Origin of the sequence: Neolewinella aurantiaca (assembly GCF_008014675.1) — a bacterium.
Lineage (GTDB): Bacteria > Bacteroidota > Bacteroidia > Chitinophagales > Saprospiraceae > Neolewinella > Neolewinella aurantiaca.
Genome location: NZ_VOXD01000006.1, coordinates 8,521 through 66,191, shown reverse-complemented (window position 1 = coordinate 66,191; position 57,671 = coordinate 8,521). Strand labels below are relative to the sequence as shown.

General features: G+C 54.9%; 42 protein-coding genes and 1 tRNA gene (1 of these 43 running past the window's edge). 19 read left to right on the top strand and 24 right to left on the bottom strand.

Translation table 11 applies throughout. From position 1 onward, the window contains the following. From FUA23_RS05525 to FUA23_RS05510, 4 genes are all read right to left on the bottom strand, one after another. A protein-coding gene (locus FUA23_RS05525) for a hypothetical protein (RefSeq protein ID WP_147929730.1) crosses the window boundary here: on the bottom strand, positions 1–808 show its 5' portion. Its footprint begins 323 nt before the window's first position; only the first 808 of its 1,131 coding nucleotides appear in the window; its start codon is at positions 806–808; its stop codon lies off the left edge, out of view. Positions 809–1,142: 334 nt separating this feature from the next. Continuing rightward, the gene (locus FUA23_RS05520; RefSeq protein ID WP_147929729.1) at positions 1,143–2,534 is read right to left on the bottom strand and encodes a hypothetical protein; all 1,392 of its coding nucleotides are present in this window, start codon (positions 2,532–2,534) and stop codon (positions 1,143–1,145) included. A 289-nt stretch (positions 2,535–2,823) separates the two neighbouring features. Then, positions 2,824–3,069, bottom strand: coding sequence for a 4a-hydroxytetrahydrobiopterin dehydratase (locus FUA23_RS05515; RefSeq protein WP_147929728.1), 246 nt, complete (start codon positions 3,067–3,069; stop codon positions 2,824–2,826). A 93-nt stretch (positions 3,070–3,162) separates the two neighbouring features. Then, entirely contained in the window at positions 3,163–4,866 is a 1,704-nt protein-coding gene (locus tag FUA23_RS05510) for a M3 family oligoendopeptidase (protein WP_147929727.1), read from the bottom strand. Positions 4,867–5,112: 246 nt separating this feature from the next. Between FUA23_RS05510 and FUA23_RS05505 the strand changes: the two genes are divergently transcribed. After that, on the top strand, positions 5,113–5,793 hold the full coding sequence (locus FUA23_RS05505; protein WP_147929726.1) for an SOS response-associated peptidase: 681 nt from the start codon (positions 5,113–5,115) through the stop codon (positions 5,791–5,793). A 128-nt stretch (positions 5,794–5,921) separates the two neighbouring features. On the opposite strand, the gene nadC is transcribed toward FUA23_RS05505, so the two are convergent. Continuing rightward, positions 5,922–6,791, bottom strand: a complete 870-nt coding sequence (gene nadC, locus FUA23_RS05500) for a carboxylating nicotinate-nucleotide diphosphorylase (RefSeq protein ID WP_147929725.1) — start codon at positions 6,789–6,791, stop codon at positions 5,922–5,924. 41 nt (positions 6,792–6,832) lie between these two features. On the opposite strand from nadC, the gene FUA23_RS05495 reads away from it, so the two are divergent. Then, on the top strand, positions 6,833–7,438 hold the full coding sequence (locus FUA23_RS05495; RefSeq protein ID WP_147929724.1) for an HD domain-containing protein: 606 nt from the start codon (positions 6,833–6,835) through the stop codon (positions 7,436–7,438). A 141-nt stretch (positions 7,439–7,579) separates the two neighbouring features. Here FUA23_RS05495 and FUA23_RS05490 read toward each other — a convergent pair whose 3' ends face one another. The 12 genes from FUA23_RS05490 to FUA23_RS05435 form a co-directional block, all read right to left on the bottom strand. Then, positions 7,580–8,281, bottom strand: a complete 702-nt coding sequence (locus FUA23_RS05490) for an SCO family protein (protein ID WP_147929723.1) — start codon at positions 8,279–8,281, stop codon at positions 7,580–7,582. Positions 8,282–8,424: 143 nt separating this feature from the next. After that, positions 8,425–10,986, bottom strand: coding sequence for a M56 family metallopeptidase (locus tag FUA23_RS05485; protein ID WP_147929722.1), 2,562 nt, complete (start codon positions 10,984–10,986; stop codon positions 8,425–8,427). Then, entirely contained in the window at positions 10,983–11,345 is a 363-nt protein-coding gene (locus FUA23_RS05480; protein WP_147929721.1) for a BlaI/MecI/CopY family transcriptional regulator, read from the bottom strand. The genes FUA23_RS05485 and FUA23_RS05480 overlap by 4 nt, the downstream gene beginning before the upstream one ends. Before the next feature lie 154 nt (positions 11,346–11,499). Further along, positions 11,500–12,813, bottom strand: coding sequence for a sensor histidine kinase (locus FUA23_RS05475; protein WP_147929720.1), 1,314 nt, complete (start codon positions 12,811–12,813; stop codon positions 11,500–11,502). A 25-nt stretch (positions 12,814–12,838) separates the two neighbouring features. After that, a complete protein-coding gene (locus FUA23_RS05470) occupies positions 12,839–14,203 on the bottom strand; it encodes a sigma-54-dependent transcriptional regulator (RefSeq protein WP_147929719.1) in 1,365 nt (454 codons plus the stop codon). A 77-nt stretch (positions 14,204–14,280) separates the two neighbouring features. Then, positions 14,281–14,652, bottom strand: a complete 372-nt coding sequence (locus FUA23_RS05465) for a hypothetical protein (protein ID WP_147929718.1) — start codon at positions 14,650–14,652, stop codon at positions 14,281–14,283. 45 nt (positions 14,653–14,697) lie between these two features. Beyond that, positions 14,698–15,876: an ABC transporter permease gene (locus FUA23_RS05460; protein ID WP_147929717.1), complete on the bottom strand. Its 1,179-nt coding sequence runs from the start codon at positions 15,874–15,876 to the stop codon at positions 14,698–14,700. Positions 15,877–15,963: 87 nt separating this feature from the next. Beyond that, positions 15,964–17,277: an ABC transporter permease gene (locus FUA23_RS05455; RefSeq protein WP_147929716.1), complete on the bottom strand. Its 1,314-nt coding sequence runs from the start codon at positions 17,275–17,277 to the stop codon at positions 15,964–15,966. Between the two features lie 62 nt (positions 17,278–17,339). After that, positions 17,340–18,005, bottom strand: coding sequence for an ABC transporter ATP-binding protein (locus FUA23_RS05450; RefSeq protein WP_147929715.1), 666 nt, complete (start codon positions 18,003–18,005; stop codon positions 17,340–17,342). 46 nt (positions 18,006–18,051) lie between these two features. Further along, positions 18,052–19,590: a TolC family protein gene (locus FUA23_RS05445; protein WP_147929714.1), complete on the bottom strand. Its 1,539-nt coding sequence runs from the start codon at positions 19,588–19,590 to the stop codon at positions 18,052–18,054. 66 nt (positions 19,591–19,656) lie between these two features. Beyond that, the gene (locus FUA23_RS05440; RefSeq protein ID WP_147929713.1) at positions 19,657–20,904 is read right to left on the bottom strand and encodes an efflux RND transporter periplasmic adaptor subunit; all 1,248 of its coding nucleotides are present in this window, start codon (positions 20,902–20,904) and stop codon (positions 19,657–19,659) included. A gap of 368 nt (positions 20,905–21,272) precedes the next feature. Next, complete coding sequence (locus tag FUA23_RS05435) at positions 21,273–22,667, bottom strand: DUF819 family protein (RefSeq protein ID WP_147929712.1); 1,395 nt, start codon at positions 22,665–22,667, stop codon at positions 21,273–21,275. 115 nt (positions 22,668–22,782) lie between these two features. Here FUA23_RS05435 and FUA23_RS05430 point away from each other — a divergent pair, with 115 nt between their 5' ends. From FUA23_RS05430 to FUA23_RS23245, 5 genes are all read left to right on the top strand, one after another. Beyond that, positions 22,783–24,864 carry an alkaline phosphatase D family protein gene (locus FUA23_RS05430; protein ID WP_147929711.1) on the top strand — a complete coding sequence of 694 codons (2,082 nt, stop codon included), beginning with the start codon at positions 22,783–22,785 and terminating at the stop codon, positions 24,862–24,864. A 460-nt stretch (positions 24,865–25,324) separates the two neighbouring features. Further along, entirely contained in the window at positions 25,325–27,505 is a 2,181-nt protein-coding gene (locus FUA23_RS05425) for a sodium-translocating pyrophosphatase (RefSeq protein WP_147929710.1), read from the top strand. A gap of 517 nt (positions 27,506–28,022) precedes the next feature. After that, positions 28,023–28,592, top strand: coding sequence for a T9SS type A sorting domain-containing protein (locus FUA23_RS05420; protein WP_147929709.1), 570 nt, complete (start codon positions 28,023–28,025; stop codon positions 28,590–28,592). 122 nt (positions 28,593–28,714) lie between these two features. Next, positions 28,715–31,144 carry a collagen-like domain-containing protein gene (locus FUA23_RS05415; protein ID WP_187270900.1) on the top strand — a complete coding sequence of 810 codons (2,430 nt, stop codon included), beginning with the start codon at positions 28,715–28,717 and terminating at the stop codon, positions 31,142–31,144. Positions 31,145–31,266: 122 nt separating this feature from the next. After that, on the top strand, positions 31,267–34,092 hold the full coding sequence (locus FUA23_RS23245; protein ID WP_187270899.1) for a collagen-like domain-containing protein: 2,826 nt from the start codon (positions 31,267–31,269) through the stop codon (positions 34,090–34,092). Positions 34,093–34,482: 390 nt separating this feature from the next. Here FUA23_RS23245 and FUA23_RS05405 read toward each other — a convergent pair whose 3' ends face one another. Beyond that, the gene (locus FUA23_RS05405) at positions 34,483–35,274 is read right to left on the bottom strand and encodes a DUF6503 family protein (protein WP_147929707.1); all 792 of its coding nucleotides are present in this window, start codon (positions 35,272–35,274) and stop codon (positions 34,483–34,485) included. 120 nt (positions 35,275–35,394) lie between these two features. Here FUA23_RS05405 and FUA23_RS22700 point away from each other — a divergent pair, with 120 nt between their 5' ends. From FUA23_RS22700 to FUA23_RS05375, 6 genes are all read left to right on the top strand, one after another. Then, positions 35,395–36,366 (top strand): energy transducer TonB, encoded by a 972-nt coding sequence (locus FUA23_RS22700; RefSeq protein WP_246144047.1) that lies wholly within the window; start codon positions 35,395–35,397, stop codon positions 36,364–36,366. Positions 36,367–36,487: 121 nt separating this feature from the next. Then, positions 36,488–36,826, top strand: coding sequence for an energy transducer TonB (locus FUA23_RS05395; RefSeq protein ID WP_222706993.1), 339 nt, complete (start codon positions 36,488–36,490; stop codon positions 36,824–36,826). A 121-nt stretch (positions 36,827–36,947) separates the two neighbouring features. Beyond that, entirely contained in the window at positions 36,948–37,493 is a 546-nt protein-coding gene (locus FUA23_RS05390) for an energy transducer TonB (RefSeq protein ID WP_147929705.1), read from the top strand. 40 nt (positions 37,494–37,533) lie between these two features. Continuing rightward, complete coding sequence (locus FUA23_RS05385) at positions 37,534–38,469, top strand: sterol desaturase family protein (RefSeq protein WP_147929704.1); 936 nt, start codon at positions 37,534–37,536, stop codon at positions 38,467–38,469. 536 nt (positions 38,470–39,005) lie between these two features. Continuing rightward, a tRNA-Leu gene (locus FUA23_RS05380) sits at positions 39,006–39,087 on the top strand. Between the two features lie 99 nt (positions 39,088–39,186). Continuing rightward, a complete protein-coding gene (locus FUA23_RS05375; protein WP_147929703.1) occupies positions 39,187–40,566 on the top strand; it encodes a trigger factor in 1,380 nt (459 codons plus the stop codon). A 98-nt stretch (positions 40,567–40,664) separates the two neighbouring features. Here FUA23_RS05375 and FUA23_RS05370 read toward each other — a convergent pair whose 3' ends face one another. From FUA23_RS05370 to FUA23_RS05345, 6 genes are all read right to left on the bottom strand, one after another. Then, entirely contained in the window at positions 40,665–42,104 is a 1,440-nt protein-coding gene (locus FUA23_RS05370) for a hypothetical protein (RefSeq protein WP_147929702.1), read from the bottom strand. 165 nt (positions 42,105–42,269) lie between these two features. Further along, a complete protein-coding gene (locus FUA23_RS05365; protein WP_187270898.1) occupies positions 42,270–44,426 on the bottom strand; it encodes a TonB-dependent receptor in 2,157 nt (718 codons plus the stop codon). A 208-nt stretch (positions 44,427–44,634) separates the two neighbouring features. Continuing rightward, positions 44,635–45,225: an STM3941 family protein gene (locus FUA23_RS05360; RefSeq protein WP_147929700.1), complete on the bottom strand. Its 591-nt coding sequence runs from the start codon at positions 45,223–45,225 to the stop codon at positions 44,635–44,637. After that, a complete protein-coding gene (locus tag FUA23_RS05355; protein ID WP_147929699.1) occupies positions 45,222–46,286 on the bottom strand; it encodes a glycosyltransferase in 1,065 nt (354 codons plus the stop codon). Before FUA23_RS05355 ends, FUA23_RS05360 begins: the two co-directional genes overlap by 4 nt. Positions 46,287–46,361: 75 nt before the next feature. After that, complete coding sequence (locus FUA23_RS05350; protein WP_147929698.1) at positions 46,362–46,787, bottom strand: hypothetical protein; 426 nt, start codon at positions 46,785–46,787, stop codon at positions 46,362–46,364. A gap of 43 nt (positions 46,788–46,830) precedes the next feature. Next, positions 46,831–48,045 (bottom strand): class I SAM-dependent methyltransferase, encoded by a 1,215-nt coding sequence (locus FUA23_RS05345; protein ID WP_187270897.1) that lies wholly within the window; start codon positions 48,043–48,045, stop codon positions 46,831–46,833. A gap of 122 nt (positions 48,046–48,167) precedes the next feature. On the opposite strand from FUA23_RS05345, the gene FUA23_RS05340 reads away from it, so the two are divergent. The 6 genes from FUA23_RS05340 to FUA23_RS05315 all read left to right on the top strand — a co-directional run bounded on the left by FUA23_RS05340 (position 48,168) and on the right by FUA23_RS05315 (position 55,715). Further along, on the top strand, positions 48,168–48,632 hold the full coding sequence (locus tag FUA23_RS05340) for a MarR family winged helix-turn-helix transcriptional regulator (protein ID WP_147929696.1): 465 nt from the start codon (positions 48,168–48,170) through the stop codon (positions 48,630–48,632). Beyond that, on the top strand, positions 48,629–49,768 hold the full coding sequence (locus FUA23_RS05335) for an efflux RND transporter periplasmic adaptor subunit (protein WP_147929695.1): 1,140 nt from the start codon (positions 48,629–48,631) through the stop codon (positions 49,766–49,768). The genes FUA23_RS05340 and FUA23_RS05335 overlap by 4 nt, the downstream gene beginning before the upstream one ends. Positions 49,769–49,941: 173 nt before the next feature. Continuing rightward, complete coding sequence (locus FUA23_RS05330; RefSeq protein WP_147929694.1) at positions 49,942–53,127, top strand: efflux RND transporter permease subunit; 3,186 nt, start codon at positions 49,942–49,944, stop codon at positions 53,125–53,127. Positions 53,128–53,209: 82 nt separating this feature from the next. Next, positions 53,210–53,761 carry a 5' nucleotidase, NT5C type gene (locus FUA23_RS05325; RefSeq protein WP_246144045.1) on the top strand — a complete coding sequence of 184 codons (552 nt, stop codon included), beginning with the start codon at positions 53,210–53,212 and terminating at the stop codon, positions 53,759–53,761. A gap of 38 nt (positions 53,762–53,799) precedes the next feature. Then, positions 53,800–54,267 carry a GtrA family protein gene (locus FUA23_RS05320; RefSeq protein ID WP_187270896.1) on the top strand — a complete coding sequence of 156 codons (468 nt, stop codon included), beginning with the start codon at positions 53,800–53,802 and terminating at the stop codon, positions 54,265–54,267. Positions 54,268–54,350: 83 nt separating this feature from the next. Beyond that, positions 54,351–55,715 (top strand): TolC family protein, encoded by a 1,365-nt coding sequence (locus FUA23_RS05315; protein WP_147929692.1) that lies wholly within the window; start codon positions 54,351–54,353, stop codon positions 55,713–55,715. The last annotated feature ends 1,956 nt before the right edge of the window (positions 55,716–57,671 follow it).

The window sequence follows — 57,671 nt, the reverse complement described above, 5'->3', positions numbered from 1 at the left end:
CGAGGGAAAACAGCATTCCGAACCACTTCATTCGTTGGGAGGCCGCAGCTTCGATTTCGTAACTGATGCCAAGCGAGAACTGATCCGTATCGTAATTCATGTCCCGCATGACCAGGTTAGAAGCAATGATGGAGTGGCGGTAGTTGATCCGGCTGGGAATACGACCTTCGTTGATCTCGACCTGCTGCAGGTGCTCGCATTCGCTGTAATTGCGGAGCACGCGCATGATCGAGGCGTCGTTGAAGTCGGCCCGGCGGGCTTGTTCAATTACGTCGTCACAGCTTCTGACGAAAAACTTCAATTTGTTGCGGAACCGGCTGGGGTTGGCGTGCAGCCGTTCATAAATGACGATAGTAGTGAGCTCCAGTACCAACTCTATGTCATCCTGACGCAGCAGGTAAAAATAGTTCTCTGTGCCAAGGGCTTTAGCGTCGTATTCGTTACCGTCGAGATTGACCCGGATGAGTTGAATTTCTCCGTCAATAAGCACTTCGCCGAACCGCTGCTGCAACACGGGTTTGCCCCGCTGGCCCGGATCAGGAATTTCGGCCGTAACGGAGCGGTAAGTGCGACCGTTGCCGGCAAGGGTAAACTCGGAAACGCTGGTGGGACTCAGCTGCTGCTCATCTTCGACTCCCCGCTCTGCAAACCGGATGGCCCGGCCGTAGCCGGACACACCAGACTTTCGGACAGTACCCTCTTTCGTTGTGCCGTCAGCAAAGACGACGAGGTCGGTATTTCTTTTCTGTGCCTGCAGGTTCAAAGCAGGTAGGAAAGAAAGGAGTAGTAATAACAGGAGGGCGCGCATGCTGCGTGGATAGAGATGAAGGAAAAATGTGTGATAAGATAAGACAATTTTTCTTTCGGGTAGCCCGATGTTATTACCCCGGGGTTGATAGTTAGATATTTAGAGCATACGGCTGCTGTGCTTTAAGAGCTTGTTCGGGTTTAATACTTCGGCTTGCTTGCACCAAATTTAATGCTGCACTTCTTCGCTCAAAATTTCCACAGCTATGGTTATGCAAGTTTCTCGCTCATCGTTCAGCATCGAATTTGTCGGTAATCAGCCAGAAGGCAAAACCCGAACAAGCTCTAAAGAGAAGGGTATTGCGCTGACCTGGGCGGCTCCGTACGCTAACGGTTTACTGGACCCGGTCCAGTCCTGATTTGGCCAGGATGTGCAGGCCAGTTTTGTATTCTGCCGGGGAGATGTCGAGACAATCGGAAAAATACTTCTGTGCGAGCTCCTTATTACCGCGTTTTTCTTCGATCAAGCCGGCCTGCAGGGCCGATTTGCAGGCGTAAAAAGCGGGGTTGTCTCTTCCCATCCTGACAGTCTGGAGGTAAAAAGACAGCGCTCCGTCGTAGTCGTTCAGGCCGTCGAGAACGCGGCCGGTACGGTAATAATATTCCAGGCGTTCGATTTCGCTGAGGGTGGAGATGTCGATCTTTTCCAGTCGGGCGCGGGCGCGGGTGCAATAGTTGCCGTCGAAGAGGAGCCGGGCGCGCAGCAGTTCCGGTTGAGGGATTTGGTGGCGGGCTGCCTCCATTGCTGCGTTTTGGTCGCCACCGGCTTTGCTTCCGCCACCAATGCGCGACATTGCCTTATGGTACCCTTCTTCGTCTCCGCCGAGCAGGTAAGCCCAGGCGATTTTTTGCTGCGCTTCTTCCTTAAAATGCCGTCCGGCGTACCGCACGTTGAACGATTGGAAGTACAGGCGTGCTGTAGGGTCCAGGGTCCGTAGTTTTGCCAGGCCCAGCATAAAGTCGAGGTAAGGGAAGTCTTCCGCGGCTCCGCCGCGGGGCTGGTTCTCGAGCGTACGCAGGGCCAGATCGTTGCGGCCGCTGCGCATCGCCAGGTTGGCCAGGATGAAACAGTGGAGTGAGTTGGTCTTCGGCTTCAGGCCAAGGTTGTTTATTTTCTCGAAGGCTGCCTCGGGTTCCCCGGCAAGGTGGAGTTCCAGAAAGGCCGAAAGTACCTGGGTCTCGAGGAGAAAAGGGTTGTTCTCGTCGGACAGCGCGAGCGCGATTTCAGCCCTTCCTTCAGCAATAGTTCCGTTTAGGGAGCTGAACAATTCTACGCCCCATTTATACTGAGGTGGGATGCTGCCAACGGCAGCATGCAGTAACCCGAGGTCTTTGTACGTCAGCAGGAAGTCGGGGAATTCCTTAGCATTGTCCCGCAACAGTTTGTGGGCTTTATTGAGCTCGCGGAACGCAGCCAGGTGCCGTTCGAAACGAAGGTGGATCAGGCTGCGGTGAAGGCGCGCTTCGGCGAGCGCATAACGAAAGTAGGGAGAGCTCTCTTCGCCGTCTTCCAGAGCATCTATTCTGCGGTCAAAGCGGGCCGAGAGGCGCTCATCGATCCTTTCGTCGCCATTGAGGTAGAGGCGAAAGAAATCGAGGTAACTCTCGAGGTGCTCCGCAGCCAGGTTAGTGGGGTAACGCTCGCGGAATACGTCCAGGTCCGACTGCGCACCGTCCAGTTCCATTGCCAGAATCCGGTTGTAGATGATCTGCGCCTGGGTTGTCATGGCATAATGACGATCGGAGGATTCCCTCTCTTCCGGCCCTGCTCCTTGGGAGCTACTTTCCCTATAGAAGTCTGCATCGGCTGCAAACCCCCCTCCACAACCCCTCCCCACGAGGGAGAGGCTCGTGAAAACGCTTCGCGTTTTGAGTGCAGAATCACTACTGAAATGCGGTTTTTGTACTTGTGTAGGGAGGGTAGCTCCTCGCGAGAGGAGAGACGTGGCAGCAGAGGATGGTGCGGCAGCAGCACTACCCACTGATAGCAACAGTGTTAATGCAAAAAATAAAGCTCTAAGCATATTTACCGTAAATCTTGGCGATGGCGGAGGCAAGGTCGTGGTCCTTTTGGGTCACGGTGTTGCCGGCATCGTGGGTAGTCAGGTTTACGGATACTGTATTGTAAACGTTGCTCCAGTTGGGGTGATGGTTGGCCGCTTCGGCAGCAAAGGCCACTTCGGTCATAAAGGCAAAGGCCTGGGTAAAGTCTTCGAACTTGAACTCTGCCCGGAGGGCGTTATCTTTTTCGGTGAAGGGCATGGTTTTGGTTCTTGGGTACGGAAAACACAAAGGTACGGTCGTAATCGGTAGGCGCACCCTGGCTTACAGACTAAAAAAACGTTAAGGAAACAGCTACCCGGCCAACTCTCCTAACCGCTCCGTAACCTTGGCTGCAATCTTCTCCATCACTCCGTCTTCGAAGGGGTTCTCTAGCCGGGCAAGTTCAACGAGCTTGAGAAAAGATTTTGATCCTCCGGCTTTGCAGAGTTCGACGTAGTCGGCCCAGGCACTTGCATGATCGGCTTCGTCTTTTAGCCAGAACTGGAAGGCGCAGATCTGAGCCAGGCAGTAATCGATGTAATAGAACGGCATGCCGAAGATGTGGAGCTGGCTCTGCCAGTAGGTGCCCTTGTCGAGAAACGGATGGTCGGAGTAATCTACGTGCGGGAGGTACTCGCTTTCGAGGCGTTTCCAGGCGGCGTTGCGTTCGGCCGGGCTCCAGGTCGGGTTTTCGTAAACGAGGTGTTGAAACTCATCTACGGCACAGCCGTAGGGCAGAAAGCGCATCGCGCTCTCGAGGTGGGCGTAGTAGTATTTCTTGGCGTCTTTGCCGAAGAAGTCGGGTACGCCGGGATAGGCGAAGAACTCCATACTCATGCTGTGGATTTCGGCCGCGTCGTAGGTGGGCCAGTTGTACTCCATCGGCTTCTGGTGGCGGCTGGAATATACCTGAAAGGCATGACCAAACTCGTGGGTAAGGACGTCTACATCGTGGCTCGTCCGGTTGAAGTTACTGAAGATATACGGGGCACCGTAATCATTGATGTAAGTACAGTAGCCTCCGGTTGCTTTGCCGTCTTTGGCTTCCAGGTCCATCAGTTGGCGGTCTTCGAGGAGGCGGAAAAAGTCTCCGGTTTCATGGCTGAGGCCATCGTAGAGTTTGCGGGCTGCGGCTACGGTGTCGGCCATTTCTCCTACTGGCTTTGGGTTGCCATCGGGGAAGCGGAAGTTCACATCGTAGTAGGTCAGGCGGTCCACTCCGATGCGTTCTGCCTGAGATTTTGCCAGCTTTTGGGCAATGGGAACGATGTGTTGCTTTACCTGCCGACGGAAATTAGCAACCTGCTCCGGGCCGTAATCGGTACGGTTCATATTGGCGTAACCGAGGCCTACGTAGTTATTGTAACCAAGCTTCTGGGCCATTCCGTGGCGTACCTGAACGAGGTCGTGATAGATGGTCTCGAACTGATCTGAATGTTCGGCCATCCAGTCCCATTTGGCTTTGCTGGCGCGGTGGCGCTCTTCGCGGTCGGCTACTTGTTCGAGGGGAATGATGCTGCTCAGCGTATAGGTTTTACCATCGAGGTCGATTTTGGCTCCGCCCTTCAGTTCGGTATACTCGCTGTAACCTTTATTGGCAGCCTGCATATCTTCGATGATCTCGGGCTTGAAAGTTTTGATGCTCAATTCGGCGGTGTCGAAGAGCTGGCTTCCGAATTTTTGCTCTAGTGCAGCGCGGTGTTTGCTGTTGATCAGTGCGCGGTAATAGTCCATACTCCAACCCTGGGTGGCGGGCAGGTGCTCATCGAACCATGCCTTTTCGGTTTTGTAGAACTCGTCCCGCGTATTGATGCTGTACCGGATGTAACTGATGTTTTGCATCGTTGCGATGCCGGCGCGGATACTGTCGATCTGCTCTACTGCAGCGATGGCGCTGTTGATCGAGTCGGCGGCTTCCAACTCGGCCAGTACGGCCCGAAATGCTTTCTCGGCTTGCTCCAGATCGGGGCGTTGGTAGTCGAAATCGGGAAAGGCAGCTTGTGGGTTAGTGGACATTTTTTGAGCTTTGATTCGTTGGTTTGTTAGGGAAAAGGCTTTTTCGGGGTGGTTTGTTTTCTTTGGCGCGCACGCAGGTGCAGGGCAGGTTGACCGAGGAGCAACGAAAGAGAAGCGAAATGAAGGGGCGCATGCGTTTGTACCTTGCTGCTCCAACCTTTGTGGCACCTGCGTTTGCGCCCGTAAAATGAACCTTACGAACCATTGCTGCCTTGAACTAAAAGACACTAAATTAAAATTCAGGTTATGTGCGGCCGCTACAGCATTGTGATTACCGAAGAGCAACTCCGGAAACAATTCTCCCGTCAGTTGAAATTGCCCGCTGGCGGATTGGCGGAAAACTATAATGTAGCCCCTACCCAAAACGGCCTGGTGCTGACCAACCATGCGCCCGATCAACTCGCTACCTTCCGCTGGGGCCTTGTACCCTTCTGGGCCAAAGACCTGAAAATCGGCGCCCGCATGATTAACGCCCGCAGCGAAGGAATTGAGGATAAGCCGAGTTTCCGTAAGCCCATCCGCGAGCGGCGCTGCCTGGTACTGGCCGACAGTTTCTACGAGTGGCAACGCCGCGATGGTAAAAAGCAGCCCTTTCGTATCAAACCCGCCAACGGCAATTTGCTGGTGATGGCGGGTATCTGGGAGCAATGGCAACCAAAGGAAGAACCCGACGCTAAACCTGTCTTTACCTATTCCATCATCACTGGTGCCCCAAACAAAGAAATGAACCCCATCCACGACCGGATGCCCATGCTGCTCAGCAACGAAGCCGCGCAGGAGGAATGGCTGGCAGCGGAAACACCGCTTCCGCAAGTTCTCAACCTGCTCACCACGCCGCCCGACGGTACGCTCGAATACTATCCCGTTTCACCCCTGGTGGGCAATGTGCGGAACAATGGCGCAGAATTGCACCAGCCGATTGGTTAGCGGGCAGGAGGTAGTGCTGCCGCCGTAACCAATTACTTCGCTAGGTTTGTTCGCCCTGGGTGAGTAAACGTAGCGCCGCGAACGGTAATTGCGGCAGCACTACTCACTACCTTACTACAAACTACCCCCTACTTCACCACTTTCAGGCTCAAATCCAGGCTGGTAGCTGAATGCGTGAGCGCTCCGACGGAAATGAAGTCTACCCCCGTTTGGGCAATCTGGCGGATGCTCTTCAGGGTGATGCCACCACTGGCTTCGGTCTCGAAGCGGCCATCGATGTGGGCAATGGCTTCTTTCAGAATGGGCACCTCGAAGTTGTCGAGCATAATACGGTCGACCTGCCCGATTTTCAGGACCTCCATCAACTCCACAAGGTTACGAACCTCGACGGTGATGGGTAGTTTCATGTTGTTTTCCGAGAAAAAGGCCTGTACCCCCTCGATGGCAGCGGTGATAGAGCCAGCCGCGTCAACGTGGTTGTCCTTGATCATGATGCGGTCGTAAAGCCCGTCGCGGTAATTGCTGCAACCACCCAGACGAACGGCCCATTTCTCCAAAAAGCGGAGGTTGGGGGTTGTCTTGCGCGTATCGAGTACGGTTACGGGCAGGTCCTCTACTTCGAAAGCGTAGCGGTTGGAGAGGGTGGCAATGCCGCTCATCCGTTGCATGGTGTTTAGCACCAGGCGTTCGGCCTGCAGCAGCGCACGGGAGTTACAGGTAACGAAGAAGGCTTCGTCGCCCGGGTGCATCAGGTCGCCGTCGTTCATCTTCTGCTCGAACTCTGCAGTAGGGTCTACGGCCAGGAAGATCATTTGGGCAACTTCCACGCCGGCCAGAACGCCAACGTCTTTTACCAATAAGCGGGCTGTGTCCCGGTTACTGGCGGGGATGGTGGCTTCGCTGGTGTAGTCTCCGGGCCCTACATCTTCGGCCAACGCCTCGTTGATAAACTGAAGGATGCGCTGACGAAGGGGTTCGGACATTGGAGTGGTAGACATATTTTCTTATTTTGAGCCGCAAAGTTAGTCGTTTTACCAGCATGAAACCAGCCCATTACTTCGCGGCGTGTATTAAAGGGTTGGAGCCAGCGCTTTCGGGCGAATGGTCTGCGATAGCAAAAGCATACGATGGCCGTGCGTACCATAACTTCAATCACCTGGAAGAAATGCTGGGTCATCTGCCTTGCCTTTTACCTTCCCCTGCACCTGCTGCCGAGCCCGTATTCGGGATTGCCCTGATTTACCACGACATCGTGTACCGTGCCGGCCGAAAAGATAATGAAGCCCGAAGCGCCGTCAAGGCAGTGGCTTTTCTGCAAAAAGCGGGCGTGAGTGAAGCCGGCCAAAGCCGCTGTCATCAACTGATAATGACCACCAAAACCCACGCAGCAACTACCGAAGAGGAAGCCCTTTTGGTGGACCTGGACCTCGCTGTTCTCGCGCGGGACCCCGCCGGCTATGACGAATACACCCGCGCCATCAGGAAGGAGTTCGGGATGTTTCCCGACTTCGTTTATCGTCCCGGCCGCAAAAAAGCACTGCGCCATTTTCTGGAAAAGCCATACATATACCACGGCGCTATCGCCCGCGGGCAGTGGGAAGACGCAGCGCGCAGTAACCTGGAGCGGGAGTTAGGGCAGTTGTAACAAAAGGCTCACACTACTGGACATTTTTGATTTTCCACCTCACCCTCCGCCCTCTCCAGCAAGCTTCGCCTAAGGCTCAGCGGAGAGGGAACCAAACCTCGAAGAAGCCGCGAAGCGAAATGTCCAGTAGTGCGCAAAAAGCTATTTCGCATCGAGCAAGAGCCTGATGTCTTTCATCAGGAAGTCAACCTCCTCCGGCTTCAGCCCGCTGGCGTAGGAGCGCACAAAACCATTACGATCAACCAGAACGATGTAGCCACTGTGATCGAAACCACCGGGAGCATCCGGGTTCTCTTCAGCGATGCTGAGGTAGTCGGCATCCAACTCACTGATCTCGAAGCGGTCTCCGTAGATATAGCGCCAGCGGTCCATGTTTTTTGTGCCGAGTTGCTCGGCGTACATCTTCATTTTTTCGGGTGTGTCGCGCTTGGGGTCTACGGTAAAGGAGACCATCCGGAAGTCGGGCTCGTCGGCAAATTCTTCTTCCAGGCGCAACATCTGGCCCTTTACCTTAGGGCAGATGGTGGGGCAGGAGGTGAAGAAAAATTCGGCGACGTAAACCTTTCCCCGCAGGCTGTCGGAGCCGAAGGGACGCTCAAGCTGATCGATGTAATTCCAATCACGGACGGGCTCGGGGGCAGGAGCTCCTGTTGCCGGGTCGGTTGGGTGGTTGCCGGGGAATCCAAGTTCGTTTTCCAGGTACTTCCCGGTTTTTGGGTCTTTCGGGTGGCGGGCGTAAAAGGGATGTTGATCCGAAGACTCTATGCTGGCGAGCCCGTTGGAGTCGCCGCAACCTACGAGGATGAAGACCGATAGTATGAAAAACAAAGCGCGGGAATACATGTGATGAGTTTTGTTACCCAGAGAAACGGATGTCGGGCCATTGGGTTGTCATCGTCCGGTTAATGTAGGGTGATTAAAAAAGCGCGGCCCGGAAACACAAACGTTTCCGGGCCGCGGTACTAAAACTCAACAACGTGTAATTTCTAGTTGCGGTGACGACCACGAATCTTATCGCCGATCAGATCGTTGATGTCATCCCCGTCCCGTCGGTATTTACGGATGTAATCAGCAGAAACCCCGTGAATTTTGAGCTTCGTCAGTTGCTCAAAAGGAATTTTCCCGTAGCCGAGGACCTCGTAAGATTGTACGAAACGAGGCGTAATGCCGTGGATACGGGCGGTTACGTAATCGTCGAATTCCAGTTCCGTGTATCCCATGTCCCGGAGCTCCTGTACCTGGTCTGCATTCACACCGTGAATGGCGGCTTTGCTGGCGTCATCAAGCGAGAGTCCAGTAAGGCCAGCCTTTTTAAGATCTCCGATTTTGCGCTTGCTTACGCCATGAATTTTAGCGGTAATCACGTCGTCTATTTTCAGGCTTGTGTAACCGAGCTCAGCCAGTTCGCTGACGTAGCTTGCGTTTACTCCGTGAATGGCTGCATTGCGGGCATCTTCGAGCGAAAGGTTACCTAACCCTGCTTCGCGCAGGTTTTCGATGTGTTCGGTCCGGACACCATGGATGCGTGCTTCCAGCACGTCATCAGGGCTCAGGTTGTCGTAACCGAGGTCTTTGAGTTCCGCAACATACGCGCTGGAGACGCCGTGAATGGATAGGTTGATGATGTCGTCGAATTGCATTTTTCGGAAGCCGGCCTTTGTCATGTCTTCCACGAAATCTGCACTGAGGCCATGAATTCTGGCCTTCATCACGTCGTCGAGGGTGAGGTCTTTGTAGCCCAGCCCGGAGAGTTCGTTGATGTATTTATCGTTTACGCCATGGATGCGGAGTTCGATCATTTTATCCATGTCCGGCTTACCGTAACCTGCGGTCTGGTAACCGGAAAGGGCCGAACGGAATTCATCTTCGCTAAGGCCGAAGATGGCGAGTTTGAACAGCTCGCGCTCGGTAGGTTTGTAGTCTTCGCGGTTCAGGTAGTCGAGGTAGCCGGAGGTGAAGTCGATGAAGAAAAAGTGGAGCAATTCCATGTCTTCGTAGCCATCGTACCCCTTGGCGGCCAGCATTTTTCTGAAGTTCGGGTCCGGAAGGAAATCGAAGCTGCCTAAGCCTTCGGGGCCGTTGAAAACGCCGTTGAAGGTGACGGTTCCCGATTCGCGCTGCAGGGAGAAATCGCCCGTCTGTCCGGTAGGAAGAGTTCCCAGTTCGGCGCGTGGGAAGCAGCGACTATTGGTTGAAAGGTGCTGACGGTCGCCCTGGGTAACGATGAAGGTGAAGCAGACTTCGTCGTCTTCGATCTCTGCGGTCCAGCTGCGGCGGGCCTTGTCGAAATCTTCGTTGGTCGCACTTACGGCCGGATTTGCTACGGGGAGAATCACCACATCCGGCACTGGAGTTACCGCGGGGGCAGGGGAGACCTGAACGGTCATGGCGGGCAACGGGAAGGACGTCGCCTCCGAAGCCGCTACGGGGCTTACCGCTACGGCAATAGCCGTTTCGGCGGGTGCGGAAACGGGCTCGGCAGCAGGTGCAGGGTGAGGGATCGCAACGGGAGACGCGGCCTCGTGGTCAGGCGCGGGCACCGGCGCTGTTTGCGCTACCGCATTGAACTGAATCACGGAAAGCAGGAGCAGGGGGAGGATGGTGAGGTACTTCCAGCCGGAAGCCAGGGAGGATTTTTTGGATTTCATCATGGTGATACGCTTTTCAAGAAGGGATTGGTTGTAGCTGGTTGTGAGGCCGAGAGGGAAATTGGGAACGGCAACCTTTACGAGGCTCATCTGGTAATCGACCGGGTCTTCGCCCTGGCGAATCACCTCCGCATCGGTCAAAAATTCGAGGTTGTTCTCGATGGCCCGCCGGTAGAGCCAGGCGAAGGGGTTGCACCACTGCACAATCACGACGAGCTCAGCGAGGAGAAGGTCGATGCTGTGCCGTTGCCGAACGTGCACCGCCTCGTGTTGTACGATCTGGTGGTACGTCTCAGGGTCGTAGCGATCGGGGTTCAGGAATACCCGGTTCCAGAAAGAGTAGGGGGCCGCCTCTTCTTTCAACTCCACGAGGTGGAAGCCTCCGGCATCGAAGCCGGGGTGGCGGATCACCTTCACGATCAGGTAGCCCAGTTGAACCAGAAAGTGAAGCCCGAAAATGGCTACACCTCCCAGATAGATCAACCACAGTAACTTCCCGTAATTGATTCCCGCCGGAAGGGAAGCCCGGGCGGTTTGCTGGTCTTGCGTTGTAATGATTTGGCCCGTCGTGGTACTCGCCGGAGGGGGAGCCGTTGCGGGGGTCATCTCTGCCTTGGTTGCTGCGCTCTCCGTCGCGCTGGTACCGGCCCTGGAAATCAGGCTCGTGTTAGCTACGGACGAAGAAGGCTCCGTTGCATCAGGAACGACGGATTCGGTCACCAGCGCTTTCCGGAGCGACCAGGCGGCAGGCACCGTTACGAGGGGTAAAACGAGCGAACCGACCAGGCAGCCAAGCAGGACCCAGCGGTTGAGCGAAAAGTGGGTCTCGTTCCGCAGCAACAACCAGTAGTAGGCGAAGCAGCCCGAAAGCAGAAGACCGGCGTGGATCAGGTAAATCATTTTTTCTGGTCTTTAATCATTTTAAGGAGGCGTTCCAGTTCTGCTTCGTCCAGCTTTTTCTCCTTAGCGAAATAGTTGACGAGCTTCATCGGAGAACCATCGAAAAAGCCCTTTACAACGTCTCCAACTACTTTGCTTTGGTACTCTTCTTTGCTGACGACGGGGAAGAACTGGTAAGCATTGCCCTGCTTCTCGAAATCGACAAAGCCTTTCTGTTTGAGCAACTTTACCATCGTGGAGACGGAGTTGTAGTGGGGGCGTGGCTCGGGCATCATTTCTACGATGTCTTTCACGAAAGCACGCTCAAGTTCCCAGAGGGCCTGCATGATCTGAGCTTCGCGTTTGGCTAGTTTCTGCATAATTACTAATTGATTAGTACAAATATATACTAATGGATTGGTAGTTACAACTAATGCATTAGTATTTAACGTTTTCGCGCTTTTGTCAGTACCTCTGGGGCCGGAATTAGAAATTTACCTATTTTAAAGGTTGAGGGCTTACGCCAGCGGGGCATTAGCCAAATACCACCCTGAGCCGTGTCCAGCCGTCTTCCTCAGTTGCCAGGCCGTACCTGGCCCCGTGCGCTTCCAGAATTTCTCTGGTAAGCGTCAGGCCGACGCCCTGCCCGGTCGGTTTTGTACTGAAAAACGGTGTGAAAACATCGCCCGCGGCGGGGGCTGGTATTCCGGGGCCGTCGTCGGCAACGACAAAGCCAGCTGGAAAAGAGGAGCTGGAAATAAGAATGTTCCCTCCGGAGCCGATACTTTCCCGTGCGTTGGTAAGTGCGTTGATGATAACCTGCTCGAGTTGGGCGGGATCGGCGCTGACAATGACCTCGGAGGGCGCAAGCTCGTAGCTGAGACTGATGTTGTTCTCCCGCAGGATGGGGCCCATCACTTCGCCGGTCCGACGCAGGAGCTGGTTGAGGTCGGTCCGCTTGCGGTTAGGGGAAGACAGGCGGACGACGCGCGCAAAATTGCGCATAAACACGGTCATGTTCTCCGCTCGCCCGATCACGGCGGGCAGGTAATCTTTGCTTAGTTCCGGGAGCTCACTTTCACCTTCCGTGGCGGCTTCGAGTAAACTGCGCAGCACCGAAATAATTGCTGCGTTGGAGTTGTTGACTTCGTGGGCCATCATCCGGATCACCTTTCCGTAGGCTTCTTTCTCGGCGGTCATCAGGTCGGTCGTTACGTCTTGTACGATCAGGAATCCGCGCTCAAATCCGCGGTCTACAAACCCGGATCGTTCGATATGGTAGCGGCGGTTGCCGGGGCCGGTACGCACGGTGGTGGTCGCTTGTTGCGGCAGTTTTTCGTTGTCTTCCTTTTCCTCCTGGCCCGAAGGCGGGTGCAGAGCGGGTTCAAGAATGGCAGTGTAGAAGGCGGGGTCCTGGCATTGGGCTTCCATCCAGGGGTTCATACTTGCCACCTCCCCGTCGTAATTGAGGACAACAACGCCCAGCTCCGCTGCCCGGAGGAGACGATCCAGAAATACCTCCTGTTGTCGTCCACTGATTCGCTCCTCCCGCAGCTGATCGATCATGTTGTTGTAAACCTTCACGATACGGTCCATCTCGAAGCTTCCGGTGGGCATCAGCTTTACCGAAAAGTCTTTGTCTTCGAGTGCTGCGGCGCCCTGCCCCAGTAACCGCAAGGGCGAAATCAGTGACCGGTAAATGCGCAGCGCGATGTACCCCGAACCAAGCAACAATACTTCGGCCGCGAGCACGTAGGCCCCGTTTCCCCTGAACTGGTAATATGCCAGTACGCCGAGTGCAAGGTGCAGCACGGTCAGGTAGAGGATGTATTTGATGGAAGAGGACAAGAGACTTTTCTTTTACGTATGCAAGCTAACCAATCCCGTGCTTCTCGATCCGCCGGTACAGCGCGGCGCGGGTAAGGCCCAGTTCCCGTGCGGTGGCAGCAATCTCTCCGCCGTGGCGGCCCAGGGCTGCTTTTATCATCTTGATCTCCATTTCCTCTAGTGTCATGCCGCCGGGGGCGAAGGCTTTGTCGGACGCCATCGACTGGCCCTTGTCGATGTCCTCGACCTGGACAACGGTAGCCGGTGCGAGGATTGCGGTGCGCTCCACCAGGTTTTGCAATTGACGGATGTTGCCGGGGAAAGCCTGGCGGCGAAGCCATGACTTAGCCTCCCGGCCCAACTCAAGTTGTGGCCTTTCGTAGCGTTTTTTAGCTCCGGCCAGGAAGTGCTCGGCCAGGGGCAGAATGTCGTCGGGGCGCTCCCGCAGGGGCGGGAGGTGCAGGTGGATGAGGTTGATGCGGTAGAGCAGGTCTTCGCGAAAAGTTCCTGCGGCGACCATGCTCTGCAGGTCCCTGCTGGTTGCTGATAAAATGCGTACATCTGTCTTCCGCGCCTTGCTCTCACCGAGGCGCTCGTACTGGCGCTCCTGAAGTACGCGCAACAGTTTTACCTGAGCGGCCAGGTCCAAATCTCCGATTTCATCGAGGAACAGGGTGCCGCCTTCGGCGAGCTCGAAACGCCCCTGACGGTCGGTCCGGGCATCGGTGAAGGCCCCGGCTTTGTGGCCGAAGAGCTCACTCTCAAACAAACCTTTCGGTACACCACCAAGGTTTACGGCCACGAAAGGCTTCCCCGCCCGCTGAGAGGCAAGGTGAATGGCCTCGGCGACCAATTCTTTGCCGGTACCGCTTTCGCCGGTGATGAGGACAGAAGCGTGGGTAGGAGCTACCCTTTTTGCCTGCTCGAGGACGGAAGTGAGCGCCGCCGATTCACCGATGATGCCCGCGAAAGGAGTGTTGCTGTCGCTTACTTTCCCTGCACCTGCGTCCGCGCCCAAAAAATCATGCCATACCGGAAATTTATCGACCTGAATGGCTACTGCGTTGAGTAACTCCCGGTTGTCCCAGGGCTTGGCGATGAAGTCGCGCGCACCCGCTTTCATGCCTTCCACGGCCAGCTGGACGGTCGCCCAGCCCGTCATCTGAATCACCGGCAGGTTGGGGTGTTTCCCCAGGATGCGCTTCAGCAGAGCCATCCCGTCCTTTCCGCTGGTGTCTATCGTAAAGTTCATATCCAACAGCACCAACGATGGTCGCTGCTCCGCAATGGCGGGCAACGCTTCTGCCGGGCGGGACACACTTTTTACACCGTAGCCAGCCCGTTTGAGCAGGAGCTCCAAACTGGTGGACACCATGGTGTCATCGTCGATGATAAGGATTTTGTGGGGCATAATTGGTGGGATGTAATTGGTAGTGCCGCCGTACAGACGAAACAAGTAACGAAGAGCGGTAAGACAGCGACTACCTGCTAATGAGGCGGCGCGGGCGCAGGTGCAAGGTTGAGGATGTCCTGAATGGCTACGGCCAATTTACGGGCTTCCTGCTTCGCGGTCTCGTTGGTGCCGCTGTAATTTACGGATAGTCGGTTTTTGCGGGTGTTGAGTTCCACAACGGTACCGTTTTCGTATTCCTCGACTAGTAAACCGGTCACTTTCACATTTAATTCGTTACCGGTAATCTTTTCGAAGGCCGAAAGCAGTTTTTGTTTTTGCTGCTTATCGAGTTTTACCGCAAACAGATACCCGTCGTCTGAGCTGACTTCAGATACCGATTGGCTGGATGATTGTGCGGAAAGCGTGGTGAGGTTAAGGCTGAGGAGAAGAACAAGAATATACTTCATGCTGGAAAAGTCTTTTGGTTAGTGAGTAGGGTTGCACGGAGGAGGTTACTCTTCGTGCAAAACATTTGCGGGATGCATACCCGCCGCCTGGCGGCTGGGCAAAAAGGAGCACAGCAAAACGATGACCGCAATGATGGTGACTGCCGCGAGAATGCCGTAATAGAAAAATTTACCGGGGATTGGCGTAAGCTCGAGGAGCGGAACCTGTACGGCAAAGAATGCTCCGAGTAATAATGCCATCACCGTCACGATCAGAATCTCGAGTACGAACTGCAGCGTAACTTGCCCTGAAGTGGCTCCCATCGCCTTGCGCAGCCCGATCTCTGCCCGCCGACGGTTGATTTGAGTGAAGAGCACCCCGAACAGGCCGAGCGCTATGTTGATGAGCAAAAAGCCGGAAATGACAAGCAGGATAACCATCGGAATCATAACCGGCCGGTTGGCTTTATTCCGGTCTTTAGCCATGCTCCAGATTACGACTTCGGTGTTCTTGGTATTGTCGACGAGCAGGTTGAAGATGTCCTCTTCTGTTTCGGCCATCGTGTTGGGGCGCAGGCGGACGACCATCATTTCGTAAGGGTCGCCTTCCCCGAGCCGCTCCATCTGGGGGTAGAAGGTGAGAGGAAAGTTCTCGGCAAAATTGCTCTTGTACTTGAAGTCTCCAGTTACTCCCACAACGATATGTTCGCCATTGATGTCGAATACCGAGTCTACGATCGATTCAACGTCAGGAAAATACCTGCGCTTAAACTCTGCATTCACTACGGTAGGGATATACTTTCCCTTCATGTCGTCCTCGGTAAACCAGTGCCCGTCCGTCATCGTCACCTCTGCGGTTTCCCCGAAGCGGTAGTCGGCAAAAAGCATTTGCGTTCTGATCTGCTGACCGTTTACCTCAGTGCCAGTTTGCCAGGTATTGCCACCAAAGGGGTTTACCGGCCCGATGAAGCTGGCGGCTTCCACGTTAGGCATCGCGATCATCTCACGATGAATCCGGTTTTGTAACTCGATGACGGCCAGCGAATCCAACTCGTCGTCAAAATCCATCCGGATACCGATGGTTTGCTCGTAATTGAACCCGAGCGGAGACCGGTAGCGGTCCATGTTGTAGAAAACAAAGGCAAATACACCAAATAAGACCACGAAGGCGAGCAATATTTCAAGGAATATCATGCTGTTGGCGCGGCGCTTATTCCACATTAGTTTTAGCAGGTGGCGGAACATAAGATTGGTAGTTTGGATCGTTGGGAATTTGGTTCGTTTGCGGGTGCATCAGGAACTGGTAGCCGAGGGGGCTGGCTGCCTGCTTCCCTAGCGCAGCGAATCGGCTACGTTGGTTCTGCTCATCCGGTAGGCCGGCAGGATTCCTGAAAGGAAACCAAAGAGAACGATTACAACCAGGAAGTAGAAAAAGACTTCGTACGAATAAGACAGGCGGGTAATCCCGAGCAAATCATTGGTATTCACGTACGAGATCAGAGCAATGGCCAGCAGGACCCCGATTACACCACCGATGAAGGTCAGGACGAGGTTCTCGAAAATGAACTGGTACAGGATATCGCTGCCGTTGGCACCGAATGCTTTCCGGACTCCTATCTCAGCCTTCCGCTCGTAAACCCGGCTGATGTTGAGGTTCACCAGGTTGAGTAGCGGTAAAGCCACAAAGAGGAGGATAAGCAGAACTACCGGTATAAAAAGCAGCCGCAGGGCTTTACTACCGTCTTCTTCTTGCAGGATCCCCCGGGCGTAGCCTTCGTAGAAGGTAGCGTTGAACAGTCGCATCTTGTCGTAAAACTCGACGCCGGACATATCGTAGTTGTCGCCCAGGAAGGTGAGTTCGTTTTTGAGGGCCTCCCTACGCCCGGAGGTGGAGGTGAGAAAGGCGGCGCCAAACCCGCCGCTCACGTCATCGCTGTCAATTTCCCGCTGGTCTACCCTGGTGATGGGGAAGAACACATCGCCCGCAAACATCGGGCTGTCAGACAACGGGCGGGCAACAATACCCCGCACCCGGAAGGTCTCCGCACCAAGTTGCATCTCTTGCCCGATTACGCTGGCGGTTGCTTCCCCGAAGTAGGTTTTCGCCGCTTTGTCGGTAATGACTACGACTTTGTTTGCACCCTCATCGTCCTGTTCGTTGAGCCGGCTGCCGTGCAGAAATTTAAAGTCGAAAACATCCCAGTAGCCAGCGTTGACGTAGTAGGCCCCGAAGGAAAACTTACGTCCGTCGAGGTAGCCATCCTGATGGTAGCCATCGTTCCAGAAGGCGTAGTGTTCTGCTTCTTCGAGTTTGGTGAGGTTCTCGGTTACGAATTTGTAGCTCATCGGCCCGTTAGACGTCGAGACGATGTCATCTTCGTACGTGTAGGTGGTGTCGTAGCTGGTCGCGAGCGTGTCGATCTTCATGATCGTATCGGTTTCGGTACGGGTGCGCTCAAGCATGGGGACGATCACCAGCCGGTCACGGTGTGTCAGGGGCTGGTTGTCGCCCAGGGTTGCATCGAAGAGCGAGGTCAGCAGCATCAGGATCATCAGCGTGAAGCTGATGCCGAACAGGCTGATGAAGGTGTAGAACGGCTTGCGCTTCAGGACCTTCAGGGAGAGAAGTAAATAGTTCTTAAACATGGCGGCTAATTGTGGTGGTAGTCAAAATCGCGTATCAAATATCACATGTTGTTTGTCGCATATCAACTCACCCGCTCGCCGTCGCTGAGGCGTACCAACCGGTGGGTTTTCTTGGCCATCCGCTCGTCGTGGGTTACCATCACGATAGTGGTGCCCAGCTCAGCGTTGAGTTTCAGAAGGATGTCCATTATTTCGTCGCCCATGTGGCTGTCCAGGTTCCCCGTAGGCTCATCGGCCAGAATGATGTTGGGGCGGCCAACAATCGCTCTGGCGATGGCGACGCGCTGTTTTTGCCCGCCTGAAAGTTGGTTGGGAAAGTGCGTGGCCCGGTTGCTGAGGCCCACGTGCGCGAGTGCCTCGAGTGCGAGCCGCCGACGCTCTTTGCCACCCACTTTGCGGTACAGCAGCGGCAACTCCACGTTGTCGACCACCGAAAGGTCGTTGATGAGATGAAAGCTCTGGAAGATGAAGCCGAGTTGCTCGTTGCGGAAGCGGGCGATCTGCTTACCGTTGTAGCCCGTAATGGGCTTCCCGGCAAGGCTGACGGTGCCTTCGGTTGGCTCGTCAATCAGGCCCATGATGTTGAGCAACGTGGATTTACCGCAGCCCGAGGGCCCCATAATACTCAGGAACTCACCGCTCGGAACGGACAGGTTCATGTTATGCAGCGCAATGGTCTCGATTGTGTCGGTACGGTAGGCTTTGGTAACGTTTTGTATTTCTATCATGGCGGTTGAATTTGTAAACCAGGAGTGAAGAATTGAAGAACCGGAGCTAGTCTCCTAACGGCTTATCGTTTATGAAGTCCCAGAGCGTAAGCCGGGCCAGTTGTGCGTAAGTAAACCAGTAGGCGCGCAGCGTACTGGCGTAGGCCCGGGTGTTCTGGTCCCGGGCCTGCTGGGCCAGGGTGAGTTGAGAAAGGGGGATAGCGCCCAGTTCGTAGCTCTCTTTACTGATCTCGAAGCGTTCGGTTGCGAGGTCTTTTATTTGGGTAGCCAGGCGAAGTTCTTCCTGTACCGTTTTCCACTGTTCGAGCAACTGAACGAGTTCTGTACCCAATTCCAGTTCCGTACGGCGGGCGACCTCCTCGGCGAGGTCACGTGCGGATGCTGCGCGTTTGGTGAGCGCTTTGCGCTCACCCCAATCCAGAATTGGCAGAGTAAGGTTGACGCTTAGGATCCGTTCGTTCTTAGGGTCCGAATAGATCGGGGAAAGTTCTTCGTCGTTGCGCACAAAGCCGAAGCCTGCTTCTACGTCGATCCGCGGGCCGAGGTCCCGCCGGACGCGGTCTTCTTCCCGTTCTGCTTCCAGCGTTTGCTGTTGAGCGGCAAGAATTTCCGGTCGGCGGTGTTGCATCAAGGAAAGCGCCCGTTTGGTGTCGATGTTGGTTTTTACCTCTGTTTCGGGCAGCTCAGGGCGCAGCAGAATCATATCGTAGGCTTTTCCCAGAAGGCGGTAAATGGCCGCAGAGGCTGCACCAACGAGGCGCCGGGCCCGCAGCAGGTTTTGCTCAGCACTAGTAAGTTCGAGCCGGAGCTGTACCAGGTCTCCACGGTTGATTTTGCCGAGTTCGTATCGTTCCTGCGCAACGGTATAGAGTTGCTCGTTGGCAGCCTTGTTCACTTCGGCGATGCGGCGTTCCTGATCGGCCGAGACGAGGTCGAAGAAGCGGTCGGTAGCCTCCAGGGCCGCACCGGCCCGGGCGGCGGTAAGCTCGCGCTCGTTCACCGTTACCTGCAGCGGCAGCAGCTTGCGATCCCACTTCAGGGCGTTGAACGCCAAAATGGGCTGGCGGTAGGTAAGACGCAATGGAGAGCCGTTGTAAAACTTATTGTCCTGCACAAAATTATCGGTGCGTTGCAGGCGGCTTTCCAGGCTGATGGTTCCTCCGGTGGAGGCGATCTGCTGGCTGGCAAACAGGCCCACAAAAGAGTTGTTGAGTTCTACTTCGCGGAAGGCAACGGTACCGTCGTCCTGAGAAACCTCGCTGCTGGTGCGGAAGTAGTTAGGGAAGTTGGCAACCAGGTCTAAGCGGGGCTTCAGGCCAAAGCCGTAAGCGTCCAGCTCCAGTTTTGCGGCGTCCAGTTGCTGGCGCGCGGTAAGCACATTGATAGCTGAAGCGGCGGCCTGCTCCTGAAGCATTTCAAGCGTGACGGTTTCCTGGGCGCGAACGCAGGTGCAAAAAACGGTTGAAAAGAGCAGGGCAAATATCACCGGGAGTATTTTCACCATCAAGCTACCTTCCTTTCCCGGAGTAATGAAGGGGAAGGCGGATGTTTCGGGAAGCAACGCTGGTAATTTGTGGTTATTCATTGTCTTTTCTTTAGGGGGGGGGAACCGGCCTCGTCTTGTCTGGATGGATCGGGGAACAGAGCGTTGTTATTGACTTAATTGAAAACTGCTCATTCGTTCGTATTCTTCAGTGTCGGAGATGACGATCTTATCGCCGGCCTTTAGCCCGCTCTCTATTTCGACAAAGTCTCCGTTGCGGAGGCCGGTTCGGATTTCTGTCCGGATGGCTTCGTTGCCACGTACCACGAATACCGATTGCCGCTTGCCGCCCCGAAATGCCTGTCCGTTTTTAACCCGCAGGGCGCCTTCACGCTTGTCGGTGATCACGTTCAGTTCGGCGCGGAGGTTGGGGCGCAGGTTTTCGTCGGAGGAGTCGTCCAGCTCCACCCGGAAGCGGATGGTGTTGTTGGTTACTTCGGGGAGGATGTCGGTCAGGATACCGGAGAGTTTTGCTTTGGGCAGACGTAGTTCGACGGGCATGCCAACTGAGAGTTGCTCGGCGTACCGGTCTGAACAGGAGCCTTCAATTTTGTAGCGACCCAGGTTAGCGATGCGCGCCAGAGGCGCGCCTTCGGCAACTTGCTGGCCGAGGTTCTCGTTTACCCACGTAACCACCCCGGCACGGGGTGCCCGGACGTCGGTTTCGCGGAGTTTACGGCTCAGTTGCTGAACCTCTTTTTCTTCCATCCCGACTTCAAGTTGCAGCTTCCGCTCGCGGCCAGCGAGGCTGTTGCGGCTGTAAGCGAGCTGATTGTTCAGCTTTTCGGCTTCAAGCCTGGTGATCTTCACGGCCAGTTCTGCAGCTTCAACCTCTTCTTCGGTTGCGCCGCCAACTTTCAGGAGACGGCGGGCATCGCCCAGGCGGGCTTCGGCTTCGGCAAGTTGCAGTTCTTTGATCTCGGCATCGAAGCCCAGTTCTTTGAGGTCCCTGTCGTATTCCAGTTGCAGCAGCCCGATGCTGTTCTCCTTGAGTGCCAGCTGGTCGCGCCGTCCGTCGAGCTGAAGACCGACGTACTCGCGGTCGAGACGAAGCAGGATATCCCCGCTTTGCACCTGCGTCCCCGCCGTCAGAATCACTTCCTTAATGGTAGTGGCCACGGGGGCGTTAACCTGTTCTTCGAAAGCGGGCAATACCAGCGCTGTTGCGTTGATGGTGTTGAGGACGTCTCCGGTCTCAACGATTGCAAAGCGCAGGTTGCCCTCGTCGGCCGAGGGCCGCAATGCCCTAAGGCCAAACCACGCAAGAGTTACTACCGCGACGGAAAGTAACGTCCACTTCAGGATGCGCCCGTTGCGCTTTCTATTAATGGCAGATTTGTCGATTTTGCGATCCATGCCAATTGCTCAGCCAGAAACGTGCCAAAAAAAATGTGCGCTGTTTTTTAGCTGAATACGTATTTTTTAATATGGAATGTGTTCGTTTTTGAACAGGAGGTGTGCGGTTTTGATGTTGGCTTAACTTGTCAGATTCGGGTCGGGTATGCTTTTCTGATTGGTTCGGTTTGACCGTCAGAAGTCCATTGTAACCTCGACTTTGGAAAGTTCTTCTACCGAAACAATTTTCTGGAATGGCGGGATGGCAGACTGGCTTATTTTGTCAGCAGAGGATTAGGGGACACCCTACCGCTGCGGTACAAATGCCCGCGGGAGATTGTGCGGGTAGTCGTGGGTGCAACGGTAAAGTAATCAGAGGGACTGAGCACCTACCCTCCTACCGCTGCTACCTCCATCAGGTAAGCACACAGCAACGCTCCGTAAGTACCCAGGGCGTAACCGATGACCGCCATAATTGCCCCCACCGGGGCCAGCGCGGGGCTGAAGGCCGAGGCCACTACCGGTGCCGAAGCGGCACCACCAACGTTGGCCTGCGAACCAACCGCAACGTAGAAGAACGGTGCCTTGATGAGCCAGGCTACGAACAGGAGAATGATGACGTGAATCAGCATCCAGATCAATCCGATGGCGAAAAGCCCGAGGTTACTGAAGATGTCGCCGATGTTCATCTGCATTCCGATGGTGGCGACGAGGATGTAAATGCAGACCGAGCCCCAACGGCTGGCGCCTACGCCCTCCAGCTTACGGGCGGGCGTGAAGCTGAGCAGAAATCCGACCGTTGTGGCGATTACGACCAGCCAGAAGAAACCACTCTTGAGGGTGGTAAGTCGCCAGGCTTCCAGGGTGTCGGAGTACTGGTCGAAGAAAGGAGCGATGATGTCGGAGCCGAGGTGAGCGAGGGCAACGCCCCCGAAGGCAACGCCGATCATCTGGAAGGAGGAAAGCGAAGTAGGTTCGCGCTTGACCTGCGCAGCGTAAGCTTCCACCTTTTTGGTGAGCTCGGTAATGGCTGAGTTGTCGGCTTTCAGGATTCCGTCGATCTTATTGGCACGACCGGCTCCGAAAAGAAGGAAACCCATCCAGATGTTGGCTACGAGCACATCCACGATAATCATCTGGCCGAAGATGCCGGTGGGTACTTCGAAGATCTCTTTCATCGCCGCCTGGTTTGCTCCTCCACCGATCCATGAACCTGCAATCGTGCTTAATCCCCGCCAGAGTTGATCGGGGTCCAGGCCGATGAGGTCGGGGAACAGGTTGGTGATGATGAGCAGTGCAATCGGTCCGCCGATTACGATGGAAAGCGTGGCGGCCAGGAACATGATGATCGCCTTCGGGCCCAGGTTGATAATGCCCTTGATGTCGATGTTGAGGCAAAGCAGAATCAAACTTGCTGGCAACAGGTAGCGGCTGGCCATGAAGTAGAGGTTGCTGTGGCCTTTATGTTCACTGAAATCAGCGGGCTTCATGCCTAATACATCTTCTATGTACTTATTCGTTTCACCAAAAGACAAGCCCTGGGGCAGCGTTTCGCCCATTTGGGTGAGTGCCTCTTCCAGCCCGGGCGTATACCAGTCGTAGGCAATCAAACCCAGGGGCCAGTGCAAAAGAGCCGGCACGAAGTAACACAGCAGGAGCGTAGGCACGTAAGTATAAAACTTCTTCCAGAAGGAAGCTGTGCTGTTGGCAGTGGTGAAGATTACGGCCAGCGTAACCATGAGAAGGCCGAAGACGATGGCGTCGTTGGTGAAAATGGGTTCCATGCCGCAAAATAAGTGCTTAGCCGGAATTACAAAGGTTTAAACCGTGCGCAACATCTGGTTAACCAGTTGAAGGGACCTTTGTGGCACACTTTGTTTACTTCAAAAAACCAACCAATTGCGCCCATTTTACTCACTGTTTACCGTCGTTGCGGTACTCTTTTCCTTTTGTGCTTCCGCCCAGACCGACCAGCCCAACAGCTTCGGGAAGGGAGGCACACTAATTCAGCACGACCGTCCCTTTCGTGACGCGGCAGCTAAGTCTTTCAACGAAGGTTTGGCTCCGTTCTTTCACGGGGTCGCCTCGGGCGACCCGCTCGAAGACCGCGTAATCATCTGGACCCGCGTAACGCCCGAAACGATGGACGGTAGTCCGGTGAGTGTGGAGTGGCGGATGGCCACCGATACTGCACTCACGGAAATCGTCGCCACAGGAAGCTTTACCACCAGCTCATCACGCGATTACACCGTTAAAGTCGACGTGACCGGCCTTGAATCCGGAACAACCTATTACTACGGGTTTACCGCTTTCGGCGCCAACTCGCTCACCGGGAAAACCAAAACCACCCCAACGGCAGACGCCGTTGATCACCTCAAGTTCGGAGTAGTCAGCTGCAGCAACTACCAGGCGGGTTACTTCAATGCATACGGAGCACTCGCTGCACGGACTGACCTGGATGCCATCATCCACCTAGGGGACTATCTCTACGAATATGCAGACTTCGTGTACGGGTCAGACTCGATCTGGGCCGACCGGCAGGTTGAGCCGTCTACGGAAATCGTCAGCCTTTTCGATTACCGGGCCCGGTACTCTACCTACCGCCTGGACACGAATCTCCAGCGTCTGCACCAACAACACCCGATCATCGCCGTATGGGATGACCACGAGACAGCCAACGATGCGTACAGCGGGGGCGCCGAGAACCACCAGCCGGATACCGAAGGCGACTGGGATGACCGGCTCAACCGTGCCCGTAAAGCTTATTTCGAATGGCTGCCCATCCGCGATAACGGTGAACAGCGGGTTTACCGGAGTATCTCTTACGGCGACATTGCTGACCTCATTATGCTGGATACCCGGATTGAAGGTCGGGATCAGCAGATTAACGATATCGAAGATCCTGCGCTTTACGCAGCTGACCGGACCATCCTTGGTGCTGAACAGAAGTCCTGGCTCTTTGATCAACTCAGTTCTTCTGCCGCAAAGTGGAAAGTTGTAGGCCAGCAGGTTATTTTTTCTGAATTCAACGTAGGATGGGCCGGAGCTGCAACCGGTGCCTCGTTTCAGCAAACCGAAAACCTTTTTCTTGATATCTGGGACGGTTACCCCGCCGAGCGTCAGGAGGTGGTTGACTACATCTCCGACAACGAAATCGACAACGTAGTGCTTCTTACCGGAGACTTTCACAGCAGCTTTGCGTTCGATGTGGCTCAACCTCCGGTTGATCTTCAATTTCGTGAGGTGCCGGGTGTCGGTACGCTTCCTTTCTATGATCCGAGCCCCAACTACAACCCCACAACGGGGGAAGGCTCGGTAGCCGTTGAGTTTGCCACACCCAGTATCAACTCTGCCAACTTCGACGAAAATATCGATCCCGCAACTGCTTTTGGCTTGCAGGCACAGATCAACAACCCGATCGTGCCAGCTCCGGGCATCAGCCTCGGTAACCCGAACCCACACATGAAGTACGTGGAATTGGTGCAGCATGGCTACTTCATCCTCGACATCAAAGAAGACAGCGTACAGGCTGATTACCACTACCTGCCCATCCTGACCGACAGTATCAACGAGAGTTTCGGGCGGGGAATGTACACACTCAACGGAGAGAACCACCTCAACGCAGCAACAGGGCCAACGGCCCCGAAGACGGTGCAGGACGTTCCCGCACCGCTGGCTCCGCCGGCACTCGTTAGCGCGGTTGCGAACCCCGATCAGCTTCCTGGCTTCCGGGTACTTTCGGTGTACCCTAACCCGGCCAGCGAATTTGCTTACCTCCACTACGGGCTCAACAAAACGATGGACCTGAACATCAGCCTTGTTGACATCAACGGAAGGGTTGTGAAGAAGCTGGAGCAAAGCCGAAAGCCCGCCGGGCTTTACACGCTTGCCTCTGAGGTCACAGACTTGCCTTCCGGGACTTATTTCTACCGGATTGCCAGTGGCAATCATCAGTCGACTCAGGTCCTTATCCGGAAATAAAAAGAACAAAAAGTAAGTACCACATAAAATGACTCTGCAAGAGAAGAACCGGCCCGACAGGGGAGGAGCAGAGTGAGTTTACTGATGGCAACACCAGAGCATTCAACCTTCAGCGGCGTCTTGATTGGCGGCATGACGGTTGAATGCTTTTTTGTTTTCTGAGGTGGCCTGACGCAGCAACGGACGGGGGAGCTCGAAATCTGGTATGTGGTTTCGTTTTAAAAACAATATTTGCATCCTGCGTCCTCGCCAGATTAAAAAGTATCGTAATGCAAGATGAGCCAAATTTGATCAAAAGACCTTCATTGGTTACATTTGGACGATTTTTCGGGTCAACGACCTTTTGAAGCGTACGGGATCATGCAATAACTAATGTTTAAAATACGTCCCTGCGGCCATCTAGATCGCTTGTACTTCGAAGACTAACAATCTTCTTAAACAAGTAAATCTCTTATCATTTATGGTTTCTACTATTTTACTGGCAGTCCCTGTTCTGGGAATCCTCGCCCTAATTTTCATGTTCATCAAGTCTGCTGGCGTATCAAAGCTGGATCCCGGTAACGAACTGATGCAGCGTATCGGAAAAAACATTGCCGATGGTGCGATGGCCTTCCTCAAAGCGGAGTATAAAGTGCTCGCAATATTCGTGGTCTGTGTAGCGGCTATCCTTGGCCTTTCCGCTGCGCTGGACAGTAGCGAAGGTACTCACTGGATGATTTCCGTGAGCTTCATCATTGGTGCTATTTGTTCCGCTCTAGCAGGCTTCATCGGTATGAACGTGGCCACCAAGGCCAACATCCGTACTACGCAGGCTGCTCGTACCAGCCTTGGTAAAGCCCTCGGCGTTGCCTTCGACGGTGGTGCAGTTATGGGCCTCGGCGTCGTCGGTCTCGGCCTGCTCGGTCTCGGCCTGCTCTTCTTCCTGTTCTCCAATCAGTTTGGGATGGGAACCGAAGAGGAAGTACTTAAGGTTCTTTCCGTACTTACCGGATTTTCCTTCGGAGCGTCTTCTATTGCCCTCTTCGCCCGCGTTGGCGGCGGGATTTATACTAAAGCGGCCGATGTTGGCGCTGACCTCGTAGGCAAGGTAGAAGCAGGTATCCCCGAGGATCATCCCCTCAACCCCGCAACTATTGCCGATAACGTTGGTGACAACGTAGGTGACGTAGCTGGTATGGGGGCCGACCTTTTCGAGTCTTACGTTGGCTCCATCATCGGTACGATGGTAATCGGCGCCGGTTACATGACCATCACCGGTTTCGCGGGCGGTGAGTTCTCCGGCCTCGGTGCGGTGCTGCTTCCTCTCGTGATCGCTGGCATTGGGATCGTCGCTTCTATCATCGGTACGTTCTTCGTCCGTGTGAAAGAAGGTGGTGACCCACAGAAAGCCCTCAACACCGGCGAATTGATTGCGGCTGTTCTTTTCCTTGCGGGTACCGCAGGAGCTGTTTACACCATGATTCCCGCCGAGTACGCGGTTGAAGGCATCGGTTACACCCGCTGGGGTGTGCTGTACGCCATCATTCTCGGTCTGGCCGGAGGCCTCGGGATTGGTTACATCACCGAATATTACACAGGTACGGGCACCAAGCCGGTACAGGGTATCGTCGATCAGTCCCTGACGGGCGCAGCGACTAACCTCATCGCCGGTCTCGCCGTAGGTATGCGCTCCACCGCTTATCCCATTATCGTGCTGTGTATCGCCATCATGGGCTCCTACTACTTTGCCGGTCTGTATGGTATCGGTATCGCTGCTGTAGGTATGCTTGCCAACACTGGTATCCAGTTGGCCATCGATGCTTACGGCCCTATTTGCGACAATGCCGGTGGTATTGCCGAAATGGCCGGACTGCCAAAAGAAGTACGTGAACGTACCGACCAACTCGATGCTGTGGGCAACACCACAGCCGCCATCGGTAAAGGTTTCGCTATCGGTTCTGCTGCCCTGACTGCACTTGTTCTTTTTGCCGCCTTTATGACTACGGCTCAGATCACTACCATCGATATTGCAAACCCCTACGTAACCGCGGGGCTCTTCCTCGGTGCTATGCTTCCTTTCCTCTTCTCTGCCTTCTCTATGGAGGCTGTAGGGCGTGCCGCTAACGATATGATTCAGGAAGTTCGCCGTCAGTTCAATGACATCCCCGAACTGAAAGCTGCCCTTGAAGTAATGCGCCGCGAAGGACACGACACGTCCAAGTACTCTGCCGCCGACCTCGCCACCTTCAACGCTGCCGATGGTAAAGCCGACTACGAAAAGTGTGTGGAAATCTCTACCCAGGCTTCCATCCGTGAGATGGTAATGCCAGGCCTTATTGCCGTAATCACTCCCGTTGTCGTTGGCTTCGCTGGCGGTGCCGAAATGCTCGGTGGCCTCCTTGCCGGTGTAACTTCCGCTGGTGTCATGATGGCCATCTTCCAGTCCAATGCCGGTGGCGCCTGGGACAATGCCAAGAAGATGTTTGAAGAAGGTGCATCCGTTCAGGGCACCATCTACCACAAAGGGTCCGAGCCGCACAAAGCTGCCGTTGTGGGCGATACCGTTGGTGATCCGTTTAAGGATACTTCCGGTCCTTCACTCAACATCCTGCTCAAACTCATGGCTGTAGTGTCACTCGTTATTGCTCCGTTCCTGGTGTAATAATTCCGATGGATAATTGAATCGGTAAATGGGAGGATGATCGCAAGGTCGTTCTCCCATTTGCTTTGAGAACAGGTGCCACGGAGGCATTTTTTCCTGGAATTTCTTTTTTTGCGCGGCCGCAGGTGCAATGTAAATTTTTTGAACATCGCCCTGAAACCGTATTTTACTCCTTTTAGGTTTTGTGTTAACATCTTTTGGTGACAAGAGCTCAGAAACAACATAAAGGCGTATAAATTAGAAGGTTAAATCTTAGTGAAATCTTTCTAGTGATGTCGTGGCGGTATATTATTTGGCGTATATTCACATCATGAGACTTTGCTATTGATAACACTTGAAAATCGTTTTTTTTAGTTCGACCATGGTTTTTGTGTCCTGGTCCATGTAAAAAGTGAACTTAGGGGCATTTCGCCTTTATTCACTTAATGCCACTCCAGCATCACGCTGATTGGTTAATGATCTTTTGCGCGCATCAAGGCGGGTTCTCACGGCTTTAGAACTTAAACCAAATATGTCTATGCGTGATAATTATTACAAAAGCTTCAAACGGCTTTTTTCCACATGCCTTATGCTGGCAGCCATGACTGCCGGCGTGAATGCGCAGCTGATACTCGAAAGAGAATTCGTAGGAGCAGTAGCCACTACATCTACCCGCATTTCTGAAGGAACTACCCAGCAGCTTCAGGTCGATGCCAGTTTCGGTGAAACAATGATCGGTTATGAAGAAGGTGACATCGTTATCACTGTCGGATTTCATCAGCCAGGCTCCCTCGGTGTTGAGAACAACCTCGGGAACAGACCCGGAATTCAGGCTCCGGAGGAGGTAGTCGATGTCTCGGTGAAAGCTTATCCCAACCCTACGATATCAAGCCTTACCGTAGATCTGGGGCCGCTTTACGAAGATTTCAGAGAACTGCGGCTCGTTGACGTCTACGGAAGAACTCTGGTAACCCGTCGTATAAATGCTCAAGAGCAGGTTACCATCAACCAGCTTGAAGACCTGCCTAACGCAAATTACTTCCTCCAGGGAATAACTAAAGATGGCCGGCTTCACCAGCTCTCCACCATCATGGTCATCAAAGAATAAGAATTCTGCTATACACAGCACTGTGTGCCGTTAAATCTGCCGACTCCTGTAGTGTCAGCACAGATAACGCTTTTACATTTTACTATCAACACTTCAACAATATGAACAACAAAATACTACTCTTGATTTCATTTCTACTGCTGCTGGCAGTAGACGTGAATGCCCAAACTACCGGGGCATTAAATTATCAGGCGGCGATACGCACGCCTGACGGTGAAATTCTTGCCCAGGAAGACGTAATGCTATCCTTTGCTCTCGTAATGATCGAAGCACCGGGAGATACCGTCTACGTGGAAGTGGTCGATGCCACAACCAATGACTTCGGCATCGTAAACGCACAAGTAGGTGCTGACGGAGAACTCCTCACGATTGACTGGGCTCAGGGACCATACTATCTGAGAACTACGATTACAACTGAAGACGACCTGACGCTCTTTACCGAAAGAGAACTGGGGGCTGTCCCTTATGCGCTCTATGCACTCAACGGTGTTGAAGGCCCGCAAGGTCCTCAGGGGCTTCAGGGCCCTCAAGGTGTCCAGGGGGCTCAAGGCCCGCAAGGTCCTCAGGGTATTCAGGGTGAACACGGTCATCATGGTGATGCAGGCCCACAGGGCCCCCAGGGTCCTCGTGGCCTTCAGGGCGACCAAGGTCTTCAGGGCATTCAGGGTGAACGCGGTGAACGCGGACAAGACGGTACTGACGGTGCACAGGGCCCTCAGGGCCCGGCAGGGATTCAAGGCCCTCAGGGGCCTGCCGGTCAGGATGGCGCAAATGGCTCGCAAGGCCCCGAGGGACCTCGTGGACTCCAGGGCCCACGTGGAGAACAAGGCGAACGCGGTCCTGAAGGAATTCAAGGGCCTGCTGGCGAAAACGGTGCCGATGGCGCCGATGGTGCTACGGGCCCTCAGGGACCAACTGGCGAACGTGGTCCCCGCGGCGCACAGGGTACAACAGGAGAACAAGGCCTTCAGGGAGCTCCAGGTTTGCCTGGCCCCAGAGGAGCTCAGGGAATTCAGGGTAACCAGGGACCCCGCGGTGTTGAGGGGCCTCAGGGCCCGGAAGGCCCTCAAGGACCCCAGGGAGAAGAAGGCCCCCAGGGATTGCAGGGTGATGTTGGTCCCCAAGGACCAGAAGGCCCGGCCGGAGTCTCAGGGACAGACGGCGCTCAGGGCCCTCAAGGACCGGAAGGACCCCAGGGTCCTCAGGGCGATCAAGGACCCCAGGGTCCTGATGGCCAACGTGGTGTGCCGGGAGAACGCGGCCCCGAAGGTCCCGCTGGTCCCGCCGGAAGAGACGGTGTTGATGGCGTTGAAGGCCCGCAGGGCCCGCAAGGCCTGCAAGGCGAACCCGGACTACGTGGCCTGCAGGGCGAACAAGGCCCACAGGGCGAGCAAGGCCCGCAGGGTGTAAGAGGAGATGTTGGCCCTGCTGGTGCCGATGGAGCCCAGGGCGAGCAAGGTCCTCAAGGCCTGCAGGGCCCCCAGGGCGAGCAAGGCCTCCAGGGTGAACAAGGCCCCTGGGGTCCGGAAGGCCCGGCGGGTCCTGTTGGCCCCGCTGGCCCGGAAGGAGCTCAAGGTCCCCAAGGTGAACAAGGCCCTCAGGGTGTTCAGGGCTTACAGGGACAACAGGGAGCTCGCGGCCTTCGAGGCGAACAAGGTGAAGAAGGCGACCAGGGCCCTGTAGGCCCCGAAGGCGCTCAAGGACCTGCCGGAGCAGACGGAGTAGACGGCGCGCAAGGCCCACAGGGTGAACAAGGCCCACAAGGTGAGCGCGGTCCTCAAGGTGTTGCCGGAACGAACGGTACCAATGGTATCGACGGAATGGACGGTGCCGATGGTGCTCAAGGTCCCCAGGGTGAACAAGGCCCGCAGGGCGAGCGAGGTCCCCAAGGTGTTGCCGGAACGAACGGCACCAATGGTGTCGACGGAATGGACGGTGCCGATGGCGCTCAAGGCCCTCAGGGCGAACAAGGCCCGCAGGGTGCTCAGGGACCCCAAGGACCTCAGGGCCCACAGGGTGACCAGGGTATCGCTGGTACGAACGGTATTGACGGAATCGACGGTGCTGACGGCGCTCAAGGTCCTCAGGGTGAACAAGGCCCACAAGGCGAACGCGGTCCTCAAGGTGTTGCCGGAACAAACGGTACTGATGGAGTAGATGGCGCGCAAGGCCCACAAGGTGAGCAAGGCCCCCAGGGCGAACGCGGTCCTCAAGGTATTGCCGGAACAAACGGCACTGACGGAGTAGACGGCGCGCAAGGCCCACAGGGCGAGCGCGGTCCTCAAGGTGTTGCCGGAACGAACGGCACCAATGGTGTCGACGGAATGGACGGCGCCGACGGTGCTCAAGGTCCCCAGGGTGAACAAGGCCCGCAGGGTGCTCAGGGACCTCAAGGTCCTCAGGGCCCACAGGGTGACCAGGGTATCGCTGGTACGAACGGTATTGACGGAATCGACGGTGCTGACGGGCTCAAGGTCCTCAGGGTGAACAAGGCCCACAGGGTGCTCAGGGACCCCAAGGTCCTCAGGGCCCACAGGGTGACCAAGGTATAGCTGGTACGAACGGTGTTGACGGAATCGACGGTGCCGACGGCGCTCAAGGTCCCCAGGGTGAACAAGGTCCTCAGGGCCCACAGGGTGACCAGGGTATCGCTGGTACGAACGGTATTGACGGAATGGACGGTGCCGATGGCGCTCAAGGTCCTCAGGGCGAGCAAGGCCCCCAAGGCGAACGCGGTCCTCAAGGTATTGCCGGAACAAACGGTACTGATGGAGTAGATGGCGCGCAAGGCCCACAAGGTGAGCAAGGCCCCCAGGGCGAACGTGGTCCTCAAGGTATTGCCGGAACAAACGGCACTGACGGAGTAGACGGCGCGCAAGGCCCACAAGGCGAGCGCGGTCCCCAAGGTGTTGCCGGAACGAACGGCACCAATGGTATCGACGGAATGGACGGTGCCGATGGTGCTCAAGGTCCCCAGGGTGAACAAGGCCCGCAGGGTGCTCAGGGATCCCAAGGTCCTCAGGGCCCACAGGGAGACCAGGGTATCGCTGGTACGAACGGTGTTGACGGAATCGACGGCGCTGACGGTGCTCAAGGTCCTCAGGGTGAACAAGGCCCACAGGGCGAGCGCGGTCCTCAAGGTGTTGCCGGAACGAACGGTACCAATGGTGTCGACGGAATGGACGGTGCTCAAGGTCCCCAGGGTGAACAAGGCCCGCAGGGTGCTCAGGGACCTCAAGGTCCTCAGGGCCCACAGGGTGACCAGGGTATTGCTGGTACGAACGGTATTGACGGAATTGACGGTGCCGATGGCGCTCAAGGTCCTCAGGGTGAACAAGGCCCACAGGGCGAACGCGGTCCTCAAGGTGTTGCCGGAACGAACGGTACTGACGGAGTAGACGGCGCTCAAGGCCCACAGGGCGAACAAGGTCCACAAGGCGAACGCGGTCCCCAAGGTGTTGCCGGAACGAACGGTATTGACGGAATGGACGGTGCCGATGGCGCTCAAGGCCCACAGGGCGAACAAGGTCCACAAGGCGAACGCGGTCCTCAAGGTGTTGCCGGAACAAACGGTATTGACGGAATGGACGGTGCCGATGGCGCTCAAGGCCCACAGGGCGAACAAGGCCCGCAGGGTGCTCAGGGACCTCAAGGTCCTCAGGGCCCACAGGGTGACCAGGGTATAGCTGGTACAAATGGTACTGACGGAATCGACGGTGCTGACGGCGCTCAAGGTCCTCAGGGCGAACAAGGCCCGCAAGGCGAGCGCGGTCCTCAAGGTGTTGCCGGAACAAACGGTACTGACGGAGTAGACGGCGCTCAAGGCCCGCAGGGCGAGCAAGGCGCTCAGGGACCCCAAGGTCCTCAGGGTCCACAGGGAGACCAAGGTATTGCCGGTACGAATGGTACTGACGGAATCGACGGTGCTGACGGCGCTCAAGGCCCACAGGGCGAACAAGGCCCGCAGGGTGCTCAGGGACCCCAAGGTCCTCAGGGTCCACAGGGACCCCAAGGTCCTCAGGGTCCACAGGGAGACCAAGGTATTGCCGGTACGAATGGTACTGACGGAATCGACGGTGCTGACGGCGCTCAAGGCCCACAGGGCGAACAAGGCCCACAGGGTGCTCAGGGACCCCAGGGTCCTCAGGGTATCCAGGGTCCCGCTGGCAACAACGGCGCCGACGGTGAGCAAGGTCCCGCCGGAATGGACGGTGCTGACGGCGCCCAGGGTCCTCAAGGTGTGCAGGGCCCCCAAGGTCCTCAAGGCATTCAGGGTCCCGCTGGTAACGACGGAGCCGACGGTGAGCAAGGTCCTGCCGGAATGGACGGTGCCGATGGCGCTCAAGGTCCACAAGGAGTTCAGGGTGAACGAGGCCCTCAGGGTATCGAAGGAGCCGCAGGCATAGACGGAGAAGATGGAGCTCAGGGTATTCAGGGTCCACAAGGCCCTCAGGGTATTCAGGGTGCTGAAGGCCCGGAAGGCCCGCAAGGTGTCCAGGGCGAACGAGGCATCCAGGGCGAACAAGGCCTTAAAGGCCCTCAGGGAGACCAGGGTCCTCAAGGACTTCAGGGTTTAACTGGAGCGATCGGCCCCCAGGGCCCCGCTGGTGTAGACGGAGTCGATGGTGAACAAGGTCCTGCTGGTCCTCAGGGCGCCCGCGGTGAAATCGGCCCACAAGGCCCGCAAGGCCCCGAAGGCCCACGTGGTGTTCAGGGTGCTCCGGGTGAGCAAGGCGAGCAAGGCCTGACCGGTATGATGGGCCCTCAGGGTATCCAGGGCGAACGAGGCGAACGCGGTCTCCAGGGCGAAATGGGCCTTAAAGGCCCCCAGGGAGACCAAGGCCCACGCGGTCTTCAGGGTGCAACTGGCGCAACTGGTATCCAAGGACCCGTTGGTATCAACGGCCTCGACGGTGAGCAAGGCCCCGCTGGCCCTCAGGGACCAACCGGTGCCGTAGGCCCTCAAGGCCCCGCCGGCCCCGAAGGACCCCGTGGCGAACAAGGTCCTCAAGGTATCCAGGGTATCGAAGGTATGATGGGTATGATGGGTCCTGAAGGTCCCGCCGGACTGGATGGTGCTCAAGGTCCTGTCGGTCCCCGTGGCCCCGCGGGTATTCAGGGCGTGCAGGGTATTCAGGGGGCACAAGGTGCTCGTGGTCCTGAAGGTCCTACTGGACCCCGTGGTCCTTCAGGTGTAGCGACCGCAGCTGCTGGATTCTCAGTAGACAGCATGGGAGAAGCTTACGATGCTGCTAGCAACGTAACCTTTACCGTGCAGGACGACGACGGCTCTAACGGCGACGCTACTTACTTGCGTGTCGATCTCTTTGAGATGGACCTCACAATGTTCAATAGCGTGGTTCAGGTGTCTGCAAACACTCTCGGTGTCACTCAGATGATCACTTACGAGGACGGCGCAGCCATCATCCGTTTCTTCAACTTTGCTGGTGAAGCAGTGGATTTAGACTCGCTCGAGCACGTAACGGTAGTTGTATTCTAATCGCAACCCGTTTTGCTGTAAGCTGACTCGTTCAGCTGATTGATTGAGAGAAAACCGTATCGCCCTTCCCCGGGTGATGCGGTTTTCTTTTTTATGGCTTCCGGGGCGCGGCCGCAGGATGCAAAGCAAGTTGGAGGTGCAAATGAGGTGTTACGGTAAAAGAACTTCCTCGAGCAAAAGAACTGCATTTACTTTACATACCATCGCTGATATGAGGTCTGCAAAGAGCTCGTTGCTGTTCTTTTCGTTGTCAGCCGCAATACAATTACCTGACGTATAGAAGGCCCGGACTTTAGACTTCTCGCTACTGCTGCTATATCTACGCCAAAAGCGAGGCACCCAACGAAGGATGCCCCGCCCAGGGATAGTTTCAATCTTGTCTTCAGGCAATTATTTGCCCAGCATAAAGTCTTTGGCGGTGAAGCCATTGTTGAACTTGATGTCGGTCAGTGTTTGTACTAACTGTGGCGAAGCAGGCAGTTTACCATCGGGGCCGGGCTGGAAGACGCGACGGACGGTAGAAACCTGCAGGCCGTCAATCTTTTTGTAGTCCAACTCCATCAGGATGACAGGGGCTTTCACACCCGCAGCAGGGAGCGAGAAAAAGAAGCGATCAACGAGCTTTGTTGTAGGGTTGACGTAAAGGATGTACTCATCGTTTACTTCTTTTCCCGTTTTAGCTGGGTCATAGGTGACGTGCACGATATCGTATGTTGTACCGTTTACGGTTTCCTGACCTTTAGACGTGGCAACTACGCCTGGGTTGTCCATTTTGTAGAACATCGTGAACCAGAAGTAATTGGCACTGCGCAGGAAAGAGGTTCCGCCCAGCAGTTCGGGATCGTCCATCATCTTGTCTCCTACCATAATGTAGGGCTTGCCGTCTACGACAGATTGCGTTACCTCGCCGGGCATACCGGGAGCAGCGTTGATGTCGTGCTGGGTGTACTTCGCCCAGGAGTGCTCACCTTCAAAAATGTAGCGCTCGGTGCTAAGGTCACGTTTCTCGGTACCTGCGTAGTGATAGTCGTAGGTAAAACTGACGTCCTTCTGTTTCCAGAGCTTATCCCAGCTTCCGTAAGCTTTGGCGACGTCCTGAAGGAGTTTTTCGCCCTTGGCGTCAGACTGGGCCGTAAGGCTGCCGGCAATCAGGAAGATGAGGATAAATTGTAGCGTTTTCATGTTGGTTGTTTTTAGGCCGCAAAGGTCGTTGGGCAAACAACAGGGAGCCTTACCAATTCTTCCCGGCGAAGGTGCAATCCTGCCCGCCGAAGAGGCATTCTGAAGCCATAATCCACCTAAATGCCGCCTTTTTACATCTGTAAGGCAAACAAAAATGCTATGGTTGCTCAGTTCTCGACTTTCTTCATGGGCGGTTTTTTCGCAGCGGTGGTCGTTTCAGCGCTACAGCTGTGCCCGCTGAGCCTGACGGCTCAGCAACCAGGGCCGCCGGTACCCTCACGACCAGACGTCAGGGCAAAAGATAAATACGATGGTTTCATCGGCGGCATCAGAGAAGAAATGCCGCTATTCCCCGGTTGCGAGGAGCACCCCGATTACGCAACCAAGAAAAGATGCGCAGATAGCCTGATGATCGCATTCGTCTACGATAACCTGCGCTATCCTTATGCTGCGTGGCAAGACAGCCTTCAGGGAATGGCGGTAGTCAGCTTTGCGGTAGAGAAAGATGGATCGGTAGCCGACGCAAAAATAGTCCGCGACCCCGGCCTGGGGACCGGAGCTGAAGCATTGCGGATCGTCAACCTGATGATGGATCAGGGCATCCGCTGGACACCAGGCCGGCAGGCAGGGAATCCGGTGCGGGTACAATTCAATCTACCCGTCAGGTTCAAAATGGCAGACCATGAATTTCCTCCGCCACCGCCACCTCCGAAAGCAGACGAGGTCATCCGCGCCGAAGATTTAGAGCGCATCCCTCTCTTCCCCGGCTGCGAAGATTTAGGAACTTATGAGGAACAAAAGGAATGCGCCGATCAGAAGATGGTCGAGTTCATTTACTACAATACACACTATCCGCCACTGGCCAGGGAAAACGAAGTAGAGGGAACGGCGGTCATCAGTTTCGTCATCGAAAAAGACGGTAGGATTGGAGAAATCAAAATCATGGAAAATCCCGGCGCAGGAACCGGAGAAGAAGCCTTGCGGGTCTTTAAGCTTTTTAATGAAAAAGGGCTGAAGTTCAATCCCTTAGGTTCCAGCGGTCGGGCTGTAAGGGTTTTGGTTCACTTTCCCGTGAACTTCAGTCTGAATTAAAATTTACTCAATGCCGGTTTATGCTTTTCTCCTTTTCGTAACCTTCTCCGTCGCAAAGGACACTCTACCTCTACCTCCTCCGGTAAAGGAAGAAGATGTCATACGGAGCTACCCTGAAACAATGCCATATCCCGCAGTCTGCGACAGCATAGTACCAACTGATCAATACAACTGCAGCAACGAACTCATCAGGCATATCATCTACAAAAATCTCCGCTGGCCGGGGCCGGACGTTTGTGTGGAAGGCATGGCAGTGATCTCTTTTTTAGTATGTGAATCTGGTGAATTGGAAAACTTCAAAGTAGTCCGTGATCCCGGCGCAGGAACCGGAGAAGAAGCCCTGCGCCTCGTTAAACTAATGGCCCAGCAAACTTCACCCTGGGTGCCCGGAACGCGAGGCCAGGAAAGGAAGCCGGTGGAAATGCAGTATCACGTCCCCGTGAAGTTCAGGTTGGAATAAGTTGCCAACCGCCAGACCAGTGCTCTTTAACCCTTCCCTGTACCCGCGTCCGCGCAAAAAAGATACTCCCACCCACCAAAACCCGTGCAAATAGCATCATCACAAAACAACCCAATAACCCATGTCCTCCCCCTACCTGAAATTAGGCATCATTTGCGCCCTGTTCGCTACCGTACTCGGCATGACCTTTTTCGCTACGATGCCAGCTGAATCAGAAACCGGCCTGAGCCAATCTTCGGCTCTGCCCCCGCCTCCGCCCCCGCCTCCGGCGCCAATGGCGCCGCCACCCCCTCCGCCGCCACCCCCTCCTTACGTAGTGGAACAGATGCCCGTCTTCCCCGGCTGTGAAGACATTGATGATTACCACGCAAAGAAATCCTGCGCTGACAAAAAGCTGCTCGAATACGTGTACGGCAACATACAATACCCCAGCGAGGCGGCGGAAAAAGGAGTAGAAGGAGTGGCCGTCATCAGTTTCACGGTTAGCGCTAAGGGACAGGTGGCCAACGCAAAACTGATGCGCAACCCCGGTGCCGGAACTGGCGAAGAAGCACTCCGGGTAGTGGAGCGTATGATCACCGATGACATTCGTTGGGAACCAGGAATGCAGGATGGCAAAGCTGTAACCGTACAGTTTAATCTCCCGGTGAAGTTTAGGCTGGAGTAGCGAAGATTCGCTATTTTACCGGCGAGTTATTTCGTCGATCATGCCAGATTTTATTTTTACCGACAATCCCGTCGCGATCCATTACGCGATCCCGGCTTTCATCATCCTGCTCCTGCTGGAAATCGGAGTGGCGGTCTACGAACAGCGCGACTGGTACGAGACAAAAGACACCATCAGCTCGCTGAGCATGGGCATCGGTAACGCCATCATCAGGCTGTTCACGAAGGTGATCACCATCGCTGTCTTCTTCTTCGTGTATCAGTTTCGGCTGTTCGACCTCGGCGCAGCCTGGTGGGTCTGGGTGCTCTGCTTCTTTGCCGAAGACCTGAGCTACTACGTTTTTCACCGGTCGAGCCATGAGGTACGCTATTTCTGGGCCAGTCACGTGGTACACCACAGCAGCCAGAAGTACAATCTTTCCACTGCGCTGCGGCAAACCTGGACCGGAACTATTTCGGGCGCCTTCATCTTTACGCTCTGGTTGCCGCTAATGGGGTTCCACCCCATTATGGTGGCGATCTTTGGCAGCACGAGCCTGATCTACCAGTTCTGGATCCATACCGAAGCGATCGACAAAATGTGGTGGCCCATCGAGTTGTTTTTCAATACGCCGAGCCACCACCGCGTTCATCACGGCAGCGATGTGAAATACCTGGACCGCAACCACGGTGGCGTGCTCATCGTTTGGGATCGGCTGTTCGGTACTTTCAAGGAAGAGGAGGAGCGGCCGGTGTATGGCCTGGTGACCAATATTGATACCCATAATCCGCTCCGGATCGCAACGCACGAATGGGCGGCGATGGGCAAAGACGTCTGGCAGGCTCCAGACTGGCGGAGCAGGTTGGGTTACGTTTTTGGCCCTCCGGGATGGAGCCATGATGGGAGCCGCAAGACCAGCGTTCAGCTGCAGGAGGAAGAACTAAAAGAGCGGGGCAAAAGTGAGCTTTTAGGGGGCCACTGGTATTCTGACGGATAGCCCCGCCGGGGCATAAAGTGTTGCAGCCTTTAAATCCATCTTTGCTTTCGCAACGACGGGCGCTCCGGCGTTTTATGGCAAGTCGAAGACATAAACTGAATGGTCTTATGTTTGAAGGTCCGCAGAAAAGGGCGCGGTCGCAGGTGCAAAGAAGGTTTTTAAGCAAGCGGCCTTAAGCGGGAAAGGGGCAGGGCTGACGCATAGGATTCGATTTTAAGCTTTCAGCTCGAGATCATAATCACCACCTAAGAGCCTGCAACCCAAAACGCGTAGCGTTTTCACGAGCCCATCCCCCGTGGGGAGGGTTTGGGGTGGGGGGGTAACACGGCTAAACCAGCCTATGCGTTAGCCCTGGGGAAAGAGGGGGGCAACTGCGATATTGCAGGCTGATTGTTAGGGATGTAGTCAACATCATCCTCACCCTGCACCCGCGTTTGCGCCCGATGAATCTTTGCTAATGAAATAGCTTGATTATTTAAGAACAAACCCGTACCTTTGCCCCGCTTTAGCGGAATCCCTTCTGCGAAAAGCCTCCTGCGGGTGTGGTGAAATTGGTATACACGCCAGATTTAGGATCTGGTGCAGCAATGCGTGAAGGTTCGAGTCCTTTCACCCGCACACCAAAAACTTCCCGGAACTTTCCGGAAGTGGTTGGCCCGTCTTAACCGACGGGCTTTTTTTATCCGATCCCAACCAACGGGGTTCAATCAGCAAGTTATGCCTAACGTAACATTTGAAAAGACCAGTAACGTAACCGGTCGCCTCGACGTCGCCATCACTAAGGACGAACTGAACGAAAAAATCGTCGCCGAGCTAAAGAAACAGAAGCAGAAAGTAAGCATGAAGGGCTTCCGGAAAGGAAAGACGCCACTGTCTACTCTCCGCAAAATGATGGGCAACCAGATCCTGGGTCAGGAACTGGACGCTATGATCAAAAGCAGCCTCTTCGGTTACATCGAAGAAAACGACATCAAACTCATCTTCAGCCCTCAGCCCGTTGAGGACGAGAGCATGCCGATGCTGACGGCAAGCACCCTGCAGGACATCACCTTCAAGTACGACCTGGCCCTCGAGCCTGAGTTCACCCTGGAGCTGCCGAAGGAAACTTTCGATAAGTACATCCTTGCAACCACCGATGAGTTCCTCGACGAGCAAATCGACCGCATGCTGCAGTCTGCCGGTGAAACCGAAGACTTCACCGAAGGCAAAGTAGAAGACACCGACATCCTGGACGTAACCTTCACGGAGGTTGGCCCGGTAGAGGACAAAATCACCAACACCACCAAGCTGTACGTTGACTCGCTGAGCGACGCAGGTAAAAAATGGGTAACCGGCAAGAAGATCGGAGGTACCCTGAAGGTGAAGGACATCACCGCTATCGAAAAGGATAGCACCCCCGCTTACGTGAATAAGTACCTGCTCGGTCTCGAGGATGCCGAAACCGACATCAGCGACAAGTCGTTTGAGATGACGATCAACTCCGCCGGACGGATCACCAAAGCTGAGCTGAACGAAGAGTTCTTTACCAAATTTGACCCAACCGGTGAAATCACCACCGAGGCGCAACTCCGCGATAAGATCGCAGAAGACAACAGCAGCGGCTTCAACAGCCAGGGCGAAATGATGGCCAACTTCGAGATCCAGCGTGCACTCGTAGAAGGTAACGATATCGAGCTGCCGCTCGACATCATGAAGCAGATCAACGACGACGATCCTTCTGACAACGACTTCGAGATGTTCCAGCGGGGCGTGAAGTGGATGCTCATCCGCAACACTTACGCTGAGCAAGCAGAGATCAAACTCGAGTACGAAGACATCAAAGCCGAAGCAGTAACCAGCCTGATGGGTATGCTCGGCGGCCAGCGCCCCGACTTCCTCACCGACGAGTTCATCGACAACTACGTAGGCCAGATGCTGCAGGACGAGAAGCAGCGTGAGCAACTTTCCAGCAACGCCATCGAAAAGAAAATCATGGCTTCCCTTCGCGAAAAGGTTTCCTTCAAGGAAACTGCGCTCGACGCCGATGCTTTCAACGAACTCATCAAAGAGTTTAACGAGAAGAACACTCCTGCTGCACCTGCTGCTGAAGAGGAGTAACCAGGAAAACAGAATACAGCAGGTGGTCCCGATGCCACAGGCCGTGTTTTTAAAACCGCTTCACTCATATGAGTGAAGCGGTTTTTTTAATGACTGTACTATTCCTTGCTTTCGGTTAACAGCCAGTTTCGCTCCACGACGAGTTCTGTTTCCTCTACAGTAGTATGCAAAGCTGCGAGTTTTTTGGTGTAAGCCGACCTGGCCATGAAATCTTTTTGGTGTTTAAGGTTGACGAGCGACTTGGTGAAACGGGTGTAGTTGATGTAACTCCGCTTGTCTTTGGTACTCATCTTGCGGTTCCTGCGGACGTAGAGCCGGAAGGTTTCGAGCAGGTTGAGGGTGTATTCCTGGTCTTGCTGATCGTAGGCGATGCGGACCTCCAGAATTACCCGGGCGAGGTGGTACACCACGTCGGAGTCAGTAACGGTAACGAGGAGTTGCGCGGCTTCGTCAAGACGGCCGAGGCTGTACAGGAACCGAGCTTTGTTGAGGGCGTAGGCATTGTCTCGTTTAGGGGCGGGCAGGCGTTCGCGGTTTTCTTCGATGAAGCGTTCTGTCCAGTCGAATTCTCCCGTCGCTGAGCCGAGGGTGACGATGTTTTTGTAGTCGTATTCGCTGATTTCGTCTTTCTCGTAGATGATGCCGTTCTGGAGGACACGGCGGTAGAGGTTCATCAACTCCTTAAGGTATTCGGGCTCCTTGCGGACGCGGGCGATACAGTAGTTACTGGCAAAGATGTAGATGTCTTTCTGGTGGCGCAGGGGGAGGTATTCGAAGCCATCGTCGAGGTAATAGAGCATTCGTTCGTAATAACTCTTATCGTCGGGTTCGCGGAGGCTCATCAGAATGTGATAGTAGGCATCGATGCTGGGCTCCTTACCGGATTTGAGCAGGTTCTGGCCATCTTCGGAATCGAGGTAAGCCAGAATGGGCTCAAGAAAGAGCAGCTCGTAGTGCGTGCTCAGCATCATCATGTTTGCGGTGAGCTGGCAGGCGTGGCGGAGTTTTTCGACGAGGTAGAAGCGGTCCAGGTGGTTGAGCATGGCTTGCATCTCGCGGGTGTCGGTCCGGTTGGTTTCTCCCTGAAGGTAACCGTTGATGTTTTTCCATTCGTAGGCGGCCAGGTGGGTGTCTGCATCGCGGAACTTGTGCTTAGCGACTTTGGTGTCCAGTCGTTTACCGCGGTTGTCGAGCAGTTTGTAGCGGTGGAGCTCTTTGGTACGCTTCAGGGTGAGGACCTCCTCGCGGAAAGCCTCACTCTGCAGTTGCTCGACGGCGAAGAACCGATTGATGAGCTTCATCAGTCCGGAGAGCAGATCGTTTAGTTTCTGGTCGGTGCCGGTACCCTTCACGGCATCCTGCGCCCGCGCCTCTTCCAGCTTCGGTTTGGTCTTGCCCAACTCCTTGAGGATAAAATCGAGCAGTTTCGACGTTGCTGCGTGCCGGTTGAAGTAGGGGCTGCGTACGAACTGCCGCAGGCGCTCGCGCTCGCGACCGTCCATGGCGGAAATCTGCCTTACTACTTTGGTGTCTTGCATGGGGTGAAGATAATAAGTGCAGAGTTCAGAAGGCAGAATGCAGAACGCAGCGTACCTGATTTCTGCAATCTGCTTTCTGTTCTCTACCGCTCTGTCAGTCTGGAGTCTGGAGTGAGGTACTCGCGGTAGCGACTCCGGACTCCGGACTCACTACTCCCCAACTCTCTACCGCCAAACAACCCGGTAACTCAGTACGGGGATCAGCCCCAGCTGATAGCGCTCATTGGGCTGCTCCAGGAAGGCGTCGTAGTAGACATTGGCGAGGTTCTCGATGCCCGCCACGTTCTGGAGATCGAGCGCGAGGGTAGTGGTGGTTTTTGGGCGGATTTTGGTTTTGTAGAGGCGAAGGTCGGGGCGGAAGTAGGTGCCGGTGGAATTGATGAAACCGTTCCGCAAATCTTGTCCGGCAAAGTACAGGAGAATGTCATCGGTTGGTGATGGCTCGAAGAGGGGTGTTTCGCCATAACGTTCTCCTCCGTAAGCAATCAGAGCGAGATTGAGACCGTAGGTGCGAACACGTTCTTTTTTATCCTGTCCTTCCCATTCGCGACCAACGGTAAGTTTGGTGATGAAGTCTGAAGAGTAACGGTCTTTAGACCAGCTACCATCCAATTGCTCCGTCTCGGCACGTAGAAGGGTGAGATTGCCCCGGTAGTACCAACCTTCGGATTTTCTGCCGCCACCGGCTTCGAGTTCAACGCCGTAACGCCGGGTCGTCGTCGTTTTGTCGAAGGTGAGGTCAGGACCGATTTCCAGCAGGTTGTTTGCGCTGACGAGAAATTCTTCCGGGCCAAATGCTAGTGCCGAAGCTGCCAGTTCCTCCGGTGTGCGTTGCCCGAACAGCGTTATCCGCGTATTGAGTTTGCCAAGCGAACGCCCGTAAGCCAAACTGACTTGCTGCGTAGCAACCGCAGGAACGTTACTCGCCTCGCCGCCAAATGAACTGGTATAACCCGCCGCTAAAGAACGCTGACTGTTTATCTCGGCGGCCAGGGTAACCTGGGCTACATCTCCCCTCCGGGTGATGCGCAGGCGAGGTTCAGCAATACTTTTATTGGTGGAAGCTGAGTAAAAGGAATACCTCAAGCCGCCTTCCAGGGCGTACGGACCGGTTACCATTTTGTAACTTACAAACGGGCTGACGGCATCGGCAGTAACACCACCGTTCTGAAAGATGTCTCTACTACCGCCTTCAAATACATAGCTGATTCCGCCGGTTTCACGCAGGTATTCTGCTCCTATGGTTAGTTCCCCGTTCCGGCCTATGGTTTCCCGCCACTTCAGGTTCGCATTATTGCGACTTAGGTTATTGGTTTGGACGGCTCTGCCCGCAGGGCTATTCATCCGGAAATACTGATCTCTAAACGCGGAAATGTCCGAAAAGGCATAGCCGCCACTTAAGGTGCCGCCGCCGATCTGCCGGTCAAAATCGAAGCCCATCACTGCGAGATCGTTGGAGAATTCAATGTCAAATAATTCTTTTTGCTCGGTTATTTCGGATTCAGCGGGGTCTGGTGCCAGGAAATCATTGGTGCTGTTGCCGAAGATGGCAAAGGCTCCTATGCGGCCCTTTTCCGTCGTGTGATCTAAATGGGCATTTATGTCATAGAACCGAATCTCTTCCCCACCAAAATCTACGCCCATATCGGCCAGCAGGCCGGTGAAGCTGTAGCGACCATTGACTAGGTAGCTGGTTTTTCCAGAATCGCCGATCGGTCCCTCTGCCATTAGGTCGAAGCCGATGAAGCCGGCCTGGGCCTGGTACTTGCGGCGGGTTTTGCTGCCGGGCCGGAGGCGAAGGTCGAAAGTGCCGCCGGTCGCGAAACCGTACTCCACCGGCAGGCCGCCAGCGAGGAAGCCGGAGTTGCCCAGCATCTGGGCCGAGATGGCGTTGACACCGCCGCCGCTCAGCGTCGGGAAGTCGTAAAAAGTACCCGCATTGGCGGTGTGGTTAGGGTTCACGATGGCCAGCCCGTTGAGGCGCCAGAGGTTGGCGTTGGGCGTGTTGCCGCGCACGCTGAGGTGGTTGGCCTGGTCGTTGGTCTGCACTACGCCGGGCAGCAGAGCAACGAGGCGGGCAGGATCGTAGAAGGTACCGGGCAGGCGGTAAACCTCCTCAATGGTGAAACTTTGCGCCAGCGGACTCACCGGCGTGTAGCTTGCGCGGACTTCCGCCCCCGGCAAATCATAAATACCGCCGAAGGAGAGGGTGTCCTGGGCTAGTAAGGGGGTGAGGGTGGAGAGGAGTAGAGGGAGGAAGTAGCCTGCCCAACTCGACAGGCGAACTTTTTTGTCGCTCCACTTAGTCTGATTTTGCTTCATGATCATTTTTAAATTGCTTTGCTGAAGGTTGTTTCCGGTCCTGAAAACAAAAAAGAATTCGACTGGCGAGCTGACGGAGACTCGCCAGTCGAATTCTTTTTCGCCCGTAAAGTTGGGGATAATTTTTGCCAAAAAAACTGCCTGTCAGCTTTTACTGAACATCGTTCTTGATGCACTGCGAAAAAGTTCGCCTGTCGAGTTCGTGTACCTATCTGTTCCGGTCCCGCAGCTCCCCGGGCAACGCCTCCCGCAGTTCCGTCCGTAAGTCTTCGGGCAGGGCGCGGTAGGTTTTGAGCTCGTCTTGCAGGAGCGCCAGCAGCTCTTCGTGTTTCGTTTTCAGGTTGTTGGTAACGATAACAATCGGTGTGCCGTACTTCTTATGGTTCGCCCGGAGGCCTCTTTGTGCAAGCTGTCCTTCGCCGCGGAGAAGGTATGCTTCAGGGTTGGAAACATCGACCAGGATGAAATGATTGCCAAGCATAGAGGCAGACCTGAAGCCTTCAATGTCCTCCCAACCAATACGCCCTATGGCTGTACCCGTTGTTTGATCGTGTAGCCCGGTCGTGTCGATGCGCAGAGCAGGCAGGTTACGGCGCAGCATCCGACCGATGTAGAATAATGTTACGCTGAAGAACAGCAAGCCTACCCAGCCGATGGTCATCAGCACCCACGGTGGAAACGGAAAACCTTCCGTTGGGCCGGTAATGTACCAGCCGCACAACAGCACGAAGGCCAGCGTTGCAGCCAGCAAAAGGTATATCCGCCACTTCTTGAAGCCTATGTCGATCGGATAATTCATGTTTTTTTGGTTTTGGTCCCCACCTCCCGCAAAACCTCCGCCACCCGCTCGGCGACCGATTCCCAGGAAAAAGCCTGCAAACGCTGCTTGCCGTTGTCGACGAGGCCGGACGCCAAAAACGGCGTCGTTACCAACGCGACCATCCCCTCGGCAATGCTCTTCTCATCCGTTCCCTGCACCAGCGCTCCGGCGCCCCGAAGAATGTCGTTGTCGGTGTACAAAACGGGGATTTCCGCCGTCCAGGCATCCAGCACGGGTAGCGGAAAACGGGTGGATAAAGACGGGAACACGATGGCCCGCGCCGAACTAAAAACATTGCGGTGGTCGTGATCGGACAGCCCGGGCAGGAAAACGATGTCGCTGCTGAATTTTGCCCGCTTACCGGCCTTGCGCACCGCGCGGGAGTGCTTGGCGTCTTCCGGTTGTTGCACGAGCAGGCGCACCGGCTCGGGGACACGCGCCCGGAAAATATCGTAAGCTGCAAACAGCCGCTCCAGGTTGTCGGATTCGTGGCCGGAAGACGGAGCGTAGAAGTAGGAATGCTCTTTGCCGTAGACTTCTTTTGTGATGCGGCGGGTTACTTCGTCGGCGGGAAGGATGGGGTTCGGGTTGGGGCCGTGGCCGACGATAGTTACCTTGCTGGAGGAGTGTGGATAGGCATCGGCTATTACCTTTCGTAGTCTTTCGTGGGGGACTAAAATAGCTGTAGATGCTTCAATATCTACCTGCACGGGGTCAATAGTCTGCCGGCCAAACCTCCACCAGACACGCTCCGGAAAGTCAATATGATCGGCTTCCACGAAAGCTATTACAACGGGTGAAAAATCTGAATTGAGGTAATGTGGCCGACCGATTGAGAGGTAAATTGAATCATCCACCGCTTCTCCAAAATGAATGCCCGTAACGTTTGGGGGCTTTAGCAGATCGTTATCAAAATCCTGCTCGAAATAAAATGAGTGATGAGGCATTAAGCCTGGAATAATCGTTAAAACGCCGTAGCCGAACGTTCTTTCGTTGACGTTTCCGGTAACAGCAGGAATGGCGTTTACGGCTATTTGCATTACTCATAATTTATTCGGGCTACAAGCCCTTGACCCTTGTTTCATTCGGGGACGATGTTTATCCCCTTGGGCGTGCTATCTATTCAATGGCAACAATTGCCGCACAATCGCCGCTTCCCGCAGCCGGGCAACGTCATCATTTGTCAGTTGAATGGCATCTACTTTGATTCCGTAGGAGGTGAGGCCTCTTTGGTTTTCCCACTTCCCGTTGAGCTTATCACCAATTCGGCAACAATCATCGAGCTGCCTCCGTACAGTTTGATAATTACGGCTTTCAATTTCGGCGAGAGATGGTCGCCCGCCCGTTCCGTAAAAGCTCAGGCTGTCCAGATTGGCAATCCTCAGTTGGTCCTCAAACGGTTCGGTATTGAGAACGATGGAATAGTAACCCGGTACGTGATTGGCGGATTCAAAGGCGATCTGCTCCCCAAAGGTTGGTTTAGGGGCGCAACCGTAAGTAAACGCAATGAAGACGGCCAGAGCAACAAAAAATCCTTTCATTGATACTGCTTTATGTTGATGCTTATTTTGCAATGCTACGAGCTCAGGCTTTCGCTTTTTCCTGTTTTATCAGCTTCCGCAGGTAGTGTTTCTTCACGCCAAACCGCTTCCGCAGCGTTCGGAATTCCTCTAGTGCCTTGGGGCGTTTGCGGCCTTTTACGGCGGTGATCATCACGTTCTTGGCCGTATGTTCCAGCGGGATGAACTCGAAGAGTTTGGTTTTATAACCTTCGGCTTCGAGGAGCAGCGCGCGCATACCATCGGTGAGCATGGCGGCCTGGCGCTCCAGCAGGATGCCGTTGCCGAGCAGAGGTTTCAGATCGGCAGGAACTTCCATGTCACGGCGAACCTGTTTCTGGCAGCAGGGTGCTACCACCATGATTTCGGCTTTCGCAACAATGCCTTTATAAAGCGCATCGTCCGTTGCCGTGTCGCAGGCGTGGAGGGCGATGAGCATGTCGATCTTCTTAGGCTTGAAATCGTCGATGTAGCCCTCGACGAAGGTGAGGTTCTTGAAGCCGTTTTTATTCGCAATATGTGCGCATTTTTCCACGAGTTTGGGCCTCAGTTCCACGCCGGTAATGCGGACGTTGAGATCGAGCGTATTGACCAGGTGGTCGTACAGCGCAAAGGTGAGGTAGCCGCTCCCGGAGCCCATGTCGACAATGTGAGCGTCATCGGGCAGTGGGTGTTCGCGCAGCAGGGCGGCGATGATTTCAACGAATTTATTGATCTGCTTAAACTTCCGTTTGCCATCGCGCAGCACCTCGCCTCTGGCGTTGGTGATGCCCAGGTGTTGCAGGTAGGGCCGGTCGGCGGGGATGTCGCGGTGCTTTTCGCGGTTGTGATCGGTGACGACGAGGTCCTTCAGTTTGGGCAACGATACATCAGGGCGCGGCCGCGGGTGCAAAGCGGGTTGACGAAGCACGCGTGCGTTGCCCTTCCGGCTGAGGATAAGACTGAATTTTTCGGTAGTGCTGAACAGGTCGGCGTTGTAATAATCTGTGCCGAGGGCGTTCTCCATCAGCGCTAATCCTTCGTTGATGGGGTGGTTCTTCACTTCCTCGCGGTCTGCGTAACGGTGGGTGATCTGCAGCAAGGTGCGGCCTTTTATTTCCACCAACCGACCGTAGCGGTTGCGGGGCAGGTCGGAACTTCCGTACACCGGTTTACTCAGGGTCAGTTTCAGGAGTTCCCCCGCGGCAGCGGCGGCTCTCGCCGCCGACCAAAATTGTTTCAAAGAGGTAGTTGCTGGCATTTGGCAAAGATAGTAGTCTTGAGAACTCGCCTGCCGCATCTACCTTCGTAATTTTATTTAGTTGCGATTGCAACTAATTTCCGGATTGCCCGTTTCTCATTTGTCTTATCCAATTCTCCAGCGTGACCACCCCCCATCAAAACCTGATTTTTCTGACCAATCGTGTAGGCCGTCAGCTTGCCCGCCTGATGCTTGAACGCATCGAGTTCGAAGAGTTCATGCCTCAGGGACCGCACATGGGCCTGCTCTCAGATATTGTTCTGGAAGAGGGGCAACGGCAGCAGGATCTGGCCACTTCTACGATTAAGGACAAGGGAACGGTGGCCCGTTCCCTTAAGCAATTGGAGGCCGCAGGGTTCATCCGCCGGGAGGTCGACCTCAACGATCGTCGGCAAAAGCGCATTTACCTGACCGAGAAGGGGCGTCGCCTCTGGGATTACTCCCGCAGCCAATCGGAGCAGGTAATGACCTGCGCCCAGAAGGATATATCCGACGAGGACCTGAAGGTATGCGCCAGCGTATTAGGTAAAATGTACAGCAACTTACACAAACAACTGAGTCTCCCCCATCAAAGCATCGACCAATGAGCAAGCGTAATATTCCACGCACCATTCTATCCATCGTTATTGGCCTTGCCGTTCTTGCGATTGGCTGGTTTGGCCTCCAGTATATGAGCGGACTAAAACAAGACCCGCCCAAAAAGGAAATTCCTAAGCGGATCAAAACGGTAGAAGCCACTACGGTGAACAACAGTCTCGTTACTACTGACCTTACCGTACAGGGCCGGTTAGAGGCGTACAATAAAATTGAGTTGTTCAGCGAAGTCGGCGGCGCGGTCACTACTTCCAAACCCTTCAAAAAAGGTACCTATTTCGGTAAAGGAGACGTAATGTTACGGGTGGATGATACGGAAGCCCGGCTCAACATTCAGGCGCAGAAGGCAACACTACTCAATGGTATTGCCGCGATTATGCCGGACTTGAAAATCGACTATCCGGAAAGCTTTCCCGCCTGGGAGGAATACCTGAAGAATTTTGATATCGACAGCCCGATCAAAGCAATGCCGGAGCCCGCCAACCAACGGGAGAAACTCTTCATTGCCGGCCGCAACCTGCAGTCGCAATACTACACGATTAAGAGCCAGGAGGAACGTTTGAGCAAATACACGCTTTACGCACCTTTTAGTGGGGTTCTGACTACGGCCAGCATCAACAACGGTGCTGTAATCCGCACCGGTCAGGTACTCGGGGAGTTGATGGCGACCGGGTACTACGAAATGCTGGCCACCGTGCCACTCAGCCAGTTGAACTTCCTGAAGCCGGGAGGCGAAGTAAAGCTTTACAGCGAAGACATTGAAGGCGAATGGACCGGAAAGGTGAAGCGCATCAGCGACCAGATCGATCCGCAAACCCAGACGGTGGGGGTCTACGTAGGCGTTACCGGCAAAGACCTGCGCGAGGGAATGTACCTGCGGGGCGAAGCAGCCGCGAAAGCACTCAGCGATGTGGTGGAAATTGAACGTGATCTGTTGATCGATGACAGCAGCGTATACGCAATACAGAACGATACCCTGCTCGTGCTCCTGCCCGTAACGGTCCGGAAATTCAACCGGGAAACCGTGATCGTGTCCGGTCTTCCCGATGGCACCCAACTTCTCACCAGCGATGTTGCCGGAGCTTACGATGGTATGCGGGTTAAACTGAAATCCGCCGTCTCTAAATAACGAATTGATACCGCCGGGCTTCCGGCCTGCTTCACCCCGCAGCGTGTTTGCTTCGTCTTCAGCAGAGGAAACAGCGAAGCGCAGCAAGCACGACGTTTAGCGCCACCCGGTGATTCGCCCGTTATCCGCCCCAACAAAAGAACCTGACCTCAAGGTCCAACCACCCAACGAGTATGAAATCATTCATAGCCTATTTTGTAAAGTACCCGGTAGCGGCCAACCTGATCATGTTTGGTCTGCTGGCCATGGGCGTCATCAGCCTGCTCCAGATGAAGGCTACCTTTTTCCCTGAATTCGAAAGCCGGACCATTAGCATTCAGATGATCTACCCCGGTGCCAGCCCGGAGGAAGTGGAAGAAGGGATTATCCACAAAGTAGAAGAAGGACTCAAAGGCCTTACCGGCCTGGAGCGTTACACCAGTGTAAGCTCGGAGAGTTCCGGTACCATCACCGTCGAGGTACTGAAAGGTTACGACACCGACCTGATTCTGCAGGATGTAAAGAACGAAGTTGACCGCATCAGCAGTTTTCCGGTCGGGATGGAACCTCCGGTAATTTACAAGCAGGAGCGACTTGGCCGGGCCATCACGCTTGCGCTGTCCGGAGACGACGTAAGCCTGAGCGCTCTGAAAACCACCGCCCGCCAGATTGAAGACGACCTGCTGTCAATTGAAGGCCTCAGCAAAGTAGAACTCTCTGGTTTCCCCGACGAAGAGATTGAAATCGCCTTCCGGGAAGAAGACCTCCAGGCCTATGGTATCACCTTCGATCAGGCAGCACAGGCGGTTCGGGGCTCCAACGTTGATGTAACGGGAGGTAGAGTAAAAGGGCTGGAAGAAGAGTTGATCGTGCGGGCGCGCAACAAAGAATACTACGCTGATGGCCTGCGTGATATCGTAGTCGCCAGTAGCCCCGACGGAGGTATCGTTCGCCTGAGTCAGGTGGCAACGGTCCGTGACCGTTGGGCAGATCAGCCCAACCGCACTTACCTGGATGGCTCACCTTCGGTGAGCATTGTTGTTCAGAACACCCTTCAGGAGGATATGCTCGAAATAACCGACAACGTGAAGGAGTACATCAAAACCTTCAACGCCGAGAATACCAACATCCAGGCAAGCATCATCTCAGATGCCAGTATTACGCTGCGCGAACGTATCGATACCCTGATTCAGAACGGTTGGCAAGGGTTCCTCATCGTTTGTGTGCTGCTTGCTGTTTTCCTCCACTGGAGGCTTGCTTTCTGGGTGGCACTATCTATCCCGATCAGCTTTGCGGGCATGTTCATCATTGCCAACTTTTTGGGTATCACGCTCAACGTAATCTCTCTCTTCGGTATGATTCTGGTAATCGGTATTCTCGTAGATGACGGGATCGTGATCGGGGAAAATATCTTTAGTTACCATGAAAAAGGGGAACCCAGAATCCGCGCCGCTATCGATGGAACCAGCAATGTACTTAGTGCCGTTTTTGCTGCCATCGTGACTACCGTAATCGCGTTTTCCAGTTTCTTTTTTCTCGACGGTTCGCTGGGAGACTTCTTCCGGGAAATGGCCGTAGTGGTAATCTGGTCACTGATCTTCTCCCTCGTGGAAGGCGGAGTCATCCTGCCCACCCACGTTGCTCACTCAAAAGCACTGAACCGTGGTGTAGAGCCCAACTGGGTTCAGCGTCAGTTCGATCGCCTCATGAACCTGCTGCGCGACCGCATGTACATGCCGGTTCTTGACTGGACGATGCGCAACAAATTCATCTCTATGTCGCTCTGTGTGATGGTCCTGTTCCTGAGCTTCGGGATGGTTTCCGGTGGGTTTGTCAAAACGACTTTCTTCCCGATCATCGAGGGAGACGACGTAAGCATCACGCTGCAGTTGCCCGCAGGAACCCCGGAGACCGAAACTAAAAAACTTCTGGACCGAATCGCCGCCGCCGCCGAAACCGTAAACCGCGAGATGAGTGAAGAGGTCTACGGAGGCGAAAAAGAACTGGTAGAGCGCGTTGAGGTCAAACTGGGCCCCACAACCTACCAGGGCTCGGTTACCGTAGCCCTCATCCCCGGAGAGGAGCGCGACCCGATCAGCCAACGGAGCGTCACCAATGCAATCCGTGACAAAGTGGGGGCTATCGATGAAGCAGAAGTGCTCAGCTTCGGAGGAAACAGTTTCTTCGGTAAGCCCGTCAGCGTATCTCTCGTCGGCAACAACCTACCCGAACTCGAAGCAGCCACCGCTGACCTGAAGGCAGAGTTGGAGCAAATGTCTGAACTCACCGATGTTGTCGACAACAACCAGGAAGGCCTGCGCGAAATCAACATCGAACTCAAAGAAAAGGCCCGCTACCTGGGGCTCGATCTTTCCGACGTGATCGGTCAGGTGCGTTCCGCTTTCTTCGGCTCCGAAGCCCAACGCTTACAGAGAGGAGAAGATGAAGTCCGCGTGTGGCTCCGGTACGGAGAAGACAGCCGCCGCAGTATCGCAGATCTCCAGAACATGCGCATCCGGTTACCCGACGGAGCAGAGTACCCGCTCTCCGAAATAGTCGAACTCAAGCCGCAACGTGGCGTAATTGCCATCAATCACGTCGATGGTAAACGCGAAGTGAAGGTAGAAGCCGACATCTCCGACAACTCCGTTTCTGTTACCGACGTCAACAGCCAGGTGCAAAGCACGATCCTCCCCGCGGTACTCGATAAATACCCGGGCGTAGGAACGGTAACCGACGGCCAGGTACGTAACCAGGAGAAAACAGCTAATTCGGCCTCCATCGTTGTACCGGTGGTATTAGGCTTGATGTTCTTCGTGATCGCGCTGACCTTCCGCTCGATCATGCAGGCTGTCGTTCTGTTTTTACTTATTCCTTTTGGTATGATCGGTGTGATCTGGGGCCACTGGCTGATGGATAAGCCGATCTCGCTTTTCTCTATCCTCGGTGTGATCGCTTTGGTAGGGATTGTCGTCAACGATGGCCTGGTGTTCGTCGCTAGCTACAACGACAACATCCGGGCGGGAATGTCGATGATGGAAGCTCTGAAAGATACGGGGCGGAGTCGTTTCCGCCCGATCCTGCTCACGTCGGTCACCACCTTCGCCGGGCTGGCGCCGCTGCTGCTCAATAAATCCCGGCAGGCGCAATTCCTCATCCCGATGGCTATTTCGGTCGCGTTCGGTCTGTTGGCAATTACTGTGATTCTGCTGGTGTTACTACCCGCACTGCTCGTGCTGCTGAACCGCTTCCGGTACAACTGGACCCGCGCTTTCCAGGGGACAGACCCCGATTATCATGAAGTGGAACCTGCTTACAAACAACTCCACGGCGATGATTACCACGCCGAAGAAGAACCAGTAGCCAGGGGCGTTGACTGAGCTTAGTTGCTCCAGCGTACCGCTGGCGGTTCCGTCCTGTAATGCGGAGATTAAGACATTCTTTTCTTTCAATTGATTCTCAATGATGCCAAGAATAATAGTGGACATGGATGGCGTGCTCGCCAACACTTACGTCAAGTTCATCGATCGTTACGAGGCGGCCTTCGGCCGCCGGCCAACGCACGAAGAATTACTTGGCCGCAAGGTCTATGATCTGGAAGGCGCAGCTGATATCCGCAACGCGATGCACGAAGAAGGTTTCTTCCGTGATCTCGAGGTGTTGCCCGGAGCGGTAGAGGTGATGAAGGAACTGTACGACAACTACGAAGTCTACATCGTTTCCACCGCTTCCGAATTCAAACACAGCTACCGCGATAAGTGGGAGTGGCTCGAGGAACACTTCCCTTTCATCAGCTTCCAGCGGATCGTCTTTTGTGGGAACAAAAGCATCGTTCACGGAGACTTCATGATCGACGATAAAGTCAGCAACCTGAAGGGATTCAACGGCACAGGTTTGCTGTTCGATGCGCTCGATAACCATTACGACGAAGAGTACCACCGGGTACACAACTGGGAAGAAGTACGGACGTACTTCCAGGAAGAACGCAACCGGACACGAGCAATGCAGGCATGATGAAACCCGAGAACTATTTGCCGGAAAGTGTGCGGAAAATGATCCCCCCCTTCGTTCTTGAGAAAATCCCTTTTCTCCTGAGCGGCATCGTAGCCACGGGGATCAACTTCGGGATGTACCTTCTTTTGGTCGATCGTTTTCTGCCGCCGGGGCCAGCAACAATGGTTGCTTACTCCAGCAGCGTACTGGTCAATTTTGTTCTGCAGCGCTACTTCGTTTTCGAGTTGCGGCGGTCCGTTCAGAGTGCCTTTGTGCTCAGTATGCTGGTCAGCGCAGGCGGGATGTTGCTCGACTGGCTCATCGTTACCGGCCTGCATCAGTTTCCTTACCTCGGCGATCAGGAATGGATCATCAAGGGCGCCGCTACGGGCATCGTTTTCTTCTATAACTTCTACGCAAAGCGGAGGGTCTTTGAAGGGGCGCGGCCGCAGGATGCAACGAACGTTGAAAAGCAAGATCCCCCAACTGCTGACTCCAAGAATAAAACTAAAAACTACAACTCTTAAGGCTCCGAAAGAGTCCAACTGTTTTAACCCGGACGAAGCGAGCGACGAAGTCGAGCGCGGAGTCCCGGAGCAAAAGACCAAACATGAGATCAACCATACTCTGCCTTCTACTCCTCCTCTGCACCTGCGTCAGCGCCCAAACCGCCTCAGGCAGCCGCGCAGCGAAAACTCTAAGCCTGAGCGACGCTATCCAGGAAGGCCTGGCGAACAACTATCAAATCAGGTTGGCACAATCCGATGTGGCCGTTGCCGAAAACAACGTAAACGATGCCCTGACGGGCAAGCTGCCGACCATCACTCTGGGCCTGGACCCCGGCATCAGTTACAGTAACAACTCCAACCCGGCAAGCATCGTCGCCAAGTCGTCGACTTTTAGCTACGGTATCGGCCCCAGCGCCAGTCTCAGCTGGACGCTTTTCAACGGAGGCCGCATCGCGATGAACCGCGAACGCTTCGAAACCCTCGCCTACCAGAGCCGGGAACAGCTGCAGGTTCAGGTCGAGAATAGCGTGGCCGACATCGTGGATGCCTACTACAACGCCGTTGTTGCCGAGGAGCAAATTGCAGTACTACAGCGGGTGCTCGACCTTAGCCGTGATCGTATCCGTTACCAGGAAGTCCGTGCGGAGTTTGGTCAGGGAGGCACCTTCGACGAACTGCAGGCCCGCGATGCTTACCTGTCGGATTCCACCCAGCTGGTTGGCCAACAACTTCAGTACAAAATTGCCGTCCGCAACCTGTTGCAACAGATGGGCGCCGATGACCTCGACCAGCAAATCACCCTCACCACCGAGCTCGATGAGGTAACGGAAAATTACGACCGCAATGCCCTGGAGAGTCGGTTACTCGAGGCCAACAGCCAGCTTTCGGCACTGCGCGTCAGTAAAACCCTGGCCGACATCAATACCCGCCTGATCGAAGCCGAAAAAAAGCCCACCATCAATTTCGCGGCAGCTGCGGGTTACGATTACAACCTGGCAACGGGAAGCCAAACGTTCGACTTCGGTACCGGAGCGCCCGATGAGCGCTCTTTGCCGGGAATTGGTGCGCGAACCCTGAGCGGTTCGGTTGGCCTGACGGTCAATTACCTGCTGTACGACGGAGGCGCACGCAACGTGCGCGTTCAAACCGCAAAACTTCAGGAAATCACCGCTAACCTGAACGTGGATGCTGTTGCGCAGCAGCTCCGTTCTGCCCTCGCTTCTTCGCTGGATCAGTACGAGAACCAGCGCGAAGTCATCAGCATCACCCGCCGCCTGATCGAAAACGCCGAGCAAAACATCGCCATCGCCGAAGAGCGGTTCAAGGGCGGTACCATCAATAGTTTCGATTACCGCGCCATTCAGGTAAACTACATCAACGCCGAGTTTCAACTGCTCAACGCTCTCCTCGGACTGAAAAACACCGAAACCGAAGTACTCCGCCTCACGGGCGGAATTGTGGACTAGCTGGTTCCCCAGCCTTCAGGCTGGGGGCGTAGCGGGAAAAGCCTTACCCGAAAAAAGATGGTTCGCTACGGGCTCCGGCTTTGAGCCGGGGGAACGAGTGGGTGTCACGAGATGTACTACTATCACGAACTTGCCGCCTATTACGTCTCCCCTCTCCCGAGGAGAGGGCTAACGCATAGGATTCGATTTTAAGCTTTTAGCTCGAGGTCATTGTCCCTGCCTATCAGCTTGCAACCCAAAACGCGTAGCGTTTACACTAGCCCATCCCCCGTGGGGAGGGTTTGGGGAGGGGGGGTAACACGGCTTAATTAGCCTATGCGTTAGCCCTGGGGGACCTCCGGTCGCGTATTTGACACGTAGGGGTTTAGTTAGAGTAAAACTCCTCCACCGGTGCCCGAGAACTACGCTTCTTCTCGTTTTGTCCGTTCATTTTTTCTTGATAAAAAACGAACCAAAAAATCAAGGCTGTGCCACCGGCTGATCGTGGAATCCAATTTTTGACGCCTAAAATGGAAAAACTCGCGTCGGCGTTGGTCGGGTTGATTCTACACCCATCGGTTCGTTGCGGTCTGGGTGGTTACTTCCTGAGCCTTGAGAACGCTCAGACAGTTTCCATTTTTAAACGGCTCCAAAAACCGGGTTCCACTGCCGGTACCAAGGCCGAAGGCGGAGTGTCCGGAACTCTGTTCGTTGCTTTCCGTTACGGAACTTGCCGCCTATTACGTCTCCCCTCTCCCGAGGAGAGGGGCCGGGGGAGAGGGCTAACGCATAGGATTCGATTTTAAGCTTTTAGCTCGAGGTCATTGTCCCTGCCTATCAGCTTGCAACCCAAAACGCGTAGCGTTTACACTAGCCCATCCCCCGTGGGGTTGGGGGCTCAACACGGCTTAATTAGCCTATGCGTTAGCCCTGGGGGACCTCCGGTCGCGTATTTGACACGTAGGGGTAGGGGTTTAGTTAGAGTAAAACTCCTCCACCGGTGCCCGAGGACTGCGCTTCTTCCCGTTTTACCCGTTCATTTTTTTCTTGATAAAAAAACGAACCAAAAAAATCAAGGCTGTGCCACCGGCTGATCGTGGAATCCAATTTTTGACGCCTAAAATGGAAAAACTCGCGTCGGCGTTGGTCGGGTTGATTCTAAACCCATCGGTTCGTTGCGGTCTGGGTGGTTACTTCCTGAGCCTTGAGAACGCTCAGACAGTTTCCATTTTTTAACGGCTTCAAAAACCGGATTCCACTGCCGGTACCAAGGCCGAAGCCGGAGGGTCCGGAACTCTGTTCGTTGCTTTCCGTTACGGAACTTGCCGCCTATTACGTCTCCCCTCTCCCGAGGAGAGGGGCCGGGGGAGAGGGCTGACGCATAGGATTCGATTTTAAGTTTTTAGCTCGAGGTCATAGTCACCGCCTGAGAGCTCGCAACCCAAAACGCGTAGCGTTTACACTAGCCCATCCCCCGTGGGGAGGGGTTGGGGAGGGGGGGGTAACACGGCTTAATTAGCCTATGCGTTAGCCCTGGGGGACCTCCGGTCGCGTATTTGACACGTAGGGGTAGGGGTTTAGTTAGAGTAAAACTCCTCCACCGGTGCCCGAGAACTGCGCTTCTTCCCGTTTTACCCGTTCCTTTTTTTCTTGATAAAAAACGAACCAAAAAAATCAAGGCTGTGCCACCGGCTGATCGTGGAATCCAATTTTTGACGCCTAAAATGGAAAAACTCGCGTCGGCGTTGGTCGGGTTGATTCTAAACCCATCGGTTCGTTGCGGTCTGGGTGGTTACTTCCTGAGCCTTGAGAACGCTCAGATAGTTTCCATTTTTTAACGGCTTCAAAAACCGGGTTCCACTGCCGGTACCAAGGCCGAAGCCGGAGGGTCCGGAACTCTGTTCGTTGCTTTCCGTTACGGAACTTGCCGCCTATTACGTCTCCCCTCTCCCGAGGAGAGGGGCCGGGGGAGAGGGA

Bases quoted from the DNA above. Each gene is read 5' to 3' on its own strand.
- FUA23_RS05425 (WP_147929710.1), top strand. From the start codon at position 25,325: ATGGTTTCTACTATTTTACTGGCAGTCCCTGTTCTGGGAATCCTCGCC.
- FUA23_RS05490 (WP_147929723.1), bottom strand. From the start codon at position 8,281: ATGTATTCCCGCGCTTTGTTTTTCATACTATCGGTCTTCATCCTCGTA.
- FUA23_RS05320 (WP_187270896.1), top strand. From the start codon at position 53,800: ATGATCCCCCCCTTCGTTCTTGAGAAAATCCCTTTTCTCCTGAGCGGC.
- FUA23_RS05395 (WP_222706993.1), top strand. From the start codon at position 36,488: ATGCCATATCCCGCAGTCTGCGACAGCATAGTACCAACTGATCAATAC.
- FUA23_RS05330 (WP_147929694.1), top strand. From the start codon at position 49,942: ATGAAATCATTCATAGCCTATTTTGTAAAGTACCCGGTAGCGGCCAAC.
- FUA23_RS23245 (WP_187270899.1), top strand. From the start codon at position 31,267: ATGGACGGTGCCGATGGCGCTCAAGGTCCTCAGGGCGAGCAAGGCCCC.
- FUA23_RS05505 (WP_147929726.1), top strand. From the start codon at position 5,113: ATGTGCGGCCGCTACAGCATTGTGATTACCGAAGAGCAACTCCGGAAA.
- FUA23_RS05485 (WP_147929722.1), bottom strand. From the start codon at position 10,986: ATGATTTACCTGATCCACGCCGGTCTTCTGCTTTCGGGCTGCTTCGCC.
- FUA23_RS05370 (WP_147929702.1), bottom strand. From the start codon at position 42,104: ATGCAAGACACCAAAGTAGTAAGGCAGATTTCCGCCATGGACGGTCGC.
- FUA23_RS05420 (WP_147929709.1), top strand. From the start codon at position 28,023: ATGCGTGATAATTATTACAAAAGCTTCAAACGGCTTTTTTCCACATGC.
- FUA23_RS05495 (WP_147929724.1), top strand. From the start codon at position 6,833: ATGAAACCAGCCCATTACTTCGCGGCGTGTATTAAAGGGTTGGAGCCA.
- FUA23_RS05455 (WP_147929716.1), bottom strand. From the start codon at position 17,277: ATGTTTAAGAACTATTTACTTCTCTCCCTGAAGGTCCTGAAGCGCAAG.
- FUA23_RS05385 (WP_147929704.1), top strand. From the start codon at position 37,534: ATGCCAGATTTTATTTTTACCGACAATCCCGTCGCGATCCATTACGCG.
- FUA23_RS05440 (WP_147929713.1), bottom strand. From the start codon at position 20,904: ATGGATCGCAAAATCGACAAATCTGCCATTAATAGAAAGCGCAACGGG.
- FUA23_RS05450 (WP_147929715.1), bottom strand. From the start codon at position 18,005: ATGATAGAAATACAAAACGTTACCAAAGCCTACCGTACCGACACAATC.
- FUA23_RS05520 (WP_147929729.1), bottom strand. From the start codon at position 2,534: ATGACAACCCAGGCGCAGATCATCTACAACCGGATTCTGGCAATGGAA.
- FUA23_RS05355 (WP_147929699.1), bottom strand. From the start codon at position 46,286: ATGCAAATAGCCGTAAACGCCATTCCTGCTGTTACCGGAAACGTCAAC.
- FUA23_RS05360 (WP_147929700.1), bottom strand. From the start codon at position 45,225: ATGAATTATCCGATCGACATAGGCTTCAAGAAGTGGCGGATATACCTT.
- FUA23_RS05515 (WP_147929728.1), bottom strand. From the start codon at position 3,069: ATGCCCTTCACCGAAAAAGATAACGCCCTCCGGGCAGAGTTCAAGTTC.
- FUA23_RS05470 (WP_147929719.1), bottom strand. From the start codon at position 14,203: ATGCCCCACAAAATCCTTATCATCGACGATGACACCATGGTGTCCACC.
- FUA23_RS05465 (WP_147929718.1), bottom strand. From the start codon at position 14,652: ATGAAGTATATTCTTGTTCTTCTCCTCAGCCTTAACCTCACCACGCTT.
- FUA23_RS05350 (WP_147929698.1), bottom strand. From the start codon at position 46,787: ATGAAAGGATTTTTTGTTGCTCTGGCCGTCTTCATTGCGTTTACTTAC.
- FUA23_RS05460 (WP_147929717.1), bottom strand. From the start codon at position 15,876: ATGTTCCGCCACCTGCTAAAACTAATGTGGAATAAGCGCCGCGCCAAC.
- FUA23_RS05375 (WP_147929703.1), top strand. From the start codon at position 39,187: ATGCCTAACGTAACATTTGAAAAGACCAGTAACGTAACCGGTCGCCTC.
- nadC (WP_147929725.1), bottom strand. From the start codon at position 6,791: ATGTCTACCACTCCAATGTCCGAACCCCTTCGTCAGCGCATCCTTCAG.
- FUA23_RS05510 (WP_147929727.1), bottom strand. From the start codon at position 4,866: ATGTCCACTAACCCACAAGCTGCCTTTCCCGATTTCGACTACCAACGC.
- FUA23_RS05390 (WP_147929705.1), top strand. From the start codon at position 36,948: ATGTCCTCCCCCTACCTGAAATTAGGCATCATTTGCGCCCTGTTCGCT.
- FUA23_RS05345 (WP_187270897.1), bottom strand. From the start codon at position 48,045: ATGCCAGCAACTACCTCTTTGAAACAATTTTGGTCGGCGGCGAGAGCC.
- FUA23_RS05365 (WP_187270898.1), bottom strand. From the start codon at position 44,426: ATGAAGCAAAATCAGACTAAGTGGAGCGACAAAAAAGTTCGCCTGTCG.
- FUA23_RS05435 (WP_147929712.1), bottom strand. From the start codon at position 22,667: ATGGAACCCATTTTCACCAACGACGCCATCGTCTTCGGCCTTCTCATG.
- FUA23_RS22700 (WP_246144047.1), top strand. From the start codon at position 35,395: ATGCCGCCTTTTTACATCTGTAAGGCAAACAAAAATGCTATGGTTGCT.
- FUA23_RS05405 (WP_147929707.1), bottom strand. From the start codon at position 35,274: ATGAAAACGCTACAATTTATCCTCATCTTCCTGATTGCCGGCAGCCTT.
- FUA23_RS05325 (WP_246144045.1), top strand. From the start codon at position 53,210: ATGATGCCAAGAATAATAGTGGACATGGATGGCGTGCTCGCCAACACT.
- FUA23_RS05315 (WP_147929692.1), top strand. From the start codon at position 54,351: ATGAGATCAACCATACTCTGCCTTCTACTCCTCCTCTGCACCTGCGTC.
- FUA23_RS05335 (WP_147929695.1), top strand. From the start codon at position 48,629: ATGAGCAAGCGTAATATTCCACGCACCATTCTATCCATCGTTATTGGC.
- FUA23_RS05480 (WP_147929721.1), bottom strand. From the start codon at position 11,345: ATGCAGAAACTAGCCAAACGCGAAGCTCAGATCATGCAGGCCCTCTGG.
- FUA23_RS05445 (WP_147929714.1), bottom strand. From the start codon at position 19,590: ATGAATAACCACAAATTACCAGCGTTGCTTCCCGAAACATCCGCCTTC.